This is a genomic window from Stenotrophomonas sp. YIM B13575 (assembly GCF_042787595.1).
Taxonomy (GTDB): domain Bacteria; phylum Pseudomonadota; class Gammaproteobacteria; order Xanthomonadales; family Xanthomonadaceae; genus Stenotrophomonas; species Stenotrophomonas lactitubi_B.
Genome location: NZ_JBHZOP010000041.1, coordinates 1 through 55,621, shown reverse-complemented (window position 1 = coordinate 55,621; position 55,621 = coordinate 1). Strand labels below are relative to the sequence as shown.

Here is a 55,621-nt window from a genome sequence, read left to right as displayed (position 1 = left end):
GCCAACGCCGTACGCTGGCGCTGGCCACCGGATACCTGTGACGGCAGCAGATCCGCCACATGCTCGATACGGAACGCCTGCAGCCACTGCTCAACTGCCTCGATACGGGTCCCGCGCTGCGGATTCAACCAGCCCCGCTGCAGCCCGAACGCCACGTTCTGGCGCACGCTCAGATGCGGGAACAGCGCGTAATCCTGGAACACATATCCCAGGCGACGACGCTGCGGTGGCAGATCAATCCCAGCACCTGCATCGAACAGCGCCTGCCCGTGCAGGCGCACATGTCCATGCTCCGGGCGCAACAGGCCGGCCACCGCTTTCAGCGTCAGGCTCTTGCCGGCGCCCGAGGGCCCGAACAGCACCACCTGCCGCTGCGTGCATTGCAGTGCCACATCCAGTTCGAAGGTCTGGCCGGACGCCTGCAATCGTCGCTGCACCTGCAGGTCAAGCCACATCGCGCAGCTCCCGGCGGCGCCCGCCCACCAGCCGTGCGGCCAGCAGCAGGATCACGATGCATACCACCGACGTCAGGATCACCAGCGCATTGGCCTTGCCATCCTGCCCCGCCTGCACGGCTTCATAGATGGCGATAGACAAGGTCTGCGTGCGGCCCGGAATGCTGCCGGCCACCATCAGCGTGGCGCCGAACTCACCCATCGCCCGTGCGAACGCCAGCAGCAGGCCAGCCAGAATTCCGCGCCATGCCAGCGGCAGGGTAATGCGGAAGAACACCGCGGCTTCGGACACGCCCAGCGTGCGCGCGGCCTGCTCCAACTGACCATCCACTTCTTCGAATGCGGCGCGCGCCGGCTTGAACACCAGCGGCAACGACGCTACCGCGGCAGCGATCACCGCCGCCTGCCAGGTAAATACCAGATTGATACCGAACCACGACTGCAGCCAGGCACCGATCGGGCCATTGCGCCCGATCAGTACTAGCAGGTAGTAGCCCAGCACCGTCGGCGGCAGCACCATCGGCAGGGTCAGTATCGAATCCAGCAGCTCCCGGCCGGGAAAGCGCCGTCGCGCCAGCAGCGCGCCAAGTGCCACGCCTGCCACAAGGTTGATCGCGGTGGCCCAGCCGGCCACCTTCAACGACAATCCCAGTGCGCTCCAGTCCAGGTCCATCCGTCAGGGCTTGCCGAACCCGTGCTTCTGCAGGATCGCCTGGCCCTGCGCCGAGCGCACGAACGCCGCGAAGCGCTTGGCCTCCACCGGCTGCGTGCTGGCCTGCACCACCGCGAGCGGATAGGCGATGCGCCCGGCAACCGGAACGTCGAACGCGCGCCGCACGCGATCCGGCATCGCCTGCGCGTCGGTAGCGTAGACAAAGCCCGCATCCACCTCGCCCCGTGCCACGTAATCCAGCGACTGCCGCACGTTCTGCGTACTGATCACCTTGCCCTGCACTGCCGGCCACAGCTTTGCGGCCTGCAGCGCACCCTGCGCGTAGCGGCCCACCGGCACGCTGTCCGGGTTGCCCAGTGCAATGCGCTGCACGCCGGCACCCGCCAGATCGGCCAGTGCGCGCGGCGGCGCCTTCGCCTGCGGCGGCACCACCACCCACAGCGCGTTCACTGCGAAGATCGCACGCGTACCCGCTGCCAGCAGCTTCTGCTGCGCCGCCTGGTCCATCGTTGTTTCATCAGCCGAGGCGAACACATCCACCGGCGCGCCCCGCGCGATCTGCTGCAGCAGCACGCCGGATGCAGCAAAGTTGAAGTCGACCTTGCTGCCCGGGTTCGCCTTCTCATAGGCGGCGCCCAGCTCGCGGAAGCTCTCGGTCAGGCTGGATGCCGCCGACACGGTCAGGTTGCCGGCCCACGCAGGCAGCGTGACCAGCAGACCCAGAAACACCATTGCGCATCGCTTCATCGTCGCCTCCCAGGTCAGGTTCAATCGGGGTCGTTCTCATCTGCAACGGCCAGCGCCGCCAGCCGGTCGGGTTGCAACAGCAGGATCTCGCGCTGCTTCACCGCAATCACGCCGTCATCGCTCAACCGCCGCAGCACCCGACTGGCCGTCTCCGGCGCCATCCGCAGATAGTTGGCGATCTCGGTGCGGGCCATGGTCAGGTTGAAGCGGGTCGCAGAAAAACCACGCCGTGCATAACGGGCCGACATATCCAGAAGGAACGCGGCCATCCGCTCTTCGGTGCGGTGGTTGGCCGCCAGCGTGGCAACCTTGCCGATCTCCGCACTGAGCAGGCTGAACAGCTTTGCCTGCAGCCCCGGCATGCGGGTGGCCAGCAGGCTCAACTTGGGGAACGAGATACGGCACAGGTGCACCGTATCCAGAGCCACCGCATTGCAGGGGAAGCGCGAGCCATGAATCGCGTTGAGCCCGATCACCTCGCCCGGCAGCGCAAAGCCCAGCACCTGTTCGTTGCCCTGACTGTCATCGACGAAGGTCTTGACCATGCCTGCGCGCACCGCCGCGATGGAATCGAAAGCCTCTCCCGCGCGGAAAATGTAGTCGCCCGCATGGAACGGCCCTACGTGGTCAACCAGCACATGCAGTTCGCCCAGCGCCGTCTTGTCATAGCCCTGCGACATGCACGCATCGGAGAAGGCACAGGTGCTGCAGAAATGCAGCGCATCGCCATCATCGGCGGCGGCGGGATTCGGCGTGGTGCGGCCGGGTCTGGCCTGGGAAGGCGGAGTCGAAGACATCGGGACAGCACTCAAGCGATGGCGGCCGCCGGCCGGAAGCATGCGGCCATCATACGCCACAGCAACCGCCCTTCCTCGGCCAGGCGAAGCACGCGGCCGTCCCAGCGCGCCCAGCCACGCGCGAGCAGCGGTGCGAGTGCGGGCAGGGTCTCGGCGAAGCATTCATCGAACGGAACATCATTGCGCCACTCGAAGGCGGCAGCATCCAGCGCATGGTCGCAGGCGATGCTCTGCGCGACCTCGGCGGCCAGACGTTCCTGCTCGGACAGGATCAGGCCCGCGGCCACGCCCACATGCCCCGCCTGCAGGCGGGCCTGCCAGCACTCCAGGTCATCCTCCGTCCGGTAGAACACCTCACCGACTTGGCTGCACGCCGCCAAGCCGATGCCGATGAAATCGCTGCGATCGCGGCGCGGTATGCCGGCCAGATCGCAATGACGCTGACCGTCGCCCGGGCCGTTCGGATCCGGCAGGTCGCCGCGCTGATGATGGTCGCCACCGATACCCACATAGCCCGCCTCGCGCAGCAATCGCCACGCCTGCAACCAGCGTTCCGATGAGGGATGCTCAGGCAGCGCGCATGGCGCCGGCAGCAGCACGCGCTCGGGCGCATCTGCCAGCACGGCCTGCAATCGCCCGATGAACCCAGCATCCTCCGCCGCAGGTACACGCAACTGGTAGTAGCGCGCGGTAAAGCCCGCGTCGCGCGCCTGCGCCAGCACTGCCGGGCCCGGTGCATCGGCGCGATCGATCACGTTCAGCCGTGTGCAGCCCACCGCGCGCAGTTGTGCCGGCGCCACGGCGCTGCCGGCATCCAGCCGTACCTCCACCTGCGGCCGGGCCACGGTGCGCAGGTGCCGCGGCACTGCATCCAGCAACTGCCCCAGCAGCGCTGGCGGCAGTGCTTCGGCAAGGCCCAGCTGCAGCACCATCGCCACCACCTCACGGTCCTCGGCCAGAGTATCAGCCTGCAGGCGCAACGCGGCCAGCAACGTGTCCAGATAGCGTTCGGCCGGCACGTCGCGGCCCATGCGGCCGGTCTGGAAACCCAGCGTCAGCCCACGCGGAATCAGGTGCTCGTTGCTGGCGCGCACGGCGGCACGCCAGCCGCTTTCACCGAAGCCGGCACTGAACTGGTCGGGCGGCGGAAACAGCACGTGGCGGGGTTGCCGCAGCAATGCCGCCTGCAGCGCCGTGTCCTCGCTCGCATCAACATGGAAGCTCATGACGGTCATCCTCGCGCGTTCCTCTTCGCACAGCCCTGATTGAAATCAAGCGTGGCGCATTGCGTTGCTGGTGCCGGCCAGCGGCCGGCACTACCGTTCAGGTGCCGCGCGCACGATCGACCGCCGCCGCATCGATGGCCTCCGGCAGGTCGGTCTCGCGATCGATCTGCGGGAAGTGTCGACGCTCCATCCTGCGGATGGCGAAATGCATCCATGCCAGCGCGGCGGACACCACCACGAACAGCAGCATGAAACAGCTGCTCCAGATACCCAGCGCGTCGTTCAATGCACCGAACACGATCGGCAGGATGAAGCCACCAAGGCCACCGATCATGCCCACTACGCCGCCCACCGCCCCCACGTGCCTGGGGTAATACACCGGGATGTGCTTGTAGACCGCAGCCTTGCCCAGCGACATGAAGAAGCCCAGCACGAACACAAGCACGGTGAACATCACCACGCCAATGGCCAGGTGGAAGTGGATCGGACCATGGATGCCCTTCACCACGTACTCGGTATCGGGGTAGGCCAGCAGGAACGTACAGATGGCCGACACACCGAAGGTCCAGTACATCACCCGGCGCGCTCCCATCCGGTCCGACATCCAGCCGCCCACCACGCGGAACAGGCTGGCCGGGATTGAATAGCACGCGGCCAGCATGCCGGCGGTGCCGACGTCCATGCCGTACGCACCCACCAGGTAATGCGGCAGCCACAGCGCCAGGGCCACGAAGCCACCGAACACGAAGAAGTAATACAACGAGAACCGCCACACCTGCAGATTCTTCAACGGTGCCATCTGCTCGGCGAACGGCACCGGCTTCACCCCGTCACGGCGGCGCTGCTCCAGCGAGGGGTCTTCCTTGCTGAACAGGAAAAACAGCACCGCCGTGATCGCCAGTGCCACTGCCCACACTTTGGCCACCATCATCCAGCCCGCCGCCACCATCACCATCGGCGCCAGCAGTTTGGTGACTGCCGCACCGATGTTGCCGGCACCGAAGATGCCCAGCGCGGTGCCCTGCTTGCTGGCCGGGAAGAACTTGGACACGTAGGCCACGCCTACCGAGAAATTGCCACCGGCAATGCCCACGCACAACGCGGCGAACAGGAATTGCGGGTAGGTGTGCGCGTAGGTCAGCATCCAGGTGGCGACCGCGCCGCACAGCATCACCAGCGCCATCACCTTGCGGCCACCGAACTGGTCGGACCAGATGCCCAGGAACACACGGCTGACCGAGCCGGTCAGCACCGGGGTGGCGATCAGCAGGCCGAACTGGGTGTCGGTCAGGCCCAGCTGCTCGCTGATCTGGATACCGATGATGGAAAAGATCATCCAGACCGCAAAGCACACGGTGAACGCGAACGTGCTCAGCCACAGCGCACGCTGCTGCTGCCCGGCACTGGCGGGGGCAAGGGCCTGGTTCATGCAACCTCCTTCCTCAAGAGTGGGTCAGCCGATTTCGGCTTCGGCTTCGATCTCATCCAGCCCGCGTACCGGGTAGCGCTCCTGCAGCTGCAACAGGTAGGCCTGCACTTCGCGCTGGCGCACCTGCAGCTCCAGGTAGTCACGGATCTGTGGCAGCACTGCGTCGAACGGCAGCGGCTGCCCTTCCTCGCGCCCATCGATGCTGACCACGTGGTAGCCCCAGCGTGATTCCACCGGGAAGCCGGCCAGGCCCTCGCGCAGGCGGAACACCTGGCGATCGAACTCCGGCGTGGTCTGCCCACGCTGCAGCCAACCCAGGTCACCGCCCTCGCTGCTCGACGGGCAGCGCGAATGGCGCAGGGCGAAGTCGGCGAACAGGTGCGGCGCTTCCTTCAGTTCATTGGCCAAGCGCTCGCCCTCGGTGCGCGCCTCCAGGCGCCCGGCCACATCATCGGCCGGCGCGGCCAGCAGGATATGGCGCAGGCGCACGCGGTCCGGCGAGCGGAATCGTTCCGGGTTCTGTTCGAAATACCGTTGGCAGTCCTCGTCGGTCGGCACCCGGTCTTCAATTGCGTCTTCCAGCAGTTGCTGGATCAGCACTTCCTCATCGCTTACCCGGCCGCCGGCTGGCGCCAGCAGGCCCAGGCGCTGTGCTTCCAATCGCAGCAGTTCACGCACCACCAGTGCGCGTGCCGCCTCGGCACGCGACTGTTCCGGGCGCAGCGCCCGATGGTGTTGCATCTCGCGGGCGATGTCGGCCTCGCTGATCGCCGTGTCCTCCACGAACAACCGGCACGGTGCCGGTTGCCCAAGCGAGCGCGGACCCTGCTCTGCCCCGTCATGCTGGTGCTGGTGGGCCTCGGCCGGAACAGGCTGGGTGGAATCGATCACGGTGATCGGCAGGAACTTCGGCAGGCTGCCCATGGCTTACTCCCGCGGCCCGTAACGCAGCGCCGCCTGGCGACGGCGCACCACTTGGTATGGCCGCCACAGATAGCTGACCGGAATGCTCCAGACGTGCACCAGACGGGTGAACGGCGCGATCAGGAACAGGGTCAGGCCCAGGAAGATGTGCATCTTGTAGACCCAGCTGACGCCCTGGATGTAGTCGGCGGCACCGGCACGGAAGGTCACGATGTGCTGCGCCCACTCGGCCAGCTGCACCATTACCCCACCGTCCAGATGTCCGGCCGACACCCGGATGCTGTACAGGCCAAGACAGAGCTGGGCGAACAGCAGCACCAGCACCAGGGTGTCACCGAAGCTGCCGGTGGCGCGCACGCGGGCGTTGGTCAGCCGGCGCACCAGCAGGATACTGATACCGATGAAGCACAACGCACCGAACACGCCGCCCACCACCATCGCCAGCATCTGCTTCTGCGAGGAGGTGATGAAGTGCTCGTACACCGCGTGTGGAGTCAGCAGGCCGACCAGATGACCACCCAGGATGGCCAGGATGCCGATGTGGAAGCAGTTGCTGCCGATCCGCATGCCCTTGTCCGACAGCATCTGGCTGGAACCGGTGCGCCAGGTGTACATGGCCTTGTCATAGCGCGCCCAGCTGCCGATCAGCAGCACCGCCACGGCGATGTACGGGTAGTACTGGAAAGCGAATTGATGCAGGTAGTAGTTCATGGCTGGACCTCTCGATGCACAGGGCGGGCCGGTGAGCGTGTCGGTGGCTTGCAGTCTTCGGCAGGAGCTTCGGCGCCGAAACGCACGGCTTCCTCTTCCCACAGCCTGTCCATCGCCTCGGCCGTATCGTCGCGGGGCTCTTCGCTGGCGCGTTGCCGCAGCGCCTCCAGGTTGACCTTGCCGTCGCCGGCCTCCACCAGAATCTCCAGCAGCGGCACATGCGGCAGCTTGCGCTCGGCGGCGCGCGCGGCCAGCATCCCGGCGATGTGGCCGATGTGGTGCAGCCACTCCCGCGCCTCTGCCTCAGGACGATGCGCCAGGAATTCCAGCAACAGCGGCAGGTAGTCCGGCAGTTCGCGTGCATCCAGCTCGAAGCCGTGCTTGCGGTAGGTTTCCACCAGATCGACCATGGCCTGGCCGCGGTCACGCGATTCGCCGTGGATGTGTTCGAACAGCAGCAGGCTCATCGAACGGCCGCGGTCGAAGGTTGCCAGCCACGCGGCCTGCGCATCCAACGGATCGCTGTCCAGCAGCTGCTGCACGAAGCCACGCAGCTGCCTGCGCCGCGTCGGCGTCAGTGCCACCTCGTCACAGGCCGCCAGCAGTTCCTCGCCGTGCTGCCACAGTTCCTCGCGGGGGTAATCCAGCAGTACCCCCACCAGCTTCAGAACGCTCATCAGACCACCTCCTTGCGGCGGTGGTTGGGCCCGTTGTTCACCACGAAGCTGGTGCTCTTGCGCTGGCCGAACAGGTCGGCCGGGCTGTCGCCGTTGCAGCCGTTGCCGAAGGTGAAGCCGCAGCCGCCGCGTTCGCCGAAGGCGTCGTTGGCGTACTCGCGGTGAGCGCTGGGAATCACGAAACGGTCCTCGTAGTTGGCAATCGCCAGGTAGCGGTACATCTCTTCAACCTGGGCTACGGTCAGTCCGGTCTGATCAAGCACGGCGGTGTCTTCCACGCCGTCCACGTTCTTGGCCCGGCGCCAGGCGCGCATCGCCATCAGACGTTCCAGCGCCCGCACCACCGGTGCCTCGTCACCGGCCGTCAGCATGTTGGCCAGGTAGCGCACCGGAATACGCAGCGAGGCCACGTCCGGCAGTTCGCCACTCATGCCGATGCGGCCACGTTCGGCGGCCGACTGGATCGGCGACAATGGCGGCACGTACCAGACCATCGGCAGCGTGCGGTACTCCGGGTGCAGCGGCAGCGCCAGCTTCCAGTCGATCGCCATCTTGTACACCGGCGACTGCTTGGCCGATTCCAGCCAGCTGTCCGGAATGCCTTCCGCACGTGCAGCAGCAATCACCGCCGGGTCATGCGGGTCCAGGAAGATGTCCAGGTGGGCCTGGTACAGATCCTTTTCGGCGGCCACCGATGCGGCCTCCGCAATGCGGTCGGCGTCGTACAGCATCACGCCCAGGTAGCGGATGCGGCCGACACAGGTTTCCGAACAGATCGTCGGCTCACCCATCTCGATGCGCGGGTAGCAGAAGATGCACTTCTCCGACTTGCCGCTCTTCCAGTTGTAATAGATCTTCTTGTACGGGCACGCCGACACGCACATGCGCCAGCCACGGCACTTGTCCTGGTCGATCAGCACGATGCCGTCTTCCTCGCGCTTGTAGATCGCGCCTGATGGGCACGCCGACACGCACGCCGGGTTCAGGCAGTGCTCGCACAGGCGTGGCAGGTACATCATGAAGGTCTTTTCGAAGGCGCCGTAGATCTCCTTCTGCACTTCATTGAAGTTATAGTCGCGCGAACGCTTGCTGAACTCCGAACCCAGGATCTCTTCCCAGTTCGGGCCCCACTCGATCTTCTGCATGCGCTCGCCACTGATCAGCGAGCGCGGCCGTGCGGTCGGCTGGTGCTGGCTGTCCTTGGCGGTGTGCAGGTTCTGGTAGTCGAAGTCGAACGGCTCGTAGTAATCGTCGATCTGCGGCAGGTCCGGGTTGGCGAAGATCTTGGCCAGCATCCGCCAGCGACCGCCAGCGCGTGGCACCAGCTTGCCGCTGCCGGTACGCACCCAGCCGCCGTTCCACTTCTCCTGGTTCTCCCATTCCTTCGGATAGCCGATGCCCGGCTTGGTTTCAACGTTGTTGAACCAGGCGTACTCGACACCCTCGCGCGAGGTCCAGACGTTCTTGCAGGTGATCGAGCAGGTGTGGCAGCCGATGCACTTGTCCAGGTTCAGCACCATCGCGATCTGTGCACGGACCTTCATCACACCACCTCCTTGGCAACGGCCGGTACGGCCTCGCCATCAAGCCAATCGATCTTGTCCATCTTGCGCACGATCACGAACTCGTCGCGGTTGGTGCCGCAGGTGCCGTAGTAGTTGAAACCGTAGGCCAGCTGCGCGTAGCCACCAATCATGTGGGTCGGCTTGAGCACGATGCGGGTCACTGAGTTGTGGATGCCGCCGCGGGTACGGGAAATCTCCGAACCCGGTACGTTGATGATGCGTTCCTGGGCGTGGTACATCATCGCCATGCCCGGCATCACGCGCTGGCTGACCACCGCTCGCGCGGCGATCGCGCCGTTGACGTTGAACAGCTCGATCCAGTCGTTGTCGACGATGCCGGCATTGCGCGCGTCGTCCTCGCTGATCCACACGATCGGACCACCGCGCGACAGCGTCTGCATGATCAGGTTGTCGCTGTAGGTGCTGTGGATGCCCCACTTCTGGTGCGGGGTGATCCAGTTCAGCACGATCTCCTTGTTGCCGTTCGAGCGCTGGTTGAGCAGCGGCTCGATGGTGCGGGTGTTGACCGGCGGCCGGTAGCTCATGAAGGCCTCGCCGAAATCGATCATCCACTCATGGTCCTGGTAGAACTGCTGGCGACCGGTCACCGTGCGCCACGGAATCAGCTCGTGCACATTGGTGTAGCCGGCGTTGTAGCTGACGTTGTCGTCTTCCAGCCCGGACCAGATCGGTGAAGAGATGATCTTGCGCGGCTGCGCCTGGATGTCACGGAAGCGGATCGCCTCGTGTTCCTTGCCGACCGCCAGATGGGTGTGCTCGCGGCCGGTGAAGCTGCCCAGCGACGCCCACGCCTTCACCGCCACGTGGCCATTGGTTTCCGGGGCCAGGTGCAGGATCACTTCGGCCGCATCGATGGCGGTCGAGATGGCCGGCCGGCCCTGGCTGACGCCCTCCTCGTGCACGGTATGGTTCAACTTGCCGAGGAATTCCACCTCGTGCTTGGTGTCCCAGTTCATGCCCTTGCCGCCATTGCCGTGCTTGTCGAGCAGCGGCCCCAGCGAGGTGAACTTGCGATACAGGTTCGGGTAATCGCGCTCCACCACCGTCATCGACGGCATGGTCTGGCCGGGGATGGCCTCGCACTCGCCCTTCTTCCAGTCGGCCACGCCGAACGGCATGCCCAGCTCGTTGGGGGTGTCGTGCAGGGTCGGCACCAGCACCAGGTCCTTCTCCACGCCCAGCACGCCGGGCGCCATCTCGCTCACGGTGCGCGCAACCTCCTTGAAGATGTCCCAGTCACTGCGCGATTCCCACGCCGGGTCCACCGCCTTCGACAGCGGATGGATGAACGGATGCATGTCCGAGGTGTTGAGATCGTCCTTCTCGTACCAAGTGGCCGTCGGCAGCACGATGTCCGAATACAGCGCGGTGGTGCACATGCGGAAGTCCAGCGTCACCAGCAGGTCGAGCTTGCCTTCCGGCGCCTCGTCGCGCCACTTCACTTCCTCCGGCTTTACCGCGCCCATCTCGCCCAGGTCCTTGCCCTGCAGGCCGTGGCGGGTACCCAGCAGGTGCCGCAGCATGTACTCGTGGCCCTTGCCCGACGAACCCAGCAGGTTCGAGCGCCAGATGAACATCATCCGCGGGTGGTTCTGCTGCGCGTCCGGATCGGCAAAGGCGAAGTCCAGCGAACCGTCCTTGAACTTGCCCAGTGCGTAGTCGGCAGGGGCCACGCCGGCCGCTTCGGCCTCGCGCACCAGCTGCAGCGGATTGCGGTCCAGCTGCGGCGCGCATGGCAACCAGCCCATGCGCACGGCGCGCAGGTTCAGGTCGGCCAGGCTGCCGCTGTACTTGCTGGCGTCGGCCAGCGGTGACAGCAGCTCATCCACCTGCAGCTTCTCGTAGCGCCACTGCCCGGTGTTGAAGTAGAAGAACGACGTGCCGTTCATATGGCGCGGCGGCTTGCTCCAGTCCAGGCCGAACGCCAGCGGCTGCCAGCCGGTCTGCGGGCGCAGCTTTTCCTGGCCCACGTAGTGCGCCCAGCCACCGCCGGTCTGGCCCACGCAACCGCACATGATCAGCATGTTGATCAGGCCTCGGTAGTTCATGTCGTTGTGGAACCAGTGGTTCATGCCCGCGCCGACGATGATCATCGAACGGCCATGGGTCTTGTCGGCGGTACGCGCGAACTCGCGGGCGATCTCGATCACCTCGCCACGCGGCACGCCGGTGATGCGTTCCTGCCAGGCCGGCGTGCCCGGCACGTTCTCATCGAAGCTCTTGGCCACATTGGCGCCGCCGAAACCGCGGTCAACGCCGTACTGCGCCAGCAGCAGGTCATAGACGGTCGCCACCAGGGTCTCGCTGCCATCGGCAGTGGCCAGGCGGCGCACCGGGATGTTGCGGTCCAGTACTTCCTCGGCCGGGGCGGCCGTCCAGCCGTCACTCTCGATGCCACCGAAGTACGGGAAGCTGACCGCCTCGATCCCATCGTTGAAATCGGACAGGCTCAAGCGCAGGCGCGTATCCGCGCCGTTGCTGGCCTTCTCCTCGATGTTCCAGCGACCCTTTTCGCCCCAGCGGAAGCCGATCGAACCGTTCGGCACCACGATCTGGCCACTAGTCTCGTCGTAAGCGAGGGTCTTCCAGTCCGGGTTGTTGGCCTCGCCCAATCCACCCAGCTCACTGGCGCGCAGGAAACGCCCGGCCACCAGGCGGCCATCGGCGCGACGCTCCAGACGCACCAGCATCGGCATATCCGAGTACTGGCGGCAGTAGTCCTGGAAGTACTGCGACGGCGAATCGACATGGAACTCGCGCAGGATCACATGGCCGAAGGCGAACGCCAGCGCAGCATCGGTGCCCTGCTTGGGGTGCAGCCAATGATCGGTCAGCTTTGCCAGCTCGGAATAGTCCGGGCAGATCGAGACCGTCTTGGTCCCGTTGTAGCGCGCCTCGGTGAAGAAGTGCGCATCGGGCGTACGCGTCTGCGGCACGTTCGAGCCCCAGGCGATGATGTAGCGGCTGTTGTACCAGTCAGCCGATTCGGGCACGTCGGTCTGTTCGCCCCATACCTGCGGCGAAGCCGGCGGCAGATCGCAGTACCAGTCATAGAAGGACAGGCAGGCGCCGCCCAGCAGCGACAGGTAACGCGCACCGGCGGCGTAGGACACCATCGACATCGCCGGAATCGGCGAGAAACCGACCACGCGGTCCGGTCCGTACTGCTTCACCGTGTACAGGTTGGAGGCCGCGATGATCTCGTTGGCCTCTTCCCAGTTCAGTCGCACGAAACCGCCCATGCCGCGCCGGGTCTTGTACGAGCGCGCCTTTTCCTTGTCCTCCACGATGCTGGCCCACGCATCCACCGGGCCCTGGGTCCTGCGTGCTTCGCGCCACAGGCGCAGCAGCGTGCCGCGGATCAGCGGGTACTTCAGGCGGTTGGCACTGTACAGGTACCAGGAGTAGCTGGCGCCACGCGGACAGCCACGCGGTTCGTGGTTGGGCAGGTCCGGGCGCGTGCGCGGGTAATCGGTCTGCTGGGTTTCCCAGGTCACCAGCCCATTCTTGACGTAGATCTTCCAACTGCACGAACCGGTGCAGTTCACACCGTGGGTTGAACGCACGATCTTGTCGTACTGCCAGCGCTGGCGGTAACTGTTCTCCCAGTCACGGCCTTCGCTCTTGGCAAACCCATGGCCATCGGCAAAGGGCTGGGGGTCACGCTTGAAGAACTGCAAGCGATCAAGGAAATAACTCATCGGGGGTCTCCCTTTGCGGACATCTGCATCGTGGCTGTGTGTGTCATCTGGCTGCGGTGCGTTTTCATGTCAGCAAGGCGTCTCTGCGCCGCGCCGGTAGTACCACCACCAGGTCACGGCCAGGCAGGTGACATAGAAAACGACGAACCCGTACAGCGCCATGTCGGGGCTGCCGGTCAACGTGATGGAAGAGCCATAGCTCTTGGGAATGAAGAAGCCGCCGTAGGCACCGATCGCACCCGAGAAGCCCACTACCGCGGCCGACTCGATGCTGGCCTGGTGCGCCGACGCGGCCTTGCCTTCCGCATTGGCACCTGCCGACAGGCGCTCATGCAGCGTGCGGAAGATCACCGGGATCATGCGGAAAGTGGTGCCGTTGCCGATGCCGCTGAGCACGAACAGCGCCATGAAGCTGAAGAGGAAGCCGTAGAAATTGCCGCCCTGGCCATCGCTGGGCAGGAAATGCAGCACGCCGAACACCGCCGCGATCATCAACGCGAACACCCAGAACGTCAGCCGCGCACCACCCCAACGGTCGGCCATGCTGCCGCCGACCGAGCGCATCAGCGCACCCAGCAGCGGGCCGATGAAGGCGTAGGCGAGCGGGTTCACGGCGGGGAACTGGCTCTTCACCAGCATCGGGAAGCCGGCCGAGAAACCGATGTAGGAACCGAAGGTGCCGATGTACAACCAGCACATCAGCCAGTTGTGCTTGCGGCGGAAAATCACCGCCTGTTCCGCAAACGAGGAGCGGGCGCTGGTCAGGTCATTCATGCCGAACCAGGCCGCCACCGCGCAGATCGCAATCGCCGGCACCCAGATGAAGCCGGCATTCTGCAGGTACAACGGCGTACCGCCCTCCACCACCGGCTGCGGCGCACCACCGAGGGCACCGAACACGCCCACGGTGATCACCAGCGGAATCACCGCCTGTGCCACCGACACGCCGACATTGCCCAGGCCGGCATTCAGGCCCAGCGCCAAGCCCTGCTTCTGCTTGGGGTAGAAGAAGGAAATGTTGGACATCGACGAGGAGAAGTTCGCCCCACCAAAGCCACACAGGATCGCGATCACCACGAACACCCAGTAAGGCGTCGCCGGGTTCTGCACCGCAAAGCCAAGCCAGATCGTCGGTGCCAGCAGTGATGCGGTGGACAGCGCCGTCCAGCGGCGACCGCCAAAGATCGGAATCACGAACGAATAGAAGATGCGCAGCGTCGCGCCGGACAGGCTGGGTAGTGCCACCAGCCAGAACAACTGATCGGTGCTGAAGCCGAAGCCGATCTTCGGCAGGCTGATGGTCACCGCCGAGAACAGTACCCAGACCGAGAACGCCAGCAGCAGCGAGGGAATGGAGATGACCAGGTTGCGGGTGGCGACCCGCTTGCCGGTGCGCTCCCAATAGCCGGGATCTTCCGGCGTCCAGTCGCTGATGACGCGACCAGGACTGGCAGTGCTGCGGACAACAGGATCGCTACCGACGGTCATACATGGCTCCAAGGCTGTGGAATGACGTGGGTACTGCTTTCAAGTTGTAACCCGTCGTCATGGCAGCCATTAGGCCGTGCAGCAGCAACGACGGGGTTGATCTGGATCAATCAGGCGCGGGTTTCCCCCTCGCCCCTGACAAATGTCAAACCGATGATGCGGAACTGCGGCGGGTCACCCCGCGCTGGCGCACGCTGTCGCGCACATCCACATCTAACTGCAGCTGCAGCGTGGTGCCGTCGTCCAGGTACAGCGCAAAGGTCAGGCCATCACGGCACGGCAGGCGCCCGGCCAGGTCCTCCACGGAAGACCGGGGCAGTACCAGCCGGCAATCGGTGCCGCTGTCGAGCAGCACGGCCGATTCGCCACCATGCAGCGAAACGGCCGTACCCCAGCCGCCACTGCCACCGAACCGGGTCAGGTTTTCCACCGTTTCACCGGCCAGCAGCTGCGCGAGTTCGGCTTCGTCCAGGCGCAGGCGCATTGTCTGTTCTTGCAACTGCACCTTCATGAGGCAACGTCCTCCCATTGGGTGGGGGTATTGCAGTTGACCAGGGCGCTTTCATCAGCGTGGGCCAGGCGCAGGGTCTGCGCGTCCAGCCGGTGTTGCAGGGCCTGCAGGGAACGCGGACCGAGGGGATCGTGGATCATGTTTTCGAGGATCGTGCGACTTTCATTGTCCACATTAAACAGCATCGGAAGCGGATGCCCGTCAAAGATCGTGCAAGCGCTGCGATGCCCGTCACGCAATTGCCGCAGCAGATCCGGGGTCAGACGGGGCGTATCCACCGGCACCACCCAGGCGGGGCCATCGGGCATCTGCATTGCCACGCTGAACAGGCCGCCCAGCGGCCCGCACCGTGTGATCTGGTCGGGTACGCCGCCGAAGCCCGGGTAACGTCCGCTCACCCAGACGCGGTCTGCCCCGGCCAGCCGCAACGTGCCGCGCATGTGCTCCAGCAGCGTGCGCCCCTGCCAGGGCAGCAGCGCCTTGTCGCGGCCCATGCGGCTGGACAGGCCACCGGCCAGCACGATGCCGGCGATGGTCGTGTTCACGCGGGACACCCGACCACGCCATGCGTGGCTGCCCCGGCCGGGCGCGACGGGAAGGCCCCATCCACGCATGGCGCAACCGTGCAGGCTCGCCCCAGTAGAGCCACGCCATGCGTGGCTGCCCCGGCCGGGCGCGCGGAGAAGGCGCCATCCACGCATGGCGTGGATCTACTGCCGTCAGTGGTGCTCATGTGCCGGCTCACTGTCCGCGTGGCACAGCGTGCAGCCTTCGCTCCACTCGCTGTCGCCATCTTCGTAATGTTCCTGCTTCCAGATCGGGCACTGGTGTTTCACTGCCTCGATCAGCTGCCGGCACGCCCTGAACGCTTCATCGCGGTGCGGGCTGCCTGCGGCCACCACCACCGCCACATCGCCAATGCCCAGACGGCCCTTGGCATGTGCCACGTACAACTTCAGTTTCGGCCCGAACGTCGCCTCGATCTCCGCCGCCAAGCGCTGGATCTCGTTCAGCACCAGCGGTTCAAACAGGTCGTAGGTGATGCCGGTCACCGGCCGCCCCACATTGAAGTCGCGCACCTTGCCGATGAACACATCGATGCCGCCGAATGCCGGGTCGGACACCGCTGCGACGCCTTCGGCCGGATCGATGGCGCGCTGCGCGCGGTCCACCACTTTCGCAGTCACGTTGCTCATGGCTCAGCCCCCACTCACCGGCGGCAGGATCGCCACCTTGCCATCGGCGGGCAGCGCTTCGTGGTCACGCAGCACGCGCTGCTGGTCGGCGAAGGCCGAATAGTCCAGCAACCCAGCGCGGAAACCGGGAAAGCGCAGCGGCAACAGCTCACGCAACGCCTGGCGCAGATCGGCCACGGTGCCACCGGCCACCTCCAGCGCGATCTCGCGGCTGGCATCCAGATCGGAAAACGCACCGAACAACTGCAGATTCACCTGTTTCATCATGACTCCTGGTTCGCCAGCTGCAGCGGGTCCTGATGGCCCCAGCCCTGCACGCGCACCGGTGTGCCGGCCGTGGCCAGGTCGCCCTCGCCCTCCAGCACTACCCAAGCGTTGGCCTGCAGCATGGATTTCAAACGGAACGATTCCTGACCGGCCAGCACGCGCGCGCTCAAGCGTCCCTGCGCGTCCACTTCCACCCGCGCCCGCGCGTGGAAGCGCAGGCCCGGCGGCTTGCGCACGTCGGCCTGCAGCGGCAGCTGCAGCAGCGGCTCGGCGGCCAGGCCCAGCATGCGACGCAGCACCGGTTCAACGAAGAAGCGCTGCCCCACTGCCGCCGACACCGGGTTGCCGGGCAGGCCAAAATACAGCGCGCCATTGGGCAGCACTGCAAACAACAGCGGCTTGCCCGGGCGGATCGCCACTTTGTGGAACACGATGCGGGCGCCACGCGCGCGCAGCGCATCCGGAATGAAGTCGTAGCGGCCGGCCGACACCGCGCCGGTACTCACCAGCACCTGCGCCCCTGCCACCAGCGCGTCATCCAGCACTGCATCGAAGGCAGCCACTTCATCGCCCACCGTGCCCTGCCACACCACCTCGGCACCGGCGGCCTGCAGGCGGCCGATCAGATAGGGCCGGTTGCTGTCACGGATCTGCCCGGAGTCCAGCGCCTGCGCCGCTTCGGTCACCAGCTCCTTGCCGGTGGCAATGACAGCGACCTTCGGCCGCGCCACCACCGTCACCTCGGCCACGCCGATGGCGTGCAGCAAGGTGCGCGCATTGATGTCCAGCGCCTGCCCGGCCCGCAGCACGCGCTCGCCCTCTTCCACGTCCTGTCCACGCAGGCGCACGTTCTGGCCAGGCTTCACCGCGCTCTTCAACGCGATGCGGGTCGGCCGGCCATCGTCGCTGGCGAGGATCTCCACGTTCTCGATCGGCACCACCGTATCCAGCCCAACTGGCATGCGCGCGCCGGTCATGATTTCCCAGGCACCTTCGCCGCCCTCGGCACCGGCATCGCCTGCGGCCTGCCAGCCCTGCACCGCAAACCCGGTACCGCTTTCGAAGGGCGTGCCATTGGCGCGCAGCGCGAAGCCGTCCATCGCCGAATTGTCGAACGGCGGCAGCGACTGCCCGCTGATGATGTCCGTGGCCAGGATGCGACCACCCGCCTCATGCAGTGTCAGCCGCTCGGCCAGCAGCGGTGTGGCCGCCGCCATCAGGTGCTGCAGCGCTTCGCTGTAGGCAATCATGCGTGGCCACCGCCATCGACCATCGCCAGCGCGTGGCCCAGCACAGGCGCCAGAATGTCCAGGCACTGCGCAGCCGCGCGCGGGCTGCCCGGCAGTGCAAATACCAGCATGTCATCCAGCTGCACCACCTCGGCACGGCTCAGCCAGGCCATCGGCGTGTGCTGCGCACTCAACGCGCGCACCATCTGCGCCAGGCCGTGCACCGGTCGCGCGTTCAACGAACGCAGCGCTTCCGGGGTCAGGTCGCGCGGGCCAAGCCCGGTGCCGCCCGTACACAGGCACAGGCGTACGCCCTCGCCCGCCAGCGCGCGCAGGCGGCCCGCCAGCGGTTCGACGCCATCGGGCAGTACCTCGGCAGCCACCACCTCGCCACCGAGCGACTGCAGCCCGCTCACCAGCTTCGGCCCGGACTCGTCGGCATACGTGCCCTCGCTCGCGCGATCGCTCAGGGTGATCACCGCGCAGGCAGCACCGTTCAAGCCCTTCGGCGGACGCGGCCTGAAGCGCTCGCGCTCACCATCCTCCATGCCATCAGGATGCAGCCACAGGCCGCGCTTGCCGCCTTCCTTGAACAGCAGACGGATGCCCTCGATGCGCAGTGCCGGCTCCACCGGCTTGCTCAGGTCGTACAGGGTCAGCAGTGCGGCGTTCACCCCGGCCAATGCTTCCATCTCCACACCGGTGCGGGCCTCGCTGGCGCACTCGCACCACACGCGGATCGACTGCCGTTCCGGCACCGGCGCGCAGTACACCTGCACCAGTTCCAGCGGCAGCGGGTGGCACAGCGGCATCAGCATCGAGGCCATCTTCGCGCCTTGCAAGCCAGCAATCTCGGCCATCACCAGCGCGTCGCCCTTGGGCAGGCGGCGCTCGACAATCAGCGGGTAGGCCACCGGTCCGGCATGCAGCTCGCCCACCGCCACCGCGCGGCGGCGGGTAACGCGCTTGTCGCGCACATCGGCCATGTGGAAGGCCGCAGTCAATTCACCACGCATCGTGTTCCTCATCCTCCGATCGACGCCAGATGCGGGGTCAACCCGGTCTGGCCCTGGTGCAATCCGTGCCCGGCCGCTTTCAGGCCAAGCTGTGTGGTGATGCGTGCCAGCAGCGCGTCCTGGTCGTCGTCGCTCTGCAGCAGCGGGCGCAGCGGCACGCCGAATTCGCCGAACAGGCACAGCCGCAGATCGCCCTTGGCGGTCACCCGCAGGCGGTTGCAGCCCTTGCAGAAGTCACGCGAATACGGGGCGATGATGCCCACCGTGCCGCGATGCTGCGGGTGGCTGAATTCACGCGCCGGGCCGGCATCGGCCGCGCGCGGGCGCTCGTGCCAACCGGCGGCATGCAGCTGGTCGATCACGTGTTCGGCACGCAGGTGGTGCCGCTGGAAATAGGCTTCGTTGTCGCCGGTACGCATCAGTTCGATGAAGCGCACGCTGAAGGGACGGTCGCGCAGGAAGTCCATCCACTGCGGCAGCTCGTCGTCGTTCAGGCCGCGTAGCAGCACTGCATTGAGCTTGATGGCGGGCAGGCCCAGTGCCTGCGCCATCTCCAGCCCCTGCTGGATTTCCGGCAGGCGGTCGTGGCCGGTGATGGTGCTGAAGCGCTCGCGCTGCAGGCTGTCCATGCTCACGTTCAGCGCGGTCAGGCCGGCGCGGTGCCAGCCCGGCAGGCGACGCGGCAGCAGCGTGCCATTGGTGGTAATGGCCACCTTGCGGATGCCCGGCACGGCCGCCACCGTGGCAATGATCTCGTCCAGGTCCTTGCGCAGGCTGGGCTCACCACCGGTAAGACGAATCTTGGTCATCCCCAGCATGGCAAACGCGCGCACCAGGCGCGCGATCTCGTCCACCGCCAGGAAGCGCGGGCGGCCATCGGCCTGGTAGCCATCGGGCAGGCAGTAACTGCAACGGAAGTTGCAGGCCTCGGTCAACGACAGGCGCAGGTAGGGAAAGCTGCGCCCGAATCCGTCGGTGAGTTGGCTCATGGCTGGTCCACCTTGTTGTTCCACCGTCTTGCCTGTGCCCGGAACGGCCCGGATACCCTCGCCTGCTGAGACTGACGCCAGCCTACGCGGCAGGCATTGGCAACGGGATGACTTAAATCAATCGCCGCCGGCCACGCCGCGCGGGCGTTGTGGCAGCATGCGGCTTTCCGTGCCGTGTGCGTGTGACAGCCATCATGATGATGAACGATTTCCAGCACCTGCTGCAGGCCGCAGGCGAACAGGCCGAACCGCAACGCCTGCTGTTCGTATTCGCCCGCGCCGACCTGCCCGAATCGCCCACCGACGACCAGCGTGACCGACATGACCGCGGCGAAGGCGGCACCCTGTCGCCGGTGCTGTGCGTGGACAAGCTGCCGGCCGAGGTGCCCAGCTTCCAGGCGTTGGCCAGCGAGTCCAGCACCACCGGCGTGGAGTGGGACATGGTGTTCGTGGCGGCGATGGACGGCCGTGCGGGTTTTGCCCCGACCACCGACGAGGCCACCCGCCCGCTGCGGCTGATGGTCAACGCCATCAACGACGGCCAGATCGGCCGCTTCGCCGCCTTCGACCGCAGCGGTGAGCCGATCCAGTTCTATTGAGCCACCAGCTGCAGGGTCAGGAAGAAGATCAGCAGCACCGTGTTCAGGCCCCAGGCCACGGTCAACCCGCGCGCAGCAACGCCCAGATTCGGAGTGCGCGCGGTGGGTGCCGCCCGCCACACCGCCGGAATGATCCAGCCGGTATAGAGCAGCAGCACGGCGAACATCGCCAGCACCAGCGTGGTGCGCTGGTTGGCCAGGGCCCAGAGGGCAACAGCCCAGAGAATGTTGCTGGGAATGACCCCCTGCAGCCAGAAGACGTTCCAGAGGCGTGAACGGCCTTGGGTGTCGGGCGCGGGGTGCAGAGACGCGGTGGCTGTCATAAGTCTCCCTGGTGTTTAGGAAACGTGCTGGGCAAGCCTGCGCTTGGTGGCTGGGAACGTCAAGGCACGACGGAATGGTAGCGCCGGGCCGTGCCCGGCGGAATGCATCCGGGTTCACTGTGATGTCGCCTTCGCCCCGGCCACCCTGCTCACTCCATGCCCACAACCACGACACCTGTCGCAGATTGCCTGGTCGCGCTGGACCAACGCGGCAGCCAGCACTGCCAGTACTTAACAGCGTGGTTCAATGCCGAAAGCGTCTCCAATCGTGAGCTATTTGCAACTCTTCTGATTGGCATTGCATAGCGACGCGGGCTGAGATGGCGTGCCACCGAAAACGGGTGGCCGGGCGTCGAACACCCGTGTTGTTCCTGAGTGATTACGCTTGCCAGTCGGCGTCACCTTGCGTGGCGCCGGCTGGCAATCCGTCTGCCGGCTATGGCGGGCGGTACGTGGGGGCCCCGTGCCCGCCGGCTTGGGATCAACCCGGTGTTCGAACCTCGTACCGTCCGCCACCTCTGTGTGGCGGCTACCGATTGCCTTGCACGGAGCCTCGCCATGAACGGATCTGACCTGCCCCATCTGCACGCCTACAGCGACCCGGCCAACGCCGATGACCTGGCAGAGGCTGTGCCCTGCGTGGATGCGAATACCCTGATTGCCAACCTGAAGCGCATCGGCAAAGGCGCTGCGGCCGACGGGCAGCCCTGGCCGGAGCGGCACCAGTTACCCGGGCGCTGCATGGCGCTCGCCGATGCCGATTGCGCATTGGCCGGGCTGCGGGTGGTACAGGAGGTGCTGCTGGCGGCAGAGCGGACCCGGCAGAACGGCGAGCCCGAGGACTATGTGGGCGACCGGGTGATGGAAGGGCTGATGCTGGCGTGCCTGGCGTTGAGTGCGCAGGCTATGGGGCGGTTGCAGGTGGAGCGTTGAACGGGACTCGCTTGGAATGCACCTTGTGCCTCCAGGCTCAGCAGCGAACGGCAAAAAGCCCACCGGTACTGCAGCCCCATTTTGTCTCGCGTTTTCCTCCGTTTCAACAACAGCGTTGCCCCACGCTCACTCGCTTGCCGCCCTCTTTCCGGATAGAGCAACCAGGAAGATCAGAACAAGGGCGATGCACACTGCCACGTTGAATAAGAGGATGGGGCGTATGGCGAGGTAGAGCTCACCGACTCCCAAGGAATAAGAACCATGATTGGACTGCGAGCCCAGCGCTCTGGCAATGATCTGAATCCGCACAAGCGAAGCTATCTGGACCGCAATGATTCCAATCGCGGAGATGAGCCTTCTGGTGGGAGTTCTACCAACCATTGCGAAATACGCGAGCACCAAGAGGGCCGCATAGAAAACAACCAACATCCAAGTCATCACCGCCTCCGTGCGGAATTCTCCGCCCTCATGCAACCCGTGCTCGCTGGGCTTTCATCAGGCCTTCCCTGGCACGCGGAAGCTAATGTGCCTCGCCCTGGCAAACGGCGGTCCATGCTCCCTTCCGCTTCTGGCATGAACCCATGCACGCCGCCCCGCAGCTGGGAACGCCCAACCTGTCAGCCTTGGGGGGGCTTGGTCATCTCCGGGATCGACAGCTGAGCGCAAACTCCAGAACTGCCACCGATTAATCGAGCCGTCTGAACAGACCAGCTCTCCAGAAGATGCTGTGCGCCTGATCCGCCACCGCTCTTCAGTGCAGAAAGAACTGCATCCAATCTACGTTGAACCGCATTGGACATTGGCAAATTCAAAAGTCTCTTCAGCGTGGCATCTGCCGCAACGAAATCGCCAAGCCGGATGGCGGATATGTATTTTATCCACTCCGAGTAATCGCTAGTGAAGTCAAGGCCGTCGACATAGATCAACAGATCTACCGCCGTCTTCACCGCCTCAAGTTTTTTGGCGTGCGTCTTATGCATCCCACAGAAAAAATCTTTATCCACTTCCGCGCTTGCAATCCTCTGACCTAGAGACATGTGCAGGAAGGACAAATCATCATAGGTCGGAACTACGAAGGTCCATATATAGGTAGAGGATGGAGCAGGATCCAACGTGAAGCCTGAGATAACATCCCGCGTATGAAATGCAATCAAAAAGTTGCCAGCGGCGCGCAGACCACTACTCTTGGCCTGGCGCTTCATTCTCCAAAGTGCTATGGATTTCATGCCAGGGCACTCACCTTTCCAGAACGCCGCAAAGTATAGCTCCTCTAGGGAGATGCTTGTGGTAATTGCGAATTTCCGCTGCAGTCAGACCAGCGACTCCCGACTTCAAGCCCATTACATAATCAAGTCAAGCCGTGGGATGTCGGTCACGATTATCGATATCGGCAACGATCCTGCCCTGGTGATCAAAGTACTCCCCCCAAACTGCTTCCAGTCTTCATTAGTGCTAGCGTGCACCGTCAAGCCAGTGATGCAAGGATGCGCGGCAGGATCGTCTATGACCCCGACATTACCTCCATTTTCAGACCGCATGAGGCTGCTCCTCCTCTTCGCACTCTGCTTAGTACTCACCTCCTGCGATCTGGTAATGGACAGCTCCTACGCCACGAAGCAGGAAGCCGTCGATGCCGAGATGATTACCAAGGGCTGGATTCCCGCGTGGGTGCCCGAGGAGGCGACCGACCTGCGCGAGGTGCACGACCTCGATTCAAACGTGAGCGCGCTTGCCTTCAGCAAACCACGCAGCAAGCAGTTGTTGTTGCCGCCCGGTTGCCGGCCCGTCAACCACAGCGCTACCCAGCCGGCGCTGTTCAATCGAAGCTGGTGGCCGAGTGAGACCGCTCTGAAGCGCTCCTATACCTTCTTTCGTTGCGAGCCCGAATTCGGCAAGTCGATCTTCGTCGCAACAAGCAGCACAGGCAATCGCGTGCTCTTCTGGCGCACGTACGCTCGCTGATGCGCATGCCCGCCCTCCCCTTCAACCCGACACTACAGATGCACATTCCAGGAACGGTCCTCACCACCCTCGCCCTTTGCCTGTTGCCCTGCCTTCCGGCCTACGCAGAGCAAAGCACGCCTGCCGATGTGCAAGCGATCGAACAGGTGATCGAGTCCTTCCGCACCTCGCTGATCAACAAAGACAAGCCGACCTACATGGCGCTGTTCTTCTCTGACAAGCCGGAAGACATTGGCTGGCAGTTGGTGTCCGAGGACCGGCGATTGGCGGACATCCGCAGGGCCAAGCCCGATGCGATCAAGGCACGAAATATCCCATCGAACAACTTCATCTCGCTCATCGATGAGGCCGTGGCCACTGCAGAGCCACGAGAGGAGAAGTTCTTCAACACGAAGATCGACACAGACGGCGATGTGGCATCGGTGTCGTTCGACTACAGCTTCCACGCCAATGGCGCGAAAGAAAACTGGGGCAGGGAAATGTGGCAGCTGGTCCGCACCGAGCAAGGCTGGAAGATCTTTTCAGTGATCTATTCGATACGCGACAAACGCAGTTCCGCGGAGAGCTGATACTTCCTTTCAGCCAGTCAACGTCAATCGCCACGAGTAGCAGAATCCTGATTCCGCAGCCGCGCCGCAAAGTACCGCGTAGGCGACTGCCCCAGCGCTTTCTTGAACATCGTGATGAACGCTGTCACCGACTCGTAGCCCAGGGTTTCAGAAACCCGTTGCACCGCTGCGCCGCCGGCAAGCTCGCGAATCGCAACCAGCAGATGCAGCTGCTGTCGCCAGCGCCCAAACGACAGACCGGTTTCCCGATCAATCAGGCGCGTCAGGGTGCGCTCGCCCAGCGCCAGGCGTTTGGCCCATTCCCTGATTGTGCTGCGGTCCGCCGGATTGGCCGACAGCGCCGCAGCCAGCGCACGGATCTTGGGGTGATCGCTCACCGGCAGGTACAACCGCTCGGCCGGCATCTGCACCAGTTCGTCCAGCAGCACCCGCGCCAGCCGCTCGACGTGCCCGCCGCGCGGGTAGTCCTGCGGCACATCGGCCAGGTGCAGGATCATCTCGCGCACCATCGGTGAGATCGACAGCGTCACGCAGTGCAGCGGCAGGTCGACGACGCCCGGCTCGACGAACAGATAGCAGAGGCGCGCGTTCGCCGTGGCGCGATTGCTGTGCGGCAGGCTGCCGGGAATCCACACGCCGCATTGCGGCGGCACGATCCACAGGGCATTGGCCACCTCGCAGGTCACCGCGCCATGAAGCGCCAGGATCAGTTGTCCCTTGCGGTGGTCGTGCACCGGAATCTCGGCATCGTGGTCGGCCACCTGCAGGCGGCTGGCCACTGCAGGTCGATCCGTCGCGTCCGGGTCCAGATCAAAGCCAGGCAGCGAGATGCGAGTCATTCTCAATGACCAGATTCAGCGATAGGCTGGCATTCTAGCGAAATTCGGCTGCAGGCCTCGCTGAATACGATGGCGGCATGCAGATTCCCGCCCCTACCCGCCCCTGGCTTTCGCGCCCGAGCGCGCTGCTGACGTCGCCCGCATTGAAGGTCGACCGCGAAGCGGTGCTGTTCTCGCTCAAGTGCCTGCTCGCCGCGATCCTCGGGCTGTATGTCTCGCTGCGCATCGGCCTGACCCGCCCGTTCTGGGTGATCGGCACGGTCTACCTGGTGTCGCAGCCGATGTCCGGCGCAACGCTCAGCCGGGGCCTGTTCCGCCTGCTGGGAACCGTCGGCGGTGCGGTTGCTACGGTGCTGCTGGTGCCGCGGTTCGCCAACGCGCCCTTGGTGCTGAGCGTGGTGCTGGCGGCCTGGATGGGCCTGTGCCTGTACCTGGCCATGCTCGACCGCACACCGCGTGCGTATGCCTTCCTGCTGGCCGGGTACACCACCAGCCTGATCGGTTTCCCGGCGGTGATGGTGCCCGGTGAAGTCTTCACCATTGCCATCACCCGTGTGCAGGAGATCTCGATCGGCATTCTTGCGGCAACGCTGGTCCACGGGCTGGTGCTGCCACGCCGGGTCTCGCCGCGTGTGCACGCGCGTGTGGCGTCGATTCTCGGCGATGCGGAACGCTGGACGCAGGACATGCGCGCAGGCGCCAGGGACACGGTACTGGCGGAGGACCGCTCCAAAGTAGCCGCGGACCTGCTCGAACTGCACACGCTGTCCATCCACCTGCCGTTCGACAGCGCGCACGGCGTTGCCCAGGTGCAGATCCTGCGCGCACTGCATGACCGGATGCTCGATGTGCTGATGCTGTCCAGCGCGGTGGATGAATCGATGGCCCAGCTGCGCGCGCAGCCTGTTGGCACGACAGACACAGCATGGCCGGACCTGCTGCGTGCAGCGCTTTGCACACGTCAGGCCGAACTCGATGCTGCGCATCACGACTGCCGGCTGCTGGAAGAGCAGCTGCACGCCGCCCGCCCGGACTGGCGCCGGCGCGTGCCCGTGCACCTCGCCAGCAAGGCGAACGGCCACGTGCTGCACCGTGATCACCGGGTCGCCCTGCGCAGCGCTTTGGGTGCCTTCGTCGGCATCGTACTGAGCTGCGCGCTGTGGATCGCTACCGCGTGGTCCGATGGTGCAACCGCCGTCTCCATCATCGGCACGGCCTGCGTGTTGTTCGGGACCGCCGAGGCACCTGCCGGGCATGTCATGCGCTACCTGATCGGGTCGACCATCGGCGTGGTCGTCGGGCTGTTCTACGCGCTGGTGATCTTTCCGGGCCTGTCCGATTTCGTCGGCCTGGCCATGGCGCTGGCGCCCGCACTGCTGTTGTGTGGCTCGTTCCTTGCCCGCCCACCGTTCATCATGGCGGCGTTGGGCGTAGTGCTCACCTTCCCGCTCATTGCAGGATTGGGCGCCAGCAATGCCAGCAACATCGTGGGGGCGCTCAACAGCGGCGTCGCGCTGTTCGTCGGCACGGCGGCGGCGCTGTGCAGCATGTCGCTATTGCAGACCCTGGACAGCAATCGCAGCCGCGCGCGCCTGCAGGATGTGATCAGGCGGGACATCGCCCGTCGGGCGGCCGGGCAGGTGCGAAATGCCAGCGACTGGACAAGCCGCATGGTGGATCGGCTTGCGCTGCTTGCCCCTCGCCTGCGCGGCCGTCCGGATGCGGCCCGCACATTGCGGACGATGTTTGCAGACATGCGCGCGGCCAGTGCCGTGGCCGAACTGCGTGTGATCGGCAGGACGCTCAAGGACCGGGGCAGCCGCGAGTGTCATGCGCAGTTGATGCACAGCGCCACTGCCCACTTCCGCACCCCCGCTCCTCGCCCGGCGAGCCCGCCGCTACTGGAATCGCTCGAACGCACACGCGACGCCATCCTCGATGACAAGCCACCGGGAGCCGAGCGTGTTCTTGCACTGCTTTGCGGCCTGCGCCGCGACCTGCTCGCTCATGAGGACTGATGCGATGTTCTCCGATATCTCCATCGATGGCGTCTTCATTCCCGGCCTGCTGGCGGTGGCGCTCATCGCGCTGGCGCTGTCGATGATGGCCTCGCGGCTGCTGGCAAGCCTCGGGCTGTACCGGCTGTTCGCCTATCGCCCGCTGGTGGGCCTTTCGCTGTTCGTGATCCTGGCGGAGCTGTTGATCCAGCTCGCGCCCCTGTTAGAGAAACTGAAATGAAACACGTGCTGAGTGTCCTTGGCCGCTGGAGCGCAACGCTCTGCCTGTTCGCCGTCGCCGTCATCGCGGCCCTGTCCCTCTGGAACCGATACGAAACGCAGCCCTGGACGCGCGATGGCCGGGTACGCGCGGACGTGATCCGCGTGGCGTCGGACATGGGCGGACTGGTGACCCAGGTGCTGGTGCAGGACAACCAGCGGGTGAAGGCCGGGCAGCTGCTGCTGGTGCTGGACCAGCCGCGCTACGCCGCCGCGCTGGAGAAGGCCGATGCCGCAGTGAGCAGCGCGAAGGCCACGCTCACCCTCGCCCGCCGTGAATCGAAGCGGGATCTGGCGCTGGGCAACCTTGTCGCTTCGGAGACACGCGAGCGCAATGCGGCCAAGGTCGATACCGAAGTGGCCGGTCTGGCGCAGGCCCGTGCGGAGCGGCGGGTGGCACTGTTGAACGTGCAGCGCACCGAAGTGCGCGCCAGCGCCGCTGGCACCGTCACCAACCTCGATCTGCACCCGGGCGACTTCCTGCAACCGGGCGCCCAGGCCCTGGCCCTGATCGACAGCAGCAGCCTGAGGGTCGAGGGCTATTTCGAGGAAACCAAGCTCAACTGCATCAGCGAAGGCGATGCCGCAGTCGCCCGCCTGATGGGCGATGACCGCGACGTGCGTGGGCACGTCGAGAGCATCGCTGCCGGTATCGCCGACGACCAGCGCTCAAGCACCCACAACCTGCTGCCGTCGGTCGCGTCGACCTATACCTGGGTGCGGCTGGCGCAGCGGATACCGGTCCGCATCCGCCTGGATGATGTTGCCCCGGACACCCGCCTGATCGTCGGCAGAACCGCCAGCGTGACCATCACCCCGCGTGCGTCGCGAGTCTGCAAGTGATCGGCAACGCATCGCGCGCAGGTGTGCTCGCCTGTGCATTGTCGCTGGCCGGCTGCGTGTCCGGCCCGGACTACACGCTGCCGGCCAACGCGGTCGCCGCCGCCCCGGCGGCCCGCCGCGCATTCGTATCGAGCCACGAGGCGACCTACACACAGGCCGAGCCGCCGGATCACTGGTGGCAGCTGTACGACGATCCACGGCTCGATGTCTACGTCAGCGAAGCGCTGCGGGCCAACACCGACCTGCGCGCGGCCGACGCCAACCTGCGCCGCGCCACGGCGATGGTGTTGGAGGTCCGGGCCGAGGGCTCGGTAGGCACCGACGCCGACGCATCGGCCACGCTGGCCCGCGCCGGGGGATACACCTCGCCTTCCTCGCCACCGCAGGTATACGCGCTCGGCATCCACCTGTCCTACCCGCTGGATCTGGCCGGTGGCATCCGCCGCGGTATTGAAGCAGCCAGCGCGGATGCAGAGGCCGTCGCTGCAGCGCGCGACCAGGTACGGGTGGTTGTCGCTGCTGCCGTCACCCGCGCGTATGTTGGCATCTGTTCGACCAACCTCACCCTGGCGGCGACGCAGCGGGTGCTCGATACGCAGCGCGCAACGTTGGACGCCACAACCCGCTTGGCGGCCGGCGGACGCGGAACCGAATTCGACGTGAGCCGGGCGCGCGCGGCGGTCAACCGCAGCGCGGCGGCTGTTCCGCATCTGGTGGCCGAGCGGCAGGCGGCCCTGTTCGAACTGGCAGCGCTGATGGGCCGACTGCCAGCGGACTACCCGCAGGACGTCGCCAACTGCCAACAGCCGCCGCGCCTGCAGCAGCTGATTCCTGTCGGCGATGGCAGCCAGCTGATCCAGCGTCGCCCGGATATCCGTGCGGCCGAGCGCAGCCTGGCGGCTGCCACTGCAATGATCGGCGTGGAAACGGCAGCGCTGTATCCCCAGGTGAGCCTCGGCGCGTCCGCTGGCACGGCAGGTTCATTCAAGAAGCTGCTGGGCAGCGACAGCATCGGCGCGTCCATCGGACCGCTGCTGTCGTGGCGCTGGCCGAACCGCCGCACAACCCACGCACGGATCGACGCTGCCGGGGCCAACGCCGATGCTGCACTGGCATCGTTCGATGGCGCGGTGTTGGATGCTCTGCGGCAGACCGAAACGGCGTTGTCGGCGTATGCGCAGGAGATCGATCGCGAGCACAGCCTTGCCCTCGCCCGCGACGACGCGGCACATGCGAGCAGCCAGGCCGGGCAGCTGTACCGGTTCGGCAGGATCGGCTTCCTCGATGTACTGTCTGCCGAGGCTGCGCTGGCCGATGCAGAATCCGCGCTCGCAGCGTCGCGTGCGCAGCGGGTGGACCGTCAGGTGAATCTGTTCCTGGCGCTGGGCGGGGGTTGGGCCGCGCCGGACGCAGTGCCAGAAGCCGGCACTGACCAGCCGGGTAACTTTTGATGAACACCCGTCAGGTACCTTTGGCCTTCGATCACATCGCCCGGCCTACAAATCCGCGCCGCGAGGCTGCGAGGCCCGGCAACTATAGTTCCTTCACAACAACTTCGCTGCCCGTCTTGTTGGCAATGGTGACGCGCCTTCCATCGACAGTAATCGTTGAGACGTGGTAGTGCACCTTGAACGGATCGGGGATCAGTTCCATGAGTATGAATTCAGATTCCGAGCCCCCCTTCTGAGGCCCAGACTCCGCAGCGACAAGCTGGTAGCGCTCAGTGGTATAGCGGTGGAACAGGCGCAACCTTCCAGCACGCACTTCGTGCCCTCCTGCGGGCGTCTCGTAGGCCAGACCCGGCGAGACGTTCACCGCGATTGCTTCGGCGAGTGGAGCCGACAGTGAGAGCCCGAAGTACTCATCAACACGCTTGAAACCTTCCAGATACTTACCGACGAAATAGCTGTGAACATCCACGTCGGAATGAAGGCACCTTTCGGAAATGAGCGACGCCCCTGCCGCGTTGACTGTCTCGGAAGTACCCACCGCGAACGCACGGTCTCCCACGATCTGCATATCCACCCGGGACCCCTCAACGAATACGAATCGGTTGAATGCCCCCAGATCCAGCCTTCGCTCCTTCAACCAATCAGAGATGAAAAGGGAAAGATAGTTGGACGCGAGCTGGTAGCGAACGCGCGCTCGCAAGGGGAAACCATAGTATTCAAGATCTACGTAGACCGCGGAAACCTCCACGCTAGAGCCTCTGGCAATGCAAGAAGCCTGTCAGGTTCTCGGCACGCAGTTCGCCCCCAGGCACGTCACCGCGCACAAGACTCACCGGCATCACCGAGAGCCCCTTGCGGTTGCCCATGCCGCCTCAAAATCCGACTCGGCCACTTCATCCTCCGGCCCCAGGCCAAGGTTGGACAAAGGCTGGTCGGCCAGCATGAAGCGATCATCGCTTTGCCCCATCCTGTCACACCAGATGATCGTCTCGCCGTAGATCTCCACTTGCCTGGTGACCTCATCATCTACTGCCTCAAGAAGGATGATGCCCTCCCCAAGGATCGATTCAGCCCAATGCTTGAAATATTTTCTGATCATGGCTCTTACGTCGCATCCTTGCTGTCAATGCCGGACCCTGCTGCTGTAAAAGAACTTCCCTGAACCTGCTCAGCAAAACTTCGCTTGTCACCACGTCGCAACAGAGTCATTTTCTCTCCGCAACGAACGGCACACCATTCGCCGCACACATCTGAGCCAACGCCACGTCAAGCCGCGCCCGGCAGCTCACATCCGTCAACACCACTTCAATTGCACCACCGATTCCAAGCTTCTTTCGTGCCTCCCCAGAAATCAACAACTCGAGGGACACTTCACGCAGAACCACGCTTTCCAATCCGCCGTAGCAGGGTTGAAGCGCACCGCCAATCTCGAGATGGAGGCGATCCATGCCGAGTCTGATGTCCTGCTCGTCAAAATCCCTTCTGCTCTGCAGAATCAGGTAGTGGGACGGATCATCAGCGCCATCTGCAAGCCCAACAACAAGGCAGTGGCTGTCATCTTCTATAAAAACAACACTGGCATTGAAGGTGTAAATGGCTTGAGTCCTCTTTCATTGTCAACCAGCAGCCCAATGCCCCGCCGGCCCCAGGCCAGAGACCTGCCATTTCCATACCTGGAAGATCACCATTCCGGATGGTATCGGTCCTTGAACTCATCCTGGATCAAACCCCGATTTACATAGCAGTCATGACGTGCTTTCAGAGTGTTCCCCGCGAACTTCAAAGCACTCTCAATGGAATCAAACATCCATTCTTCTCCGAATGGAAGATCAGGATCCACTGGCTCGAATTCGTATACATCGATGAACCCGGGGGTTCCGTTGTCTAGGACCTCGCAAAGGCGAACCCTCCAGGAACTGGGCTTGTTGCGCTCGATGGAGACATAGCGAATCACAAGCTGATCCATCTCATATCGCTCAGGGAGAAGCTGTTCAATGTCGCGCCCAGCGGCCAGATAGGTTGTTACGTCCAGATCAACCAGATAGCGCATCCATCCTCCGAGGGGCGAGTACCCATTTCGATGCGAGGCCTCTGCCAGAGAATCCGGGTATCGGAAGCCTGCGCCTCAGTTGTTGCCCTTTGGTTTCCCGGACCCGGACGGGCGCAGGACTACTATAGTGCAGTAGTGGAACGTCATCGATCGCGCTTCCGCCCCCGGCTCAATCCAGCACCACGACAAACGTCGTCACAAGCGCCAGCGGCCTGACCCTTGCCCCGACCCGTCGTAGCTCGACCAGGCCGTAACCCTCCATGAGCCGGAGCGTGCGAGACAGACTCGGCACCTTTCGACCACAGATTCCGGACAGTTCGGTGAGCGAGCGCGGCTGCAGCTTGTGCAGGGTGCGCAGAAGTTCACGATTCTCATCACAAAGCACCGCCGCCAGAGATGAAAGCGAAGGAAAGGTGATCACATCGGATCGCCCCTACGGTGGTGCGCTGCGTTGCCGTCGCTCACCACTGATGATGCAGCGCCGCGGCGAGGGCGTAGCGGGAAAGGCGGGGGGGCTCGAATCGCGCACGGCAGTCCTGCTTGCCTGGAACCAGCGCCATCATCGCGCAACGCCCGCACCGGCGCTTGAACAAACAACGCATTCTTCCGTGCGCCGGCGCTAGGGAGCGGGAGCACGCCTTGTGCCTTTCCAGGCACGGACAAGAACGGCGCGCTCGGCGGCAGTGAGCAGCGACTCCTCCGCACCGACGCCGATCAGCGCATGCTGCAGGCAGGCGGCCGCCCGTGACCAGCTGACGTTGAACACGGGCTCTCCCTCGTCTTCGATGAACGCGCCCTCCCCCGCCGTGTCGCGTGCGTGCCTGCGCAACACGGCGTGCAGGATCGAGGGCGCGGCGCCCACCGGCGACCGGGACGCATGCGCCCCCATTGCGAGGACGCCTGCATGCTCCTGGCCGATGAACGGCGAGCCGGGGTCAACGCGGGCAAGCCATCTATCCCAGGCCGCATTGTGTACAGCCGCTGCCTGCGCATCGACCTGCTCGCCCAGGGCGGCGATCACTGTCGCCGAAAGTCCCGGAATGGCGTTCAGTAATTCAACGACGGCTTCGCCGCTGCTACCGAAAAGCACCGCCAACGGCAGCGCCTCCAGAACATCAACGGCAGTCGCACGGGTGTAGCCGGCGTCGACGAGCGGCTGCTCGGCTGCCGGACGCAGTACGCGGACCTTCAACAGCCTGCCCGGCCATTTCGCAACGATCACCGAATGCACGTGGTGATCAACAACGATCCACGGCGGGCGGTCGTCCGGGCGATCGACGCGCTGCCCGGAAGCGGCGGCCGCCATCGGGCCTTCCTCACCATCGGCCACATAGACCAGGCCCACGGCCCCCACTTCTTCAGGCGGGCAAGCCGAGCCGCCCGCAGGCGGTTCGCCGGACAAATGGTTGATGTTGGCCATGTGATTCGATCCATTGATCCTGCACACCGGCGCAGCAGACCGGGCGCACAGGGGGCGGCGAGCCAGGCCTGCCTCGGCTCGACCGCGTCCCGCTCAGTGCGCCAGGGCGAAATCCAACCCCGCACACACCGCCGCCACCTGGGCGTCGTTGCATTCCTGCGGGTTGGTGCGCGGGCTGTCCGGGTACACCTCAGTGGTGGTGGCATACAGCGCATCGGTGAAGCCGGCACATGCACCGATGGAACGCGACTCGCCCCACACCACGCCCGGCGACTGCAGCGGCATGCCCACCAGATTGCCTTCGGCGTCGGCCGGGGCAATGTGGGTGATCGGGGCCACGGCGGCGATCAGTGCCTTCTGGAATTCGTGCTGCGGGTCTTCGCTGTTGCCGATCACATAGAAGCCATCGGGAATGGTGTCGCGCTCAAACGGCTTGCCATCGCGCGCGCAACGGGCCGGGTCGAACTCATGCAGGTCGCTGTCGGTGGTCTCGTGCAGGTCCAGGTGGACCCGGATGCTGGCCTTGCGTTCGGCCACCCAGCGCATCAGCGAGGCGGCTTCCTCGATCAGGCCGCCGTCACGGAAGCTGCGGTTGGGGTCGATGGCATTGGGATTCCAGCGCTGGATGCGCTCGTAGCCCCACGGGCTCACGCACGGGGCCACGATCAGGTTGAAGCGGCCCAGGTAACGCTCGGCGTGCTGTTCCAGGAACTGCAGGGCGCCATGCACGCCGCTGGTTTCGTAGCCATGCACGCCGCCGGTGACCAGCGCGGTCGGCAGGGCCGGGTTCCAGTCGTGGTTCACCACCGCAAACAGCGGGTAGTGGTCCGGGGCGTAGTCGAGCTGGCCGTACTGGACCACGTCGAAGCGCTCGTCCAGCCGCTCCAGCGCGGTCACCACGTCTTCATGGTAGCTGCGCTGCCGCTGCTGGCGGGCCCGCCACTGCGCGCGTTCGGCGTCGCCCCAGGGCTGTCCGGGGGTGCCGATCGGGTAGAACTGCGCAACGGTCATCTCAAGCTCCAGAAGTCGGGGTGCGGTGGTACAGCCGACCATTTTAAGCCCTGCGGCCCGATCGTTGCTGCCCCTCCGCCCCGCCTTCATACGGCCGGCTTCATCTGGTTGTAAAATCAACGGTTTTTGGCCCCCACCCCCTTGATGGCGAACGCAGCGCAGCCGGTCCTGGGTGGACCGGACTTCCTCCGTCTGCTCGCCCGTCTCAGCGACGGCGCGATGCCGGCCTCCAGTCCCGCCCTGACCGATCGCCTCGGTCAGTGGGTGGACTGGAGCCGTGCCGTGGCCCTTGCGGGGGCGCTGGATGGCCGCCTGGCTGAACCGGCCGAGGCTGCCGAGGCCCTTGATGATCTGCTGGCCGACTGCGCCCAGGCCGAAGCGAGCCTGTTGGCCTCGCTGAGCGAGGACGTCGAGGCCGAGCGCCTGCTGGACCTGGCCGAGGCCGCTGCGGCACCCAACTTCGCTTCGCTGCGGCAGCGTTACCGGGTGCTGCAACAGGCCATCCAGACCGCCACCGGTCGCCTGCGCGGCCGCCTGCGCGACCAGCTGATGCTGGCCTCACCCGAGCTGGCGCGGCTGGCCGAGGTCGATGCGGTGATGGAACAGACCTTGAGCCCGCGCGAGCACAGCCTGCTTGCCACCGCCCCAGCGGTGCTGGGTGCCCGATTCGAACGCGTGCACGGCCAGCCCGGCTGGCGCGCGTCCTTCCGCCACGACATGCGCACGCTGCTGCTCGCCGAGCTGCAACTGCGCTTCCACCCGATCCAGGGGCTGCTTGCCGCCCTGCGCTCACACTGACCGGAACACCATGTCCAGAACTGTTTTCCACGTCCTTGTCTTCCTTGCTGGCCTGCTGGCCGTGTGCTGGATCGGTGTCGGCTACGTCTCGGTGCACCCGCTGGGTGCGGCCGTGGCCGCGATCATCGCGGCCTGCTACATCGCCGGTGGCGTCGAGCTGTACCGTTACCGGCAGGCCAGCAATGGCCTGCGCGCCGCGCTGAATGACGTTTCGCTGGCCAAGGACAGTCTGGCGCCGTGGCTGGAGCGTGTGCCGCTGGGCCTGCGCAATGCGGTGCGCCTGCGCGTGGAGGGCGAACGCACCGCCCTGCCCTCGCCGGTGCTGACCCCTTATCTGGTGGGCCTGCTGGTGCTGCTGGGCATGCTCGGCACGCTGCTGGGCATGATGGACACCCTGCGCGGCACGGGCCTGGCCCTGCAGAGCGCTACCGACATGGCGGCCATCCGCGGCTCGCTGGCCTCGCCGGTGCAGGGCCTGGCGGTGGCGTTCGGCACGTCCATCGCCGGTGTGGCCAGCTCGGCCATGCTGGGCCTGTTGTCGGCGCTGCTGCGCCGCGACCGCCTGCAGGTGGTGCAGCAGCTGGACCGCGCCATCGCCACTGACCTGCATCCGTATTCGCAAGCCTGGCAGCGTGCCGAGTCGCTGCGCCTGCTGCAGTCGCAGTCTGCGGCGCTGCCTGCGCTGGTCGATCGCCTGCAGGCGATGACCAGCACCTTCGAACAACACAGCGCGGCCGCCAATGAGCGCCTGCTGGCCGGCCAGGCCGAATTCCTGGCGCAGAGCCAGGCGTTGCAGGAACGCCTGGCCACCTCGCTGCAGCAGTCGCTGCGCGAAGGCGCCGAAGCCAGTGCCGCCGCCATCGGGGGCGCCCTGCAGCCGATGGCCGAAGCCACGCTGGCCGGTCTGGCCAGCCACGGCCAGGCGCTGCATTCGCGCGTCGAACACGCGGTGCAGCAGCAGTTGAACGGCCTCACTGAAGGCTTCGAGCGCAGCCGTGTGGCCACCGAGGCCAGCTGGGCCAACGTCGTGGCCGAGCAGACTGGCGCGCAGCAGGCACTGGTTTCTGAACTGCGCCAGCATCTGCAGGCCTTCAGCGAAGGCCAGAGCGCGCAGAGTGAAGCGCTGGTGGTGCGCATCGGCGAGCGCCTGCAGGCCGACGCCAGCGGCAACGCCGACGCCTGGCGTGCCGCTGCCGAACAGCAGCATGCATTGAACAGTGAACTGGTCGAGCGTCAGCAGCAGGCACTGCAGCGTGCCAGCAGCCACCTGGACGAACGTGCGCAGGCGCTGCTGCAGGCGCTGGATGAGCGCCACGCCGCCGGCCAGTCGCTGCTGCAGGACCACGAACAACAGCGCCTGCAGGACTGGCAGGCTGCACAGGCCGCCATCGCCACCGCGCATGCCGAGCTGCAGGCCGGCCTGGATGCGCGCGAGCAGCAGCGTCAGGAACGCTGGGACGCGGTGAGTACCGAGCTGCAGCAGGCGCATGCCGCGTTGCAGGCCCAGCTGGTGGCCGCGGACGAACAGCGCCTGCAGCGCTGGAGCGACGCACTGCAGAACGTTTCGACCGACCTTGCCGCGCGCCTGCAGGCCGATGGCGAACGCTTGTCCACGCAGCAGCAGCAGGTGTGCGACACGCTGGCGCAGACCGCGCAGCAGATCGGCGAGAACGGCCGCGCCCAGGCCAGCGCCACGTTGGCCGAAGTCTCCACCCTGCTGCAGACCGCGGCCGAGGCGCCGAAGGCCGCGGCCGAGGTCATCAACGAACTGCGCAGCACCCTGTCCGAAAGCCTGGTGCGCGACAACGCGATGCTGGAGGAGCGTGGCCACCTGCTCGCCACCGTGCAGACCCTGCTGGAGGCGATCAACCACGCCTCGCACGAACAGCGCACGGCCGTGGACGCGCTGGTCGGTGGTTCGGCCGAACTGCTGGAACGCGTCGGCAACCGCTTCACCGACCACATCACGGCCGAGACCGGCAAGCTCGATGGCATCGCCACCCTGCTCAGCGGCAGTGCCGGCGAGGTGGGCCAGCTGGCCGGCACCTTCGGGTCTGCGGTCGAACAGTTCGGTACCGCCTCGGCGGAGCTGTCGGGACGCCTGGAACAGATCGGTGGCGCACTGGATGCCTCGCTCGCGCGCAGCGATGAGCAGCTGGCGTACTACGTGGCGCAGGCGCGCGAGGTGGTCGACCTCAGCCTGCTGTCGCAGAAGCAGGTGATGGAAGAACTGCAGCAGCTGGCCGCGCGCCGCGGCAAGGCCGGCAGCGCATGAGCGACGAGCTGGAGATCGATGGCGGCTCGCACGCCCCGATCTGGGCGGCATTCGGCGATCTGATGTCGGTGCTGCTGGGTGCGTTCGTGCTGATCCTGGTCGGCGTGGTTGCCGTGCAGCTGGAGCTGTCGCAGCGGCTGGACCAGGAGGTCAAGCAACGCCAGGCCGAGGCCAAGCGCCTGCAGACCCTGGAACAGGCGCTGGCCGGCCCGCTTGCCGCCGGCCGCGTGACGCTGGTGGACGGTCGCATCGGCATCAGCGGCAACGTGCTGTTCGCGCTGAACTCCGATCAGCTGCAGCCGGAAGGCCAGGAGCTCCTGCGCAGCCTTGCCGGGCCGCTGGCAGCGTACCTGGGTTCGCGCGAAGAAATCCTGATGGTCAGCGGCTTCACCGATGACGCGCCGGTACGCCAAGGCAACCGCCGCTTCGCCGACAACTGGGAGTTGTCGGCGCAGCGGTCGCTGACGGTGACTCGGACCCTGATCGCCGACGGTGTACCGGCCGATGCGGTGTTCGCCGCCGCCTTCGGCAGCGAGCAGCCGGTCAGTTCCAATGCCAGCGAAGAGGGCCGCGCGCGCAACCGCCGCGTGGAGATCGCGCCGATTCCCAAACCCAAGGCGGCTGCACCGGGCGAAAAGAGCGGCGATGGCAGCTGATTCCTCGCCATTGGATGGACTGCGTGCGCTGGTGCGCGATCTGGATGCCGGCTCGCGTGCACTTGCGCACTATCCGCAGGTGCCGATGCTGGAAGAGGTGCGCCGCGAGTGGTCCGAACTGCGCAGCGAACTGCAGGTGCGCCGCTCGCTGCGCACCGAGGCCCCGGCCGACGGCGGCCCACTGAACTCGGCAGTGCTGGTGCAGCGCATGCTGGACACGATGCAGGCGACCAGCCCCGGGTATCTGCGCCACTTCATCGACTACGTCGATACGCTGTCGTGGCTGCAGGCGTTGCAGGATGGCGCCGCCAGCAGCGGTGACGCAGCAAAGCCCAAGCGCACGCGCAAGCCACGCAAAGCGGATTGAGCGCGCGTTGACGCCGACCTGGATCGGCGATTCTGGTAGTGGCCAACCTTGGTTGGCGCTTCTCCATCAATGCTACGCATCGACAATTCGGCGCCGCGCATGCCGACCAAGGTCGGCATCTACCTTGCCCCTGAAGCTCCTTGTAGAGCCGAGCCCATGCTCGGCTGCACCCGAAAGCAGTCGAGCATGGGCTCGGCGCTACAGGTCTGCGCCTCACAACAACTGAACATGTCACCAGACAGTCATCTGACTAGCGCACCATTTTCACGTTGATCGAACGGCGCCTGCGGCGCCGCTGATCACATCGCATCTTCCCCCTTCATCTGCCTGAGCTCCGTTTCCACGCGGCGGCTCGCGCCTGCCTGAGTGCCTGCTCCATGACCAAGACCCTGTTGGCTGCTGCGTTGTCCCTTGCCCTTGCGCCGACCGCATGGGCGCAGCAGGCGCCGTCGGCCACCGACCTCGATGCCGTTTCAGTCATCGGCAGTGGCGAGGCGCGCCAGGTGCAGCGCATCACCCGCGAGAACCTGGACATCCTGCCGCCTGGCACCAGCCTGCAGAAAACGCTGAACCTGCTGCCGGGCGTCAACGCGCAGTCGGCCGACGCGCTGGGTACCAACGAACAGTCGATGACCCTCAGCCTTCGCGGCTTCAACGCCACCCGGCTGGGTTACACGCTGGACGGCGTGCCGCTGGGCGACGGTGCGTACAACAACTACAACGGCCTGACCATCAACCGTGCGCTGATCAGCGAGAACATGGCGGGCGCCGAGCTGGCCGTGGGCATCGGCAGCCTCGGCACGCCGTCCACCAGCAACCTCGGCGGCACCATTTCCTATACCTCCGACCGGCCGGCGCAGGAACTGGGCGGCCGCGTGGTGCAGACCTTCGGCAGCGATGCCAACCGCCGCACCTTCGTGCGCGTGGACAGCGGCGAGTACAACGGATTCTCCGGCTACGTGTCGGGCATGAACGCGGTCTCGGACCTGTGGAACGACCAGACCGCGTACAACAAATCCACCACCAGGCAGTTCAACGCCAAGGGCGTGTGGAACTTCGGCAGCGGCCAGATCACCGGCTTCGTCGACACCTCGCGCACCAGCCAGGCCGACTACTTCTACCTGTCCAAGGACGAGATGTCCCGCGGCCTGGGCTGGGACTGGGGCGGCTACGCACCGGACTGGAACAAGGCCGTGGCCAAGGCCTACTGCAACACCGCCAGCCTCAACGCGAAGAAGTGCGACAACAGCGTTCCAGACAAGGACGCCGACGGCGCCTTCACTGCCGGGCAGATCCTGCGCGATGACAACCTGTACTACCTGGCCGGCGACTTCTTCCTCGCCGACGGCTTCACCCTGCGGGCGCTGGGCTACCACCACGACGACCGTGGCGAGGGCCACAACTGGAACAGCGGCGCCTGGTCGAACAAGGGCACTGCGCAGGAAATCCCGATCATCTTCCGCAACACCATCTACACCATCGACCGCGACGGCGGCACGCTGTCGTTCGATTGGGAGCTGGGTGCACACCGCATCGAAGGTGGCGTCTGGTACGAACGCAACACCAGCAGCGCCGAACGCTACCAGACCGCAGTGGACGGCCCACGCGACCTGAGCGGCATGAACACCCTGCCCTCGGATGTGGGTGTGTTCGCCCAGCGTACGCGTTGGAAGACCCACCAGTTCTTCCTGAAGGACACCTGGCGCCTGCTTGACGACCGTTTGACCCTGGAGTTCGGCGCCAAGAGCCCGCATGCCACCTCCGACGCGCAGGCACTGCCCGGCGATGCGAAGACACCGATCTCGCCGAGCTCGAACAACCAGTTCGCCACCGGTTCGCTGAAGGCCAGCAAGAACTTCCTGCCCAGCGTGGGTGCGAACTTCCGCCTCAGCGAGCATCACGAAGTGTTCGCCAGCTATGCCGAGAACATCGCCATGTTCCAGGGCGGCTTCAAGCTGGGCCCACAGGCGGTCAGCCAGGCCACCTGGAACGCGCAAGGCAACCTGAAGCCGGAAGAATCACGTTCGCTGGAAGCGGGCTACCGCTTCGTCACCGACACCCTGCAGGCATCGGTCGCTGCCTACAGCGTGCGCTTCGACAACCGCCTGCTGCAGTACAACCCCTGCGACTCGCGGCAGCCGGTCGGACCGACCTGCGGCAACCGCTTCTACAACGTCGGCGGCGTCGACAGCCGCGGTGCCGAACTGACCGTGCTGTGGACACCGAACGAGCACTTCAGCTGGTACACCTCCGCGTCGCTGAACCGCTCGACGTATGCCTCCAACTACATCCAGGCGGGCGTCGAGCAGCAGATCAAGGGCAAGATCCAGACCGACACGCCCAAGCAGCTGCTGGCCACCGAGATCACCTGGCGCGACAACGGCTGGTTTGCCAGCCTGCGCGGCAAGTACACCGGCGAGCGCTTCTACACCTATACCAACGACCAGGGCTTCGGCGGCTTCACCGTCTTCGACCTTGCCAGTGGCTACGATTTCGGCCAGGTTGGCTTCGCCAAGGGCATGCGCCTGTCGCTGAACGTCACCAACCTGGGTGACAAGCGCTACGCCAGCAACCTGGATTCGAGCGTGTTCGCACCCAGCGACCCGTCGGGCAAGCTGTATGTGTTCCATGCGTCGGCACCGCGCCAGGTGTTCGGTACCATCGACGTCCGCTTCTGATCGCCGGCCGAGGAGTCCATCGATGTCCGCTACTGCCCTGCTGCTGGCCGCGCTCTCGGTCAGCGGCTACAACGCACCGCATGAAGCCCGCGGCATGCCACCACGCGCGGTGGACGTGGGCAGCTTCACCTACGTGGACAAGGGATTGGTCGCCGCCGGGCGATTGCCGGCAGGCACCGTGGACTTCCTCGGCGATACGCTGGGCTCGTTCTCGTCGTTGGCGATACAGCCGGGCACGTGGCGGCGCACCGCGCGGGGTTACCAGGGGGTGCTGTGGACGCTGCCCGACCGCGGCCGCAACGATCCGGAGGCCGGCCTGTTCTACGACTACGCCGGCCGCCTGGAGCGCATGAAGCTGCGCATCGACTGGCCGCAGGGGACGTCCCAGGGCTTCGGCGTGGTGACGATGGCGCCCGACAAGGGGCTGGTACTGAAGGACTACAACGGCCAGCCCTTCACCGGTGCCGACCCGGGTGAGCACACGATCAACCAGCGTGGCGTGGTGCTGCCCTCGCCCGCCGTGGGCGCGGGGGCCGGCAAGGTCGCGCTCGACGCGGAATCCCTGCAGTTCACTGCCGACGGCCACTTCTACATCGGCGACGAGTACACCGCCAACGTCTATTACTTCGATGCACAGGGCCGGCTGCAGGGCGTGATCGTGCCGCCGCTGGCGATCCGGCCACAACGTGATGGCAAGCCTGCCTTTGGATCGTTGGCCGCGCCGCAGACCGGGCGCCGCAACAACCAGGGCGTGGAAGGCATGAGCCTGTCGCCCGACGGCACCCGGCTGTTTGTTGCCCTGCAGAGTGCGCTGATCCAGGACAGCGCGGTGGGCAATGCCGCCGGCCGCATCAATACCCGCGTGCTGGTCTACGACGTGTCGGCCAACCCGACGCCGACGCAGCCGGTCGGCCATCACGTGATGGTCCTGCCCGCCCATGCCCATGACGGCAAGGGCAAGCTCGACCGTACCGCTGCACAGAGCGAGCTGCGTGCGCTGGACAACGCGCGATTCCTGATGCTGGCGCGCGATGGCAATGGCCTGGGCAAGGATGGCGATGACCCGATCGTCTATAAATCGGTGCTGCTGGTGAACGTGGCGCAGGCCTCCAATCTGGTGGATACGGAATATGAGACCGGCACAGCATCGGTGCTGGCCGATCCGGCTGTTGCGATCTTGAAGACCGGCATCGTGCCCGCCCAGGTCAAAGAGGTGCTGAACCTGCTCGACCGGCCACAACTGGCCCGGGCCGGGCTGGATCTGGATACAGGGCGCGGCCCGCACCCGGGGCTGCTGTCGGAGAAATGGGAGGCGATGGACGTGTTGCCGGCGCTTGATCCAGAGCACCCGAACGACGTACTGCTGTTGATCGGCAACGACAACGACTTCATCGCCCGCAACTGCCGCATGCAGGGCGAGCACTGCGACAGTGCGTACGACAACGACAACCGGGTGTTGGTCTATCGGCTCACCCTGCCGCAGCCACTACCCGTCACGCCGCGATAGATTCTGTAGAGCCGAGCCCATGCTCGGCTGCTCTGCACGGAATGTTCCCGCATTGCGTAATAAGCCGAGCATGGGCTCGGCTCTACAGAGTGCATGCCTACCCGCGCAGCGTGGCGCCGCCATCCACGTACAGATCGCTCATCGCCACGTGCCCAGCCTGCTCGGACAGCAGGAACATCACCGCCTGTGCGATGTCCTCCGGCGTGGCCAGCTTGCGCAACGGGATGCCAGCCTTGTAGGTCGCCGGATTGCCTGCAATCACCCGCGCCGCGCCCTGCTCGTCTTCCCACATGCCGGTCTGCATAGGGGTCAACGTGGAGCCCGGCGCCACGATGTTGCAGCGGATGCCCAGTGGCGCCAGCTCCAGGCCCAGGCAGCGGGTGAACATCGTCGCCGCCGCCTTCGAGGCCGCATAGGCGGCCATGCCATGCCGTGGCACGCCCGCCGCGTTGGAGCTGACGGTCACGATGGCGCCTTGCCGGCGCGGCGACATCACCCGCGCCAATGCGCGACCGACATGGAACACACCGTCGGCATTGACAGCGAACACCCTGCGCCAATCCGCGTCACTGGTGTCCACGACCTCGCCGACATGCAACACGCCGGCCACGCTGGCCGCCAGCATGATCGGCCCCACCGTGGCTTCCACCTGGTCGACCAGGGCGTCTACGGCCGCGCCGTCGGTGACATCCAGTGCGAAGGCCTGCACGCGCCCATCGTCGGCCGCCGGCGCAGGCCGCTCACGATCGGTCGCCACGACCCGGCATCCTGCGTCCAGCAGTTGCCCCACCAGCGCCGCGCCGATACCGCCGGCTGCGCCGGTCACCAGCGCCACGTTTCCTTCAAAACCCGTCAACTGCACGTTGCATTCTCCTGTTGCCTGTCCCACTGCTGCAGACGCGCCGATAGCCAGGGTGCCAGCTGTGCCACGGCATCACGCCCGGTCAGTTCGGCGTGCAGGAACGGCAGCTCGATGGCATCCACCTGCAGCGCATGGGCCTTCCACAGTGCGGACTGCAACTGTGGCCGTGCCTGATGATCGCGTCCGGCGCGCACATGCGCCAGCGTTCCCACGAAGGGTCGGTGCTGGTGTTCGCGGATCAGTCGATTGGTTCCGGTCACCGCCCGCACCACACCGTCGAGCACCACCTCGGGCAGGCTGCCCAGCGCGCTGCCGCCGCGCCGCAGGAAGGCGAGGATGCGCGCGCGGTCGTCCAGCTCGGGATGCGCGTCAGGATCGTGCCCGGCGATGGCCAACAGCGCCCGCAGCGCCGCGATCGGGTCGGGCTCCGGTTCGGCACGCCAGCATTCGCTGGGATAGGCATCGAGCAGCACCAGTTCGCCGACCTCGCGGCCGATGTCGTGCAGACGCACCGCCATCGCCTGCGCAAGGATGCCGCCGACCGACCAGCCGAGCAGATGGATCGGCCCCTGCGGCTGCAGCGTGATCACCCGCTGCACATAGTCGTTGGCCATGGCCTCGATGCTGCCTGGCAGCGGTTGCGTGGGATCGAGTGCCGGTGATTGCAGCCCGTACACCGCGCGCGTTGGCTGCAACGCCCGCGCAAGCGCGCGGTAGTTCCATGCAATGCCCCCGGCCGGGTGCAGCACGAACAAGGGCGCCACGGTTGATTCGTCGGACGCGGACAGCGCAATCACCGGTCCCAACGCGTGATCGGCACGTGCCGGAGGCTCAGCAATGCGTGCCGCCAGCGCGGCAACGGTTGGCTGCGCGAACAGCGCGCCGAGGCCCAGCTCGCAACGCCAGCGCTGCTCGATGGCCAGCAGCAGGTGCACGGCCGAAAGCGAGTCGCCACCGAGACTGAAGAAATCCACATCGACGGCCACGGGCGATTCACGCCCCAGCGCCTGCGCGAACAACCCGGCCAGTTCCTGCTCCAGCGGCGTGCGCGGTGCCTGCCCTGCGACTTCCTGCTGCGGCGGCTTCGGCAGCGCAGCGCGATCCAACTTGCCATTGGCAGTCACCGGCCACTGATGCACGCCTACGAACGCAGACGGCACCATGTAGTCGGGCACCCGCGTCAGCAGATGACTGCGCAGCACCGCTGCATCCGCCTGAGTCGACGGCACATAGGCGACCAGCCGCGCCTCGCCGGGAAGATCATCGCGCAACAGCACTTCCACCCGGTCCATGCCAGGCAGCTCGCGCAACGCCGCTTCGATCTCGCCGAGTTCGATGCGCAGGCCGCGCAGTTTCACCTGGTGGTCGCTGCGCCCCAGGTATTCGACAACACCGTCGGCCCGCCAGCGCGCCACGTCGCCAGTACGATAGATGCGTTCACCCGGCAGGAACGGATCGGCCAGGAAGCGCTCGGCCGTCAGGTTGTCGCGGCCGAGATAGCCGCGCGCCAACTGCACACCACCAAGGTAGAGGTCACCTGCCACGCCCACCGGCACGGGCTGCATACGTGCGTCAAGCACATACAGGCGGGTGTTCCAGACCGGGAAACCGATCGGCACCGGGCGCGAGCAATCATCGGCCGACGCCGGCCACCAGCTCACATCCACAGCAGCTTCGGTCGGCCCGTACAGGTTATGTAGTTCGGATTGCATCCTCGCGTGGAAGCGATCACGCAGGGCGGCATCCAGCGCCTCGCCACTGGTGAACACGCGCCGTAGCTGCAGGTCCTGTGAGGCCGGTGCAGCCAGGAACGCATCCAGCATCGACGGTACGAAATGCGCGGTGGTGATGCCATGCACGCGGATCAATCGCGCCAGCTCGGTCGGGTCGCGGTGTGCGTCCGGCCCCGCCAGCACCAGCGTCGCGCCACACAGCAGTGGCAGGAAGAATTCCCAGACCGATACGTCGAAGGTTGCCGGGGTCTTCTGCAGAATCCGGTCGTCGGCACCGATGCCGTAGTGCTCGCGCATCCATAGCAGGCGATTGACGATGGCGCGGTGCTCGATCACCACGCCCTTGGGCTCGCCGGTCGAACCGGAGGTATAGATCACATAGGCCGCATCGTCGCCCATCGGGCCCGGCCAGGGTGCGGCGAAGCTCACATCGGTCCACTGCTCCGGCGGCAGCACCGGTTCGTCTGCCATCCGGGACTGCGCGCTGGCCTCTGCCAACACACAGACCGGTTGCGCCGACGCCAGGATGCGCGCCAGCCGCTCAGTGGGATGGGCAAGGTCCAGTGGCAGGTACGCGCCGCCTGCACGCAGTACCGCCAGCAGCGCCACCACCAGTTCCAGCGAACGCGGCAGCGCTACCGCGACGATGGTGCCCGGCCCCACGCCAAGCGAACGCAGCTGCGCGGCCAGTGCGAAGCTGCGCGCCTCAAGCGTGGCATGATCCAGCGTCGTATCACCGAACACCAGCGCCGGTGCCGACGGATCACGGTCCATGCCCTGCTGCAGCAGTTCGACCAGGGTGGTGTCAGGCAGCGGATGGGCGGTGGCATTGAAGCCATGCAGGACCTGCCTGGATTCTTCCGGCGTGGCCAGCGGCACCGCCGCGATGTCTTCGGCCTGCAGCGCCGCCGACACGAAATGCAGCAGCCGCCGGGCATGCGCCTTCACCTCGTCCAGATCGTACAGGGCGGGGTTCGCTTCAATCTCCAGATCCAGCAGGGTCTGTCCATCGCCACGGAAGCCCAGTGTCAAATCGTCCACCGGCCCGGTGCTCAGCACCTCCAGCGAGGCCCGCACACCCGGCAGCGCCAGCGGCTTGTAGAAGGGCTGTACGTTGATCAACGGCCCATGCAGGCGGTGCTGTGCGCCGACCAGCCCAAGGTCACGACGCAACTGCTCGCCACGGTAGCGGCCATGCTTGCGGCCCTGGCTGAGCTGGCGCCCGATGCGCCGGCAGAATTCCTCGACGCTGTCCTCGCCGCCCGCCACCCGCAGCGGCAACACGTTCATCACCATCGCCGGCACCCGCGCCGCGACGCTGCCCAGCCGCGCCATGTAGGGCACGCCAAGCACGACTTCCTCGGACGCGCTCATACGGCGCACATACTCGGCGGCCAATGCAGCGAGCACATCCGGCCACGGCTGCAGCCACGATGCCGAAACCTGCAGCAGACGCTCGCGGAAGGCAGGGTCCACCGGCTGCACCCAACGCACGGCATCGTCACTAGCAGCGGCCGTTCCGGCCAGGCCGGTGGAGGCCGGCGCGCCCTGCAGTGCCTGCAGCCACCACTGCCGGTCCGCGTCGCGGCGCGCATCACTGCGGTAGCTGGCATCGTCGGCCAGCACGCCCGCCAGCGCAGGCAACGCGCTACCGGTGCGGCCCGCATACAGCGCGCAGACACGGTCAGTGAACAGCGCCATGCCATAGCCATCGGTGGCCAGGTGATGCACGCGCAGATACCAGGCCCAGCGCTGGCCGCCCAGGTTGAACAGCACCTGCTGGCTCAGTCGGTCGCGGGTCGGATCAACTACGCTGGAGCGATCGGCCTGCATCGCGGCGCGTGCCGTCTGCTGCGGATCGGCCGCAGCAGCAACATCGCGCAGCTGCAGTGATGGCACCCGCGTGGATTCGTGCCATTGCACGGGCTGGCCGTCCTCGGCCTCGGCGAAACGCAATGCCAGCGCCTCGGCCTCGGCCGCGGCCTGATTGGCGGCGGCAGTGAACGCCGCCACATCCAGCGGACCCTCGATCCACACCGCATGCGCGGTATTGAATGCAGGGTTTTCCGGTGCCAGCCGCTGGGCAAACCACAGCCCGGCCTGCGCCTCGGTCAACGGCAGCGGCGATCCGTTCATGCCGTCTGCGAAGCCTGCAGCTGCTGCACCACGGTCCACCACTGGCGCAGCGTGGTGTGTTCGGCCAGCTGCGAGAACTCCAGTGGCAGCCCGGTGTTGCCCCAGGCCAGCACCAGCCCCAGCATGCGCATCGAATCCAGGTCCAGATCGATCAGGTTGTCATCGTCGCCGATGTCAGCCGCCTGGCAGTCCAGTACGCGGGCGACGTCGGCGCGCATGCGCTCCAGGGTCAAGGCTTCGGTCGTCGCGTTCATCACAATGCTTCCAGCAGCTGGTCGGTGGTCATCGGTACGCCGCAGGTGCGGGCGATCCAGTGCAGCGCCTGATCATGGTCGGCACGCGAGAAATCAGCCACGGCATCGGCAGCGATGAACGTCTCGATGTCGCGCTGGAACGCCTCCACCGCCGTGGCGGTGCATCCGATGTGCGCGTACACGCCGGTGATCAGCAGCTGATCGCGGCCACGCACGCGCATCAGCGTTTCCAGATTGCTGCGCTGGAATGCGCTGTAGCGGTGCTTGACCAGCACATGCTCGCCCGGCGCAGGTGCCAACGCGTCGATGATCGGCTCGTGGTCGGCACGACGGCCCATGCCCGGGCCCCACAGGTCTGCCTGCAGGCCGCGGTCACGGCGGTCCTGGTCGCCGTGCTGGGCGGTGTAGAAGACGGGAATGCCGTGTGTACGGCAATGCCCAAGCAGCCGCGCGATGTTGTCCACTGCCGGCCGCAGCGGCGCATTGCCCGCATCGAAGGCGGCAAGGAAATAGCGCTGCATGTCGTGCACCAGCAAGGCAACACGATCACGCTGGGGGCGCCAGGCGCCACGCGCCTGCGGCAGTTCCGCGGCGGTCGGCAGGGAATACGGGGCAATACGGGGCAGCGCCATCAGCGCGTTCCTCCTGTCTGTTGCAGATGACGCGCACGCAGCTGCGCGCGCAGTTCGCGGCGGCTGATCTTGCCAACCGCCGTGGTATCGAAGCTGTCCACGAAAACAATCTGGTCGGGCACCTTGAACGCGGCAAGGCCACGTCCACGCATCCACGCCTTCAGCGCCGGCGCCTTGATCGCCTCGCCCTGCTGGATCACGAAGGCACAGCTGCGCTCCCCCAGGTAGTCGTCCGGAATGGAGACCACGGCGGCATCGAACACACTGGCATGGGCCAGCAGATGGTCTTCGATCTCCTCGGCGGAGATCTTCTCGCCGGCCCGGTTGATGTGGTCGCCGGCACGGCCCTGCACCACCAGGTAGCCTCCGGGCAGCTGCTGCACACGGTCGCCGGTGCGATAGAAACCATCGTCGGTGAACGAGCGCGCATTCGCCGCCGCATCGTTGTGGTAACCGCGGATGGTATACGGGCCCCGCGTGAGCAGATGGCCAACCTCGCCTTCGGCAACAGGCTGGTCATGGTCATCGACCACGCGCACTTCATCATCGGCGCTGATCGGCCGGCCCTGGCAGGCAACGATCAGTTCCTGCGGATCATCCAGCCGGGTGTAGTTGACCAGGCCTTCGGCCATGCCGAACACCTGCTGCAACGTGCAACCGAGGCCATCGATGACCCGCCGCGCGGCTTCCGGCACCAGCTTGGCGCCACCAACCTGCAGGACCTGCAGGCTGGACAGATCGTGCTTGCTGGTGGCCGCCGCCTGCGCCCACAGCAGTGCCAGCGGTGGTACCAGACCACAGCAGGTCACCTTCTCGCGCGAGATCAACGGGAATGCCGCATCCGGGCCGGGGCCCGGGCTGAGCACCACGCGGGCGCCGGCGTACAGCGCACCGAAGAAACCCGGTGAACTCATCGGGAAGTTGTGTGCCGCCGGCAGCGCGACCAGGTACACGCTGTCGCGGTCGATGCCGCAGATTTCGTTGCTGGCGCGGAACGAGTAGATGTAGTCGTCGTGCGTGCGCGGAATCAGCTTTGAAAGCCCGGTGCTGCCACCAGAGATCTGCAGGAACGCCACCGACTGCGGGTCAGGATCGGCCGGCAGCTGGCTGCGGTCGCCCTGCAGCGATTCCAGCGCAACAAATTCGGCTGCGTCGCCATCGATCAACACGTGGCGCACCGCCGGCACCTCCACCTGCAGCGCACGCGCCAGGCCACGATGGTCGAAACCCTCATGTACATCGGTACTGATATAGGCACTGGCCTCGGCCTTGCGGGCGAAGTGGGCCAGCTCGGTGATGCGGTGCGCCGGCAGCGCGTACACCGGCACCAGCCCGGCGCGGAACAGCCCGCAGATGGTGCTGATGAAACTGGCGGTGTTGCCCAGCTGCACCAGCACGCGCTCACCCGGTTGCAGGCCCAGCGCCAGCAGGCCGGCACCGATGCGCCCGGCCTCATGCCAGAGCTGCGCATAGCTCAAGCGCACATCGCCCGCCACTACCGCGATGTCATCGGCGTGGCGCTCGGCGCGTTCGCGCAGGAAACCGGGGAAGGTCTCGCCACGCCAATGACCTGCAGCCCGATAGCGCGCGACCAGCGCTTCGGGCCATTGCTGCTGCAGCGGCAGGCGGGAGTCAACGGCGGACGGCGTCATGCGGATACCTCGATCAGGGGCAGCGGGTCCCGCACGCCCAGTGCGTTCAACAGCGCAGTGAACTTGGCGGCGGTCTCGGCGACCTCGGCGGCGGGCTGCGAGTCGGCGACGATGCCGGCGCCGGCATACAGGCGCAGCTGAGTGCCCTGCAGCCGAGCGCAGCGGATCGCCACGTACCAGTCGCCGTCACCCTGTGCATCCAGCCAGCCCACGGCACCGGCATAGAAGCCGCGGGGCACCGGTTCCAGCGCACGGATGCGCTGCAATGCTTCCATCCGCGGGGTACCGCAGACGGCCGGGGTGGGATGCAGCTCGGCCAGCAGGGTCGCCGCCGACGTAGCAGCGTCCTTCAGCGTGGCGTGGATGCGCGTTCCCAGATGCCACATGCTGGCGGTAGCGTGCAGCACCGGGCGCGGCTGCGCCTCGATGTGGCTGCACCAGGGCGACAGGCCATCGACGATGGCCTCCACCACATGGCGGTGTTCGTCGTGATCCTTCGCCGATCCCAGCAATGCCTGCGCGGCGCGCTCGTCGGCGACCGGATCGGCACTGCGCCGGGCCGAACCGGCAAGCGGATGCGACAGTACCTGCGCACCGCGCTTGCGCAGCAGCAGCTCCGGCGTCGCCCCCACCAGCCACGCCGGCGCCTGGCCGACGTCCACCGGCAGCGGCACGGCGTAGGTCGCCACCGAAGGATCGGTGCCCAGGCGGGCCAGCAGCATTTCCGGCGACAGCACCTGCTGCGTATGCGCCAACAGGCTGCGCGCCAGTACCACCTTGTGCAGCGCCGGGTTGGGCGCGCGCATCGCGCTGACCGCGTCGGCCACTGCCACTGCATAGTCCTGCGCGGATGGCTCGGCGGTCAGCGCTCCGGACAGCGCTGGCGCTGCCTGTGACTGCACAGGCAATGCTGGCAACAGTCGCTCGGGCTGGTACAACGCATCATCGGCACGCGGCTCGAACGGCACCGCGCCGACCAGCAGGCCCGGGCCACCGCGCTGCTGCGCGAAGAACGTCGCCACGCGCTCGGCCAGGGTGGCCAGCGCGCCCGCCGGCAAGGGGGCGCGGCAGCCCCGCGCGTGCATCTGCTGATCGGCCTGCCGCAGCAGGAACAGCGACGCTTCGGCGGTGGGCTCCGGCAGCATCGACGCAGCCTCCGGCCACGCGCCCTGCATCAGGGAATCGTTCATGGGGTCTCCTTCATCCGATACGCTGCGGCCAGCACGCACAGCATCAGCAGCAATACACCGACCAACAGGTAAGGCAGGCTGGCGCCACCGCGATACAACAGGGTGCCGAGCATCGGCCCGGCCACCATGCCCAGGCCCTGTGCCGCCGCGACCGTGCCGGCCGCCGCACCCTGTTCGTGCGCCTGCACCGCATCGGCGGCCAACGCCTGGAACGAGGGAAATACGAAGCCCATGCCGAACGCCGCGAGCGCGTAGGCCGCCGGCAACTGCCAGGCCTGCTGCACCGCGGCCACCGAAGCGAAACCGATGCCAGCGATCAATGCGCCGAGGATGATCCAGCGCCGGGGATGCACGTCCAGCTTCATCACCAGCCCCTGCGCGAGGATCAGGCCCACACCCACTGCAGTCAGGGCGATGCCGGCCATGCGCGCGCCTTCGGCTGCATCCAGGCCGAAGCGATCGATGGCGAAGAAGCCCACCGTGACCTGCGCGATGGTCACCGACACCATCGCCACGAACGCGGCCATCTGCGGTAGGCGCAGGCGCGGGTCGAGGCGCGACAGCGGCACGCGGTTGCGCTGCTGTGCGGCAGCCACCGCTTGCGTGGCCGGCAGGCGCCAGGCCAGCAGGCCCAGCGCGAGCAGCGGCAACAGCGCCGCCACGTACAGCGCCAACGGCAGGTTCTTGTAGGCCAGCCAACCAGCCGCCGCCGGACCCAGCACCATGCCCAGCGCATTGGCGCTGCCCAGCCGGGCCAGGAATTTCGCACGTTGGCCGGTGGGTGCCTTGTCGGCGATCAGCGCAGCAGCGGTCGGCGGCACGGCCGCGTAGAACAGGCCGATCAGGCCACGCGCGCCGACCAGCACCAGCACCGAGACCAGCACCGGCGGTATCGTCTGCAGCGCGACATCGATGAACACCGCCAACGCGATGTAGACCACGGTGTAGGCACTCATCGCCAGCATCAGCACGCGCTTGCGGCCGATGCGGTCGCTGAGCTGGCCCCAGGGGCGAGCGGCCAGCATCCACAACACACCCGCGGCCGTGACCGATAGACCGGCATGCCATTCAGACAGGCCCAGCAGGCGCACCACCGGGCCGATGACGGCGACGAAGGACATCATCGCCATGGTGCCGATCAGGGCAGCCAACACCAGCGCCGGCAAGCCGGGAACCACGGGACGTGCATGCATGGAACACCAACCGTAACCAAGGAGGGAACGCCGGGCGCTTCCGCACCCCGCGCGACGTCGCCCTGTCAGGCGGCGACGCTATCCTTAAATGATAACGGCTCGCATTTGCATTTGATACCCATTCGCTTAACGGGCACTCACCCGCGGGTGCATCACTGCCCGGCGCGTACCGACAACAGGCCGCGACGCTTGAACCAGCACTCCAGCGGCAGGGTCACCAGCGGCGGAATCGCGGCCAGCAAGGCCAGCCCCGTTGCCCACCATGGCCAGCGCAGGCGCAGGGCCGCAAACAGGGTCACCGCCACATAGACCATGAACGCCACGCCATGCAGCGGCCCGAACAGCTTCACCAGCGCGACGTTGGCCTGCGGGCCGTACTTGAGCCACATGCCGGCCAGCAGACCGGCCCAGGTGATGGCCTCGATGAAGGCCACGATCGCGAACAGGCGTCCGGTCGGGTGCAGCGGGTTGCGGTGGGTCACGCAAGGCTCCAACAGTGGATATCAAATGCGAATGATTCGCAGATGCGAACATTCCAGACACCGAGGGTAGCGCCAGGCCAAGCCCGGCGAACGGTAGAGGCGAACGTTAGAGCTGTGTCCACCAAGGTGGACACCTACCGAGGCGTATCCGGCAGGATCTGCTCGCCGATCTCACGCAGCACGTCGTCCGGCGGCCGACGGTTGTCGACCAGGTTGAACATCACATGGGCCACGCCCTGCGCGTGCACCCGCAACAGGTAGTCGCGCAAGCCATCGCGGCCCACCTTCAGGCCCAGCGGCAGCGGCTCTGCCGGCGCAGCAGGGTCGGCCTGCAGGTCCAGCAGCATCGACTGCACGAACGGCTTGGGCACGTCGCCACGCTGGGCCTGGGCCTGCTGCCACAGGCCAATGCGCCCTTCCTGCGCGGTCTCTTCGCGGTGATAGGTCGCCCAGCCCTCGGCTTCGCGCGCGATCCACTGCAGGCTCTGCCGTGCGGTACCGACCACCAGCATCGGAATGCGCCTGGCCGGCGCGGGAAGTACGTCGTATCCACCGGTTGCCTGCAACACCGGCGCACGCTCGGACGATACGGGCGACAGCGCCGCACGCAGCAGCGACCAGCGTTCGCGGAAGGTCGCTGCCCTGCTTTGCAGATCCTCGCCGAATGCCGCGAACTCCTCCGGTCGATCACCCGAGCCCAGGCCCAGCACGAAGCGTCCACCGCTGATCCGGTCCAGCGTCAGTGCCGACTTCGCCACCTGCAGCGGTTGCCGCAACGGCAGCACGATGGCCGCCGTGCCGATCACGATATGTTCGGTCGCCGCGGCCAGCATGCCCAGCCACAGGAACGGATCATCCAGCGCACTGGCGGTCGCATCCGGCCCCTGCGGCACCATCAACGGCACATCGCGGGTCCACAGCGCGGCGAAACCCAGATCGTCGGCCAGCCGCGCGATGCGTCGTGCCTCATGTGGATCGGCCAGGCCGTGTGCGGCCACCGGCGTCATCAGGCCAAGGCTGAGGCCCTGCGTCGGAAACAGGCGGGCATGGGCGGGATTGAAATCAGTCATGCAGCCAGCTTAGCGTGGGGCATTGATGCCGTCCCGCCACAGGAAGTACCGCGCATGACCAGGATCCGCCCCGCCCACGTCGATGACCTGCCCGCGATCAGCGCGGTGTGCATGGCCGCCTTCACTGCCGCCGTTGCGCCCATGCTCACCGCCGAGGGCATCGCCACGTTCGGCACGGTGGCTGCCGCCTCCGCGTTCGCCGAACGCCTGCAGGGCGACAACCACATCCTTGTGGCTGAACAGGCAGGCCAGGTGGTCGGCGTGGTGGAACTGAAGGCCGGCCATCATCTGGCAATGCTGTTCGTTGCGCCGGAACTGCAGGGGCAAGGCATCGGTCGTGCCCTGCTGCAGGCGGTGCTGCCGCAGGTGCGTGGCCCGCAGATGACCGTGCGCGCCTCGCTCAACGCGGTGCCCGCCTACGAACACTATGGATTCGTGCTGGATGGCGACGTTGGCCAGTTCAACGGCCTGATCTACCAACCACTGGTGTTGGCGGTGCCTGCTCCGGTGGATGCGGCCCTTGGTCCGCACTGAAGTGCAGCCCACATGCCGTGCTGCGCGTGCGACATAAGCAAACTGCATCAGCCAGCACCCCGACCGTTCCTACAATGGCCCACTACCCTGTCCTTCGAGATGCTGCCGATGCGCGTCGCGCTTTCCATGTTGCTGCTGGCCTCGGCCCTGAGCGCCTGCTCTCCCGCTTCCGCTCCGGTACCGACGGCGCAGGCGGCAGCCACTGCCCCGGCCTCTGCCATCGCCTGGCGCCAGGGCGATGTGGATGATGCCTTCAACGAAGCCGCCGAGAGTGGCAAGCCGGTGCTGCTGTACTGGGGCGCGGTGTGGTGCCCGCCGTGCAACCAGCTCAAGGCCGGGCTGTTCAAGGATCCGGCCTTCATCGCCCTGACCGGCAAATTCGTGCCGGTGTACCTGGACGGCGACGAGGAAGGCGCGCAGGCGTGGGGCGAACGCTTCGGCGTGCGCGGCTATCCGACCCTGATCGTGCTCGACCCGCAGCGCAACGAAATCACCCGCGTGGCCGGCGGCAACGACGCGGCCGAACTGACGCGGGCGCTGACCGTCGCCGCCAGCCGCCGCAGCGCCGTTGCTGAAACGCTCGCGACCGCGCTGGCCACGCCGGCCAAGCTTGGCACCGAAGACTGGCAGGTGCTGGGCGACTACGGTTGGGAAGTGGATGCCAACCGCCTGGCCGGCAAGCGCAGCACGCAGGATGTGCTGCAGCAGCTGGCCAAGGCCGCACCCGAACCTGCGCTGCAGCGTCGCTTCGCGCTGCTCGCCTTGGCTACAGCCGAGAAACCGACGACAGCGCCCACCCAGGTACGCGAGCTGTTGCAGGCCGTGCTGGCGCAACCGGCGGAAGTACGTCGCAACCGCGAGCTGCTGGGGTATGCCGGCGCCGGGCTGGTCAAGCAGGCCAGCGCCGGTCCGGCCAGCAGCAATGCCCTCGGTCAGCAGCTGCTGGTCGCGCTGGAACGTGCCGATGCCGCGCGCGGTGATCGCGCTGACGATGCCTTGTCACGCGCGCTGACCGAGCTGGCGCTGGCCCGCCAGCAGCAGCCCGAGGGCGCGCTGCCGGCAGCCCTGGTTGAGCGGGTGAAGCAGCGCGTGGCCGCCGCCGATGCCGCCGCCACCGACGCGCATGCGCGCCAGGCCACCATCAGCAGTGCCGTCTACGCGCTGCGACAGGTCGATGACGATGCGGGCGCCGAGACCTTGCTGCTGGCCGAGCTGAAGCGTAGCGAGCAGCCTTACTACTACATGCCGGAGCTGGCCGAACTGGCCGAGCAGCGCGGTGATACCGCCGGCGCCCTGGAGTGGTTGAAGCGTGCCTACGAGGGCGCGCAGGGTCCTGCCACGCGCGTGCAGTGGGGTGTGTTGTACGTGGAAGGCCTGCTGCGGCTGGCGCCCGATGATGCACCGCGCATCGAGCAGGCCACCGAGGCGTTGATCGCCGAGCTGGACAAGCAGCCGTCCGGCTACCACCAGCGCACGCGTCAGCGCTTCGAACGACTGGCCGGACAACTGCAGGCGTGGAGCGCGAAGCACAAGGGTGCGGAGACGCTGGCACGGTTGCAGCAGCGGATGCAGACCGCCTGTGGTGATCAGGTTGATAGCGCCTGCAAGGATTGGTTGAGCTGACGCCAGACGCAGGATTCGACGGATACAGGTAGTGCCGGCCGCTGGCCGGCAGCCCCGACCAACGCGAGTTGCCGGCCAGCG

Annotated in this window: 55 protein-coding genes (1 of these 55 cut by a window edge); 16 read left to right on the top strand and 39 right to left on the bottom strand. The window is 66.2% G+C overall.

Going from position 1 to position 55,621, the window contains the following annotated elements; translation table 11 throughout:
- The 19 genes from ACFX4F_RS08110 to moaA all read right to left on the bottom strand — a co-directional run.
- A protein-coding gene (locus ACFX4F_RS08110; RefSeq protein WP_380653983.1) for a sulfate/molybdate ABC transporter ATP-binding protein crosses the window boundary here: on the bottom strand, positions 1-455 show its 5' portion. It extends 214 nt beyond the left edge of the window; 455 of the gene's 669 nt are visible here — the first part of the coding sequence; it begins with the start codon at positions 453-455; its stop codon lies beyond the left edge, outside the window.
- Entirely contained in the window at positions 445-1,128 is a 684-nt protein-coding gene (gene modB / locus ACFX4F_RS08105; RefSeq protein WP_089235839.1) for a molybdate ABC transporter permease subunit, read from the bottom strand. Before modB ends, ACFX4F_RS08110 begins: the two co-directional genes overlap by 11 nt.
- Positions 1,129-1,131: 3 nt before the next feature.
- The gene (modA, locus tag ACFX4F_RS08100) at positions 1,132-1,860 is read right to left on the bottom strand and encodes a molybdate ABC transporter substrate-binding protein (protein ID WP_380653979.1); all 729 of its coding nucleotides are present in this window, start codon (positions 1,858-1,860) and stop codon (positions 1,132-1,134) included.
- 35 nt (positions 1,861-1,895) lie between these two features.
- Positions 1,896-2,672 (bottom strand): helix-turn-helix domain-containing protein, encoded by a 777-nt coding sequence (locus ACFX4F_RS08095; protein WP_089235841.1) that lies wholly within the window; start codon positions 2,670-2,672, stop codon positions 1,896-1,898.
- Between the two features lie 11 nt (positions 2,673-2,683).
- Complete coding sequence (locus tag ACFX4F_RS08090) at positions 2,684-3,898, bottom strand: coproporphyrinogen III oxidase (RefSeq protein WP_099818787.1); 1,215 nt, start codon at positions 3,896-3,898, stop codon at positions 2,684-2,686.
- A 97-nt stretch (positions 3,899-3,995) separates the two neighbouring features.
- Positions 3,996-5,327 (bottom strand): nitrate/nitrite transporter, encoded by a 1,332-nt coding sequence (locus tag ACFX4F_RS08085; protein WP_089235842.1) that lies wholly within the window; start codon positions 5,325-5,327, stop codon positions 3,996-3,998.
- A gap of 24 nt (positions 5,328-5,351) precedes the next feature.
- Complete coding sequence (locus ACFX4F_RS08080; RefSeq protein ID WP_099818662.1) at positions 5,352-6,251, bottom strand: peptidylprolyl isomerase; 900 nt, start codon at positions 6,249-6,251, stop codon at positions 5,352-5,354.
- A gap of 3 nt (positions 6,252-6,254) precedes the next feature.
- Positions 6,255-6,962 (bottom strand): respiratory nitrate reductase subunit gamma, encoded by a 708-nt coding sequence (narI, locus tag ACFX4F_RS08075; RefSeq protein WP_089235844.1) that lies wholly within the window; start codon positions 6,960-6,962, stop codon positions 6,255-6,257.
- Positions 6,959-7,639: a nitrate reductase molybdenum cofactor assembly chaperone gene (gene narJ, locus ACFX4F_RS08070; protein WP_099818663.1), complete on the bottom strand. Its 681-nt coding sequence runs from the start codon at positions 7,637-7,639 to the stop codon at positions 6,959-6,961. The genes narI and narJ overlap by 4 nt, the downstream gene beginning before the upstream one ends.
- Positions 7,639-9,183, bottom strand: a complete 1,545-nt coding sequence (gene narH, locus ACFX4F_RS08065; RefSeq protein WP_099818664.1) for a nitrate reductase subunit beta — start codon at positions 9,181-9,183, stop codon at positions 7,639-7,641. The genes narJ and narH overlap by 1 nt, the downstream gene beginning before the upstream one ends.
- Positions 9,183-12,926 carry a nitrate reductase subunit alpha gene (locus ACFX4F_RS08060; RefSeq protein WP_380653971.1) on the bottom strand — a complete coding sequence of 1,248 codons (3,744 nt, stop codon included), beginning with the start codon at positions 12,924-12,926 and terminating at the stop codon, positions 9,183-9,185. Before ACFX4F_RS08060 ends, narH begins: the two co-directional genes overlap by 1 nt.
- Positions 12,927-12,995: 69 nt before the next feature.
- On the bottom strand, positions 12,996-14,414 hold the full coding sequence (locus tag ACFX4F_RS08055) for a NarK family nitrate/nitrite MFS transporter (RefSeq protein WP_099818666.1): 1,419 nt from the start codon (positions 14,412-14,414) through the stop codon (positions 12,996-12,998).
- Between the two features lie 145 nt (positions 14,415-14,559).
- The gene (locus ACFX4F_RS08050) at positions 14,560-14,925 is read right to left on the bottom strand and encodes a hypothetical protein (protein WP_380653968.1); all 366 of its coding nucleotides are present in this window, start codon (positions 14,923-14,925) and stop codon (positions 14,560-14,562) included.
- On the bottom strand, positions 14,922-15,470 hold the full coding sequence (locus ACFX4F_RS08045) for a molybdenum cofactor guanylyltransferase (protein ID WP_380653965.1): 549 nt from the start codon (positions 15,468-15,470) through the stop codon (positions 14,922-14,924). Before ACFX4F_RS08045 ends, ACFX4F_RS08050 begins: the two co-directional genes overlap by 4 nt.
- A gap of 174 nt (positions 15,471-15,644) precedes the next feature.
- On the bottom strand, positions 15,645-16,121 hold the full coding sequence (locus ACFX4F_RS08040; RefSeq protein WP_380653962.1) for a molybdenum cofactor biosynthesis protein MoaE: 477 nt from the start codon (positions 16,119-16,121) through the stop codon (positions 15,645-15,647).
- A gap of 3 nt (positions 16,122-16,124) precedes the next feature.
- Positions 16,125-16,385 (bottom strand): MoaD/ThiS family protein, encoded by a 261-nt coding sequence (locus ACFX4F_RS08035; RefSeq protein WP_191077937.1) that lies wholly within the window; start codon positions 16,383-16,385, stop codon positions 16,125-16,127.
- The gene (glp, locus tag ACFX4F_RS08030) at positions 16,385-17,638 is read right to left on the bottom strand and encodes a gephyrin-like molybdotransferase Glp (RefSeq protein ID WP_380653958.1); all 1,254 of its coding nucleotides are present in this window, start codon (positions 17,636-17,638) and stop codon (positions 16,385-16,387) included. The genes ACFX4F_RS08035 and glp overlap by 1 nt, the downstream gene beginning before the upstream one ends.
- Positions 17,635-18,633, bottom strand: a complete 999-nt coding sequence (moaCB, locus tag ACFX4F_RS08025; RefSeq protein ID WP_180167267.1) for a bifunctional molybdenum cofactor biosynthesis protein MoaC/MoaB — start codon at positions 18,631-18,633, stop codon at positions 17,635-17,637. Before moaCB ends, glp begins: the two co-directional genes overlap by 4 nt.
- Before the next feature lie 8 nt (positions 18,634-18,641).
- Positions 18,642-19,622 (bottom strand): GTP 3',8-cyclase MoaA, encoded by a 981-nt coding sequence (gene moaA, locus ACFX4F_RS08020; RefSeq protein ID WP_380653954.1) that lies wholly within the window; start codon positions 19,620-19,622, stop codon positions 18,642-18,644.
- 194 nt (positions 19,623-19,816) lie between these two features.
- Here moaA and ACFX4F_RS08015 point away from each other — a divergent pair, with 194 nt between their 5' ends.
- Positions 19,817-20,221, top strand: coding sequence for a ribonucleotide reductase subunit alpha (locus ACFX4F_RS08015; RefSeq protein ID WP_380653951.1), 405 nt, complete (start codon positions 19,817-19,819; stop codon positions 20,219-20,221).
- On the opposite strand, the gene ACFX4F_RS08010 is transcribed toward ACFX4F_RS08015, so the two are convergent.
- A complete protein-coding gene (locus ACFX4F_RS08010) occupies positions 20,215-20,544 on the bottom strand; it encodes a hypothetical protein (protein ID WP_099818674.1) in 330 nt (109 codons plus the stop codon). The two genes, ACFX4F_RS08015 and ACFX4F_RS08010, sit on opposite strands and share 7 nt — an antisense overlap.
- Before the next feature lie 558 nt (positions 20,545-21,102).
- Here ACFX4F_RS08010 and ACFX4F_RS08005 point away from each other — a divergent pair.
- Positions 21,103-21,477, top strand: a complete 375-nt coding sequence (locus ACFX4F_RS08005) for a hypothetical protein (RefSeq protein WP_380653948.1) — start codon at positions 21,103-21,105, stop codon at positions 21,475-21,477.
- 126 nt (positions 21,478-21,603) lie between these two features.
- On the opposite strand, the gene ACFX4F_RS08000 is transcribed toward ACFX4F_RS08005, so the two are convergent.
- Positions 21,604-21,915, bottom strand: a complete 312-nt coding sequence (locus ACFX4F_RS08000) for a hypothetical protein (protein ID WP_380653945.1) — start codon at positions 21,913-21,915, stop codon at positions 21,604-21,606.
- A 179-nt stretch (positions 21,916-22,094) separates the two neighbouring features.
- Positions 22,095-22,679 (bottom strand): hypothetical protein, encoded by a 585-nt coding sequence (locus ACFX4F_RS07995; protein WP_380653942.1) that lies wholly within the window; start codon positions 22,677-22,679, stop codon positions 22,095-22,097.
- 391 nt (positions 22,680-23,070) lie between these two features.
- Between ACFX4F_RS07995 and ACFX4F_RS07990 the strand changes: the two genes are divergently transcribed.
- The gene (locus tag ACFX4F_RS07990; RefSeq protein ID WP_240196402.1) at positions 23,071-23,439 is read left to right on the top strand and encodes a hypothetical protein; all 369 of its coding nucleotides are present in this window, start codon (positions 23,071-23,073) and stop codon (positions 23,437-23,439) included.
- Between the two features lie 38 nt (positions 23,440-23,477).
- A complete protein-coding gene (locus ACFX4F_RS07985; RefSeq protein WP_099818790.1) occupies positions 23,478-24,008 on the top strand; it encodes a hypothetical protein in 531 nt (176 codons plus the stop codon).
- A 23-nt stretch (positions 24,009-24,031) separates the two neighbouring features.
- On the opposite strand, the gene ACFX4F_RS07980 is transcribed toward ACFX4F_RS07985, so the two are convergent.
- Positions 24,032-24,847: an AraC family transcriptional regulator gene (locus tag ACFX4F_RS07980; RefSeq protein WP_380653938.1), complete on the bottom strand. Its 816-nt coding sequence runs from the start codon at positions 24,845-24,847 to the stop codon at positions 24,032-24,034.
- A 77-nt stretch (positions 24,848-24,924) separates the two neighbouring features.
- Between ACFX4F_RS07980 and ACFX4F_RS07975 the strand changes: the two genes are divergently transcribed.
- The 4 genes from ACFX4F_RS07975 to ACFX4F_RS07960 are packed head-to-tail and all read left to right on the top strand — an operon-like array spanning position 24,925 to position 29,417.
- On the top strand, positions 24,925-26,865 hold the full coding sequence (locus ACFX4F_RS07975; RefSeq protein ID WP_380653935.1) for an FUSC family protein: 1,941 nt from the start codon (positions 24,925-24,927) through the stop codon (positions 26,863-26,865).
- 4 nt (positions 26,866-26,869) lie between these two features.
- Entirely contained in the window at positions 26,870-27,085 is a 216-nt protein-coding gene (locus ACFX4F_RS07970; RefSeq protein WP_380653932.1) for a DUF1656 domain-containing protein, read from the top strand.
- Complete coding sequence (locus ACFX4F_RS07965; RefSeq protein WP_380653929.1) at positions 27,082-27,966, top strand: biotin/lipoyl-binding protein; 885 nt, start codon at positions 27,082-27,084, stop codon at positions 27,964-27,966. Before ACFX4F_RS07970 ends, ACFX4F_RS07965 begins: the two co-directional genes overlap by 4 nt.
- Positions 27,963-29,417: an efflux transporter outer membrane subunit gene (locus ACFX4F_RS07960; protein WP_380653926.1), complete on the top strand. Its 1,455-nt coding sequence runs from the start codon at positions 27,963-27,965 to the stop codon at positions 29,415-29,417. Before ACFX4F_RS07965 ends, ACFX4F_RS07960 begins: the two co-directional genes overlap by 4 nt.
- Before the next feature lie 82 nt (positions 29,418-29,499).
- Here the strand turns inward: ACFX4F_RS07960 and ACFX4F_RS07955 are convergent, their stop codons facing one another.
- The 7 genes from ACFX4F_RS07955 to ACFX4F_RS07925 all read right to left on the bottom strand — a co-directional run bounded on the left by ACFX4F_RS07955 (position 29,500) and on the right by ACFX4F_RS07925 (position 33,898).
- Positions 29,500-30,165 (bottom strand): hypothetical protein, encoded by a 666-nt coding sequence (locus tag ACFX4F_RS07955; RefSeq protein ID WP_380653923.1) that lies wholly within the window; start codon positions 30,163-30,165, stop codon positions 29,500-29,502.
- A gap of 90 nt (positions 30,166-30,255) precedes the next feature.
- On the bottom strand, positions 30,256-30,516 hold the full coding sequence (locus ACFX4F_RS07950; RefSeq protein WP_089235865.1) for a hypothetical protein: 261 nt from the start codon (positions 30,514-30,516) through the stop codon (positions 30,256-30,258).
- Positions 30,517-30,622: 106 nt separating this feature from the next.
- The gene (locus ACFX4F_RS07945; RefSeq protein WP_380653986.1) at positions 30,623-30,982 is read right to left on the bottom strand and encodes an Imm10 family immunity protein; all 360 of its coding nucleotides are present in this window, start codon (positions 30,980-30,982) and stop codon (positions 30,623-30,625) included.
- Between the two features lie 116 nt (positions 30,983-31,098).
- Positions 31,099-31,467 (bottom strand): hypothetical protein, encoded by a 369-nt coding sequence (locus ACFX4F_RS07940; protein ID WP_380653919.1) that lies wholly within the window; start codon positions 31,465-31,467, stop codon positions 31,099-31,101.
- Positions 31,468-31,636: 169 nt separating this feature from the next.
- The gene (locus ACFX4F_RS07935) at positions 31,637-31,888 is read right to left on the bottom strand and encodes a helix-turn-helix domain-containing protein (RefSeq protein ID WP_198512170.1); all 252 of its coding nucleotides are present in this window, start codon (positions 31,886-31,888) and stop codon (positions 31,637-31,639) included.
- A gap of 198 nt (positions 31,889-32,086) precedes the next feature.
- A complete protein-coding gene (locus ACFX4F_RS07930; RefSeq protein WP_380653916.1) occupies positions 32,087-32,887 on the bottom strand; it encodes a hypothetical protein in 801 nt (266 codons plus the stop codon).
- A gap of 93 nt (positions 32,888-32,980) precedes the next feature.
- Positions 32,981-33,898, bottom strand: a complete 918-nt coding sequence (locus tag ACFX4F_RS07925) for a M14 family metallocarboxypeptidase (RefSeq protein WP_380653913.1) — start codon at positions 33,896-33,898, stop codon at positions 32,981-32,983.
- 144 nt (positions 33,899-34,042) lie between these two features.
- Here ACFX4F_RS07925 and ACFX4F_RS07920 point away from each other — a divergent pair, with 144 nt between their 5' ends.
- From ACFX4F_RS07920 to ACFX4F_RS07895, 6 genes are all read left to right on the top strand, one after another.
- On the top strand, positions 34,043-34,696 hold the full coding sequence (locus ACFX4F_RS07920; protein ID WP_099818691.1) for a DUF3348 family protein: 654 nt from the start codon (positions 34,043-34,045) through the stop codon (positions 34,694-34,696).
- 10 nt (positions 34,697-34,706) lie between these two features.
- Positions 34,707-36,971: a DUF802 domain-containing protein gene (locus ACFX4F_RS07915; protein WP_099818692.1), complete on the top strand. Its 2,265-nt coding sequence runs from the start codon at positions 34,707-34,709 to the stop codon at positions 36,969-36,971.
- Positions 36,968-37,627 (top strand): OmpA family protein, encoded by a 660-nt coding sequence (locus tag ACFX4F_RS07910; protein ID WP_380653908.1) that lies wholly within the window; start codon positions 36,968-36,970, stop codon positions 37,625-37,627. The genes ACFX4F_RS07915 and ACFX4F_RS07910 overlap by 4 nt, the downstream gene beginning before the upstream one ends.
- The gene (locus ACFX4F_RS07905) at positions 37,524-37,994 is read left to right on the top strand and encodes a DUF2894 domain-containing protein (protein ID WP_380653905.1); all 471 of its coding nucleotides are present in this window, start codon (positions 37,524-37,526) and stop codon (positions 37,992-37,994) included. The genes ACFX4F_RS07910 and ACFX4F_RS07905 overlap by 104 nt, the downstream gene beginning before the upstream one ends.
- Before the next feature lie 377 nt (positions 37,995-38,371).
- Positions 38,372-40,672, top strand: coding sequence for a TonB-dependent receptor (locus tag ACFX4F_RS07900; RefSeq protein WP_380653902.1), 2,301 nt, complete (start codon positions 38,372-38,374; stop codon positions 40,670-40,672).
- 22 nt (positions 40,673-40,694) lie between these two features.
- Positions 40,695-42,179: an esterase-like activity of phytase family protein gene (locus ACFX4F_RS07895; protein WP_380653899.1), complete on the top strand. Its 1,485-nt coding sequence runs from the start codon at positions 40,695-40,697 to the stop codon at positions 42,177-42,179.
- Between the two features lie 97 nt (positions 42,180-42,276).
- Here ACFX4F_RS07895 and ACFX4F_RS07890 read toward each other — a convergent pair whose 3' ends face one another.
- The 9 genes from ACFX4F_RS07890 to ACFX4F_RS07850 all read right to left on the bottom strand — a co-directional run bounded on the left by ACFX4F_RS07890 (position 42,277) and on the right by ACFX4F_RS07850 (position 53,383).
- Positions 42,277-43,041: a 2,3-dihydro-2,3-dihydroxybenzoate dehydrogenase gene (locus ACFX4F_RS07890; RefSeq protein ID WP_099818697.1), complete on the bottom strand. Its 765-nt coding sequence runs from the start codon at positions 43,039-43,041 to the stop codon at positions 42,277-42,279.
- Positions 43,032-46,910 (bottom strand): amino acid adenylation domain-containing protein, encoded by a 3,879-nt coding sequence (locus ACFX4F_RS07885; RefSeq protein ID WP_380653895.1) that lies wholly within the window; start codon positions 46,908-46,910, stop codon positions 43,032-43,034. Before ACFX4F_RS07885 ends, ACFX4F_RS07890 begins: the two co-directional genes overlap by 10 nt.
- Positions 46,907-47,164 (bottom strand): phosphopantetheine-binding protein, encoded by a 258-nt coding sequence (locus ACFX4F_RS07880; RefSeq protein ID WP_100465617.1) that lies wholly within the window; start codon positions 47,162-47,164, stop codon positions 46,907-46,909. Before ACFX4F_RS07880 ends, ACFX4F_RS07885 begins: the two co-directional genes overlap by 4 nt.
- On the bottom strand, positions 47,164-47,796 hold the full coding sequence (locus ACFX4F_RS07875) for an isochorismatase family protein (RefSeq protein WP_346559240.1): 633 nt from the start codon (positions 47,794-47,796) through the stop codon (positions 47,164-47,166). The genes ACFX4F_RS07880 and ACFX4F_RS07875 overlap by 1 nt, the downstream gene beginning before the upstream one ends.
- A complete protein-coding gene (locus ACFX4F_RS07870) occupies positions 47,796-49,448 on the bottom strand; it encodes a (2,3-dihydroxybenzoyl)adenylate synthase (RefSeq protein WP_380653891.1) in 1,653 nt (550 codons plus the stop codon). The genes ACFX4F_RS07875 and ACFX4F_RS07870 overlap by 1 nt, the downstream gene beginning before the upstream one ends.
- Positions 49,445-50,638, bottom strand: a complete 1,194-nt coding sequence (locus tag ACFX4F_RS07865) for an isochorismate synthase MenF (protein WP_380653888.1) — start codon at positions 50,636-50,638, stop codon at positions 49,445-49,447. Before ACFX4F_RS07865 ends, ACFX4F_RS07870 begins: the two co-directional genes overlap by 4 nt.
- Positions 50,635-51,831 (bottom strand): MFS transporter, encoded by a 1,197-nt coding sequence (locus ACFX4F_RS07860; protein ID WP_380653885.1) that lies wholly within the window; start codon positions 51,829-51,831, stop codon positions 50,635-50,637. The genes ACFX4F_RS07865 and ACFX4F_RS07860 overlap by 4 nt, the downstream gene beginning before the upstream one ends.
- 152 nt (positions 51,832-51,983) lie before the next feature.
- Entirely contained in the window at positions 51,984-52,313 is a 330-nt protein-coding gene (locus ACFX4F_RS07855) for a DUF3817 domain-containing protein (protein WP_380653882.1), read from the bottom strand.
- Between the two features lie 134 nt (positions 52,314-52,447).
- Complete coding sequence (locus ACFX4F_RS07850) at positions 52,448-53,383, bottom strand: TIGR03571 family LLM class oxidoreductase (RefSeq protein WP_380653879.1); 936 nt, start codon at positions 53,381-53,383, stop codon at positions 52,448-52,450.
- A 54-nt stretch (positions 53,384-53,437) separates the two neighbouring features.
- Here ACFX4F_RS07850 and ACFX4F_RS07845 point away from each other — a divergent pair, with 54 nt between their 5' ends.
- Together ACFX4F_RS07845 and ACFX4F_RS07840 are read left to right on the top strand one after the other, a co-directional pair.
- On the top strand, positions 53,438-53,917 hold the full coding sequence (locus tag ACFX4F_RS07845) for a GNAT family N-acetyltransferase (protein WP_380653876.1): 480 nt from the start codon (positions 53,438-53,440) through the stop codon (positions 53,915-53,917).
- Positions 53,918-54,016: 99 nt separating this feature from the next.
- Positions 54,017-55,540, top strand: a complete 1,524-nt coding sequence (locus tag ACFX4F_RS07840) for a thioredoxin family protein (protein WP_380653873.1) — start codon at positions 54,017-54,019, stop codon at positions 55,538-55,540.
- Positions 55,541-55,621: the final 81 nt, after the last annotated feature.

Bases quoted from the DNA above. Each gene is read 5' to 3' on its own strand.
- modA (WP_380653979.1), bottom strand. From the start codon at position 1,860: ATGGTGTTTCTGGGTCTGCTGGTCACGCTGCCTGCGTGGGCCGGCAAC.
- ACFX4F_RS08000 (WP_380653945.1), bottom strand. From the start codon at position 21,915: ATGACTTGGATGTTGGTTGTTTTCTATGCGGCCCTCTTGGTGCTCGCG.
- ACFX4F_RS07875 (WP_346559240.1), bottom strand. From the start codon at position 47,796: ATGGCGCTGCCCCGTATTGCCCCGTATTCCCTGCCGACCGCCGCGGAA.
- modB (WP_089235839.1), bottom strand. From the start codon at position 1,128: ATGGACCTGGACTGGAGCGCACTGGGATTGTCGTTGAAGGTGGCCGGC.
- ACFX4F_RS07980 (WP_380653938.1), bottom strand. From the start codon at position 24,847: ATGACTCGCATCTCGCTGCCTGGCTTTGATCTGGACCCGGACGCGACG.
- ACFX4F_RS07865 (WP_380653888.1), bottom strand. From the start codon at position 50,638: ATGAACGATTCCCTGATGCAGGGCGCGTGGCCGGAGGCTGCGTCGATG.
- narJ (WP_099818663.1), bottom strand. From the start codon at position 7,639: ATGAGCGTTCTGAAGCTGGTGGGGGTACTGCTGGATTACCCCCGCGAG.
- moaA (WP_380653954.1), bottom strand. From the start codon at position 19,622: ATGAGCCAACTCACCGACGGATTCGGGCGCAGCTTTCCCTACCTGCGC.
- ACFX4F_RS07915 (WP_099818692.1), top strand. From the start codon at position 34,707: ATGTCCAGAACTGTTTTCCACGTCCTTGTCTTCCTTGCTGGCCTGCTG.
- ACFX4F_RS07995 (WP_380653942.1), bottom strand. From the start codon at position 22,679: ATGAAGCGCCAGGCCAAGAGTAGTGGTCTGCGCGCCGCTGGCAACTTT.
- ACFX4F_RS07900 (WP_380653902.1), top strand. From the start codon at position 38,372: ATGACCAAGACCCTGTTGGCTGCTGCGTTGTCCCTTGCCCTTGCGCCG.
- ACFX4F_RS08085 (WP_089235842.1), bottom strand. From the start codon at position 5,327: ATGAACCAGGCCCTTGCCCCCGCCAGTGCCGGGCAGCAGCAGCGTGCG.
- ACFX4F_RS08055 (WP_099818666.1), bottom strand. From the start codon at position 14,414: ATGACCGTCGGTAGCGATCCTGTTGTCCGCAGCACTGCCAGTCCTGGT.
- ACFX4F_RS07965 (WP_380653929.1), top strand. From the start codon at position 27,082: ATGAAACACGTGCTGAGTGTCCTTGGCCGCTGGAGCGCAACGCTCTGC.
- moaCB (WP_180167267.1), bottom strand. From the start codon at position 18,633: ATGCGTGGTGAATTGACTGCGGCCTTCCACATGGCCGATGTGCGCGAC.
- ACFX4F_RS07845 (WP_380653876.1), top strand. From the start codon at position 53,438: ATGACCAGGATCCGCCCCGCCCACGTCGATGACCTGCCCGCGATCAGC.
- ACFX4F_RS08040 (WP_380653962.1), bottom strand. From the start codon at position 16,121: ATGAGCAACGTGACTGCGAAAGTGGTGGACCGCGCGCAGCGCGCCATC.
- ACFX4F_RS07940 (WP_380653919.1), bottom strand. From the start codon at position 31,467: ATGCGCTATCTGGTTGATCTGGACGTAACAACCTATCTGGCCGCTGGG.
- narI (WP_089235844.1), bottom strand. From the start codon at position 6,962: ATGAACTACTACCTGCATCAATTCGCTTTCCAGTACTACCCGTACATC.
- ACFX4F_RS07860 (WP_380653885.1), bottom strand. From the start codon at position 51,831: ATGCATGCACGTCCCGTGGTTCCCGGCTTGCCGGCGCTGGTGTTGGCT.
- ACFX4F_RS08005 (WP_380653948.1), top strand. From the start codon at position 21,103: ATGAACGGATCTGACCTGCCCCATCTGCACGCCTACAGCGACCCGGCC.
- ACFX4F_RS08015 (WP_380653951.1), top strand. From the start codon at position 19,817: ATGATGATGAACGATTTCCAGCACCTGCTGCAGGCCGCAGGCGAACAG.
- ACFX4F_RS08010 (WP_099818674.1), bottom strand. From the start codon at position 20,544: ATGACAGCCACCGCGTCTCTGCACCCCGCGCCCGACACCCAAGGCCGT.
- ACFX4F_RS07970 (WP_380653932.1), top strand. From the start codon at position 26,870: ATGTTCTCCGATATCTCCATCGATGGCGTCTTCATTCCCGGCCTGCTG.
- ACFX4F_RS07870 (WP_380653891.1), bottom strand. From the start codon at position 49,448: ATGACGCCGTCCGCCGTTGACTCCCGCCTGCCGCTGCAGCAGCAATGG.
- ACFX4F_RS08095 (WP_089235841.1), bottom strand. From the start codon at position 2,672: ATGTCTTCGACTCCGCCTTCCCAGGCCAGACCCGGCCGCACCACGCCG.
- ACFX4F_RS07850 (WP_380653879.1), bottom strand. From the start codon at position 53,383: ATGACTGATTTCAATCCCGCCCATGCCCGCCTGTTTCCGACGCAGGGC.
- ACFX4F_RS07990 (WP_240196402.1), top strand. From the start codon at position 23,071: ATGGACAGCTCCTACGCCACGAAGCAGGAAGCCGTCGATGCCGAGATG.
- narH (WP_099818664.1), bottom strand. From the start codon at position 9,183: ATGAAGGTCCGTGCACAGATCGCGATGGTGCTGAACCTGGACAAGTGC.
- ACFX4F_RS07840 (WP_380653873.1), top strand. From the start codon at position 54,017: ATGCTGCCGATGCGCGTCGCGCTTTCCATGTTGCTGCTGGCCTCGGCC.
- ACFX4F_RS07885 (WP_380653895.1), bottom strand. From the start codon at position 46,910: ATGAACGGATCGCCGCTGCCGTTGACCGAGGCGCAGGCCGGGCTGTGG.
- glp (WP_380653958.1), bottom strand. From the start codon at position 17,638: ATGATTGCCTACAGCGAAGCGCTGCAGCACCTGATGGCGGCGGCCACA.
- ACFX4F_RS07895 (WP_380653899.1), top strand. From the start codon at position 40,695: ATGTCCGCTACTGCCCTGCTGCTGGCCGCGCTCTCGGTCAGCGGCTAC.
- ACFX4F_RS07880 (WP_100465617.1), bottom strand. From the start codon at position 47,164: ATGAACGCGACGACCGAAGCCTTGACCCTGGAGCGCATGCGCGCCGAC.
- ACFX4F_RS08090 (WP_099818787.1), bottom strand. From the start codon at position 3,898: ATGAGCTTCCATGTTGATGCGAGCGAGGACACGGCGCTGCAGGCGGCA.
- ACFX4F_RS07975 (WP_380653935.1), top strand. From the start codon at position 24,925: ATGCAGATTCCCGCCCCTACCCGCCCCTGGCTTTCGCGCCCGAGCGCG.
- ACFX4F_RS07925 (WP_380653913.1), bottom strand. From the start codon at position 33,898: ATGACCGTTGCGCAGTTCTACCCGATCGGCACCCCCGGACAGCCCTGG.
- ACFX4F_RS08035 (WP_191077937.1), bottom strand. From the start codon at position 16,385: ATGAAACAGGTGAATCTGCAGTTGTTCGGTGCGTTTTCCGATCTGGAT.
- ACFX4F_RS08050 (WP_380653968.1), bottom strand. From the start codon at position 14,925: ATGAAGGTGCAGTTGCAAGAACAGACAATGCGCCTGCGCCTGGACGAA.
- ACFX4F_RS07905 (WP_380653905.1), top strand. From the start codon at position 37,524: ATGCCAGCGAAGAGGGCCGCGCGCGCAACCGCCGCGTGGAGATCGCGC.
- ACFX4F_RS07930 (WP_380653916.1), bottom strand. From the start codon at position 32,887: ATGGCCAACATCAACCATTTGTCCGGCGAACCGCCTGCGGGCGGCTCG.
- ACFX4F_RS07950 (WP_089235865.1), bottom strand. From the start codon at position 30,516: ATGATCAGAAAATATTTCAAGCATTGGGCTGAATCGATCCTTGGGGAG.
- ACFX4F_RS08060 (WP_380653971.1), bottom strand. From the start codon at position 12,926: ATGAGTTATTTCCTTGATCGCTTGCAGTTCTTCAAGCGTGACCCCCAG.
- ACFX4F_RS07920 (WP_099818691.1), top strand. From the start codon at position 34,043: ATGGCGAACGCAGCGCAGCCGGTCCTGGGTGGACCGGACTTCCTCCGT.
- ACFX4F_RS07985 (WP_099818790.1), top strand. From the start codon at position 23,478: ATGCACATTCCAGGAACGGTCCTCACCACCCTCGCCCTTTGCCTGTTG.
- ACFX4F_RS07910 (WP_380653908.1), top strand. From the start codon at position 36,968: ATGAGCGACGAGCTGGAGATCGATGGCGGCTCGCACGCCCCGATCTGG.
- ACFX4F_RS08080 (WP_099818662.1), bottom strand. From the start codon at position 6,251: ATGGGCAGCCTGCCGAAGTTCCTGCCGATCACCGTGATCGATTCCACC.